The following is a 43,077-nucleotide window of genomic DNA, read 5'->3' on the forward strand; positions in this document are numbered from 1 at the left end:
ATGGGCGTGAAAAGGGTGGTGCGCCGTCCGCGCCCGGCGCATGTCGCGCCCCTTGTGCGCACCGCCGGCCGGCACTCCTTCCCGAGTTCGCACGCGACCTCCGCCGCGGCCGCCGCCGTCGCCTACGGGGCGCTCGGCGCGCGCGTGATCCCGCCGCTCGCCGCCGCGATGTGCCTCTCGCGCCTGATCGTCGGCGTCCACTACCCCTCGGACGTGGCGGCGGGCGCGGCCCTGGGGGTGCTCACGGCGCGCATCGGGGCGCGCTGGATGAGCGGAGGCGTCCATGACTGAGACAGGGCCCTTCGCCGGCGCCGCCCACACCCAGGAGACGGCGCTCCACGAGAAACGCACGCCCCCGCGCCACACCCTGCCACGCCCCAGAGGCCCTCTCCGCCCTCTCCTGGGGGGCCTCCTCAGGACCGCCCGCCCCAAGCAGTGGGTCAAGAACATCCTGGTCGTCGCCGCCCCGGCCGCCGCCGGCCAGCTCTTCACCCGGCACGCGCTCACCCAACTCGCGCTGGTCTTCGTCCTGTTCACCGCCTGCGCCGCAGCCGTCTACCTGATCAACGACGCCCGCGACGCCGACGCCGACCGCGCCCACCCCACCAAGCGCCACCGCCCCGTCGCCTCCGGACAGGTCCCCGTACCCGTCGCGTACGCCGTCGGAGCCGTCCTCGGCCTCCTCGCGCCCGCCGCCGCGGTCTGGCTGGTGTCCCCGGCCGTCTCCGCGCTGCTGGCGGCGTACCTGGGCATGCAACTGGTGTACTGCGTCAGCCTCAAGCACGTCCTGGTCGTCGACCTCGTCATCGTCACGACCGGGTTCCTGATGCGGGCGATGATCGGCGGACTCGCCCTCGGTATCCCCCTCTCGCGCTGGTTCCTGATCACGACCGGGTTCGGCGCGCTGTTCATGGTGTCGGCCAAGCGCTATTCCGAAGCAGTCCAGATGGCCGGGAAAGCGGGCGCCACGCGCGCGTTGCTCACCGAGTACACCCCCGGCTACCTGCGCTTCGTGTGGCAGCTCGCGGCCGGTGTCGCCGTCCTCGGCTATTGCTTGTGGGCCCTGGAGGAGGGCGGCGTGCCGCACACCAGCGTGCTGCCCTGGCGGCAGCTGTCCATGGTCGCCTTCATCCTCGCGATCCTCAGGTACGCCGTCTTCGCCGACCGCGGCACGGCCGGCGAACCCGAGGACGTCGTCCTGCGCGACCGCGCGCTCGCCCTGATCGGCCTGGTGTGGCTCGCGATGTACGGCCTGGCGGTGGCAAATTGGTGAGCAGGCGCGCGTGGACCGGCCGACGCGAACCGCACCGCAGGCGCGCGTGGACCGGCCGACGCGCACCGCACCGCACGCGCGCGTGGCCGGGCACGGGCGCACCGCACCGCACGCGCGCGTGGGCAACCAAGACCCGCCGTGAACTCCTCGGCTTCGCCATCGCGGGCCTCCTCGCCTACGCCACCGACCTCGCCCTCTTCACCTACCTGCGCGGCCCCGCCGCCCTCGACCCCCTCACCGCCAAGTCGCTCTCCTTCGTCGCGGGCTGCTCGGTGGCCTACGCCGGCAACGCGCTCGGCACCTACCGGCACACCCGCCCGAAGGGCCTGCGCCCCTACGCCGTCTTCTTCGCGGTGAACGTCGCGGGTGCCGCCGTACAACTGCTGTGTCTCGCCATCAGCCACTACGGACTCGGCCTCACCTCCCAGCGCGCGGACACCGTCTCCGGCGCCGGAATCGGCATGGCATTGGCGACTGTCCTGCGGTTTTGGGGCACTCGGACATTTGTCTTCCGCAGGGAGGGCAGAGTCGGATCATGGACTGGCTGAAAAAGCTCCCCGTCGTCGGGCCCCTGGTCGCCCGCGTGATGGCCACGCACGCGTGGCGGTCGTACGAGCGCCTGGACCGGGTGAAGTGGACACGGCTGGCCGCGGCGATGACGTTCACCAGCTTCGTGGCGCTCTTCCCGCTGCTCACCGTGGCCGCCGCCATCGCCGCCGCCACGCTGAGCACGAAGCAGCAGAACACCCTGGAGGACAAGATCGCCGGGCAGGTGCCCGGCATCTCCGACCAGCTCAACATCGACGGCCTGGTGCAGAACGCCGGCACCGTCGGCCTCATCGCGGGCGCCGTCCTGCTGTTCACCGGCATCGGCTGGGCCGGCTCGATGCGCGAGTGCCTGCGCGCGGTGTGGGAGCTGCCCGACGAGGAGGAGAACCCGGTCCTGCGCAAGGCCAAGGACACCGGGATCCTGCTCGGGCTCGGCGGCGCGGTGCTCGTCACGCTCGCCGCCTCCGCTGTCGCCTCCGCGATGGTCGGCTGGATCACCCGGCAGCTCGGCCTCGACGAGGGCGGCTGGGGCGGGATCCTGTTGCAGATCGCCGCGTTCCTCGTCGCCGTACTCGCCGACTTCCTGCTCCTGCTGTACGTCCTGACCCTGCTGCCCGGAGTCGAACCCGCCCGCCGTCGCCTGATCGTGGCCGCGCTGACCGGAGCAATCGGCTTCGAGCTGCTGAAACTGCTGCTCAGCGGCTATATGCAGGGGGTGGCCGCGAAGAGCATGTACGGCGCGTTCGGCGTCCCCGTCGCCCTGCTGCTGTGGATCAACTTCACGGCGAAACTAGTGCTGTTCTGCGCCGCGTGGACGGCGACGCAGAGCAAGGAGGTCGAACTCACGGACGAGGACGACGGCGCACCAGATCCGGCAGCGGCCAGCGACGGTTGACCAGGAACGCGGCGCCCGCGAGCAGCACCAGCAGCCCGCCGGTGATCCCCAGCGCGATCCCCATGCCGCCGGAGCCGCCCTCGGCCGTGGCGCTCGCCACCGGCTTCGACGCGCCGCCGGACGAGGCCCCGCTCCCGCCGGATTCCATGCCCCCGGCCTCCCCGGACGGGTTCGCACCCGGCTGGGCGCTCGGCTGCGCGGCGCTCTTCGGCGGCACCAGCTCGCCCACCGGCTCCACCTTGCCGGCCGCCTGGAAGCCCCAGTCGAAGAGCCGGGCGGTCTCCTTGTAGACCTCGTTGCTCTCGTCCTTCTCCGGGTTCATGACCGTGACGAGCAGCACCTTGCCGTTGCGCTCGGCGACACCGGTGAAGGTGGCGCCGGCGTTGGTGGTGTTGCCGTTCTTGACGCCCGCGATGCCCTGGTAGACGGGCACGTCGGAGGCGCCGCTCAGCAGCCGGTTGGTGTTCCGGATCTCGAAGGACTCGCGGGTGGTCTTGCCCTTCTTGTTCTTCGTCGTCTTGCCCGGAAACTTCGCCGTGACCGTCGAGCAGTACTCCCGGAAGTCCTTCTTCTGCAGCCCGGAGCGGGCGATCAGGGTGAGGTCGTACGCGGAGGAGACCTGGCCGGGGGAGTCGTAGCCATCGGGGCTGACCGCGTGCGTGTCGAGGGCCTGAAGCTCCTCGGCGTGCGCGTTCATCTGCTTGACGGTGTTGTCGACGCCGTCGTTCATCTGCGACAGCACGTGCACGGCGTCGTTGCCGGATTGCAGGAACACCCCGAGCCACAGGTCGTGGACGGTGTAGGTCTCGCCCTCCTTTATCCCGACCATGCTGGAACCGGAGCCGATGCCCGCCAGGTCGGTGGGGACCACCTTGTGCTTCTCGGTCTTCGCGAACTTCGGCAGCACCGTGTCCGCGAACAGCATCTTCAGGGTGCTCGCCGGGGGCAGCCGCCAGTGCGCGTTGTGCGCGGCCAGGACGTCACCGGACTCGGCGTCGGCGACGATCCACGAGCGCGCGCTCAGGTCCTTGGGCAGCACCGGGACCCCGCTCGCCAGGTTGACCTGCGTCCCGGCCTGACCGAGGCGCGCGCCGCCCACGGCCGACATGTTCGCCGGGGGAGTGGCCGACGGGCTCTTCGAGGGACTGGGTGAGGGCTTGGGGTCCGCGTAGGAGACGGGCGTGGTCAGCGCGAGGGACGACAGGACGGCGGCGGAGGTGACCAGCAGGGATCGCCTGGCGGTCTTCTTGGGTGGGGACACGGTCAGGAACGTACCTTCCACAGGGCGTGAAGTCCCGCCCGCCTCCCCACCCCGGCCACGGATCCGGACACGCGCCGGTGATACTGAACGTATGAAGCTCAGCCGCCCCGTCTCCTGGTTCCTGCTCGCTTTCGGGGTGTGGAGCTGGGTCATCTGGATCACTTTCGTCAAGAACCTCGTCAAGGACGGCAGCGGGCTCGCGTTCGACGACGCGGGTGACCCGACCGCGTACTTCTGGGTGCACCTGCTGCTCGCCGTCGTTTCCTTCGTATGGGGGACGGCTGTGGGGGCCATCGGGTTGCGCGGTCTGCGCGCACTGCGCCGCACGTCATAGCAACTGCCTCGCACGTCATAGCAACGGCGCTGGACGCATTGACAACAACGGCGCTGGACGCATTGACAACAACGGCGCTGGACGCATGAACAACTCGGGACCACGAAAGAGGGGATACGACCGACATGGTGGTCGTCTTCGCGCTCGTCGCACTGGCCGTGCTGAGCGCACTGGTGGCGGGCAACTGGTATGTGTGGCGCAGACTTTTCCGCGACACCACCCGGGGCCCGGGCCTCGTGCGCCGTGCGGGCGCGGTGCTGGTGGCGGGCGGCTGGGTGCTGGCCATCACGGCGCTCGTCTCGGAACGCACCGGCGCGCCCTTCTGGCTCCAGCAGGTACTGGCCTGGCCGGGCTTCCTGTGGCTGGCCATGTCGATCTACCTGCTGCTGGCATTGGCGGCGGGTGAGGTCGTACGACCGTTGCTGCGGCGGTTTCTGGAACGGCGGGCGCGGGCCGGGACGGCCGTAGAAAAGCCGGAGCCGGTCCCGGCGGGAGCCGTGGCCGCCGCGGCGGCCACGCCCACCGCCCCGCAGGGGACCGACCCTGAGCCGGCCGCGGAGTCGCCGACGGAGCCGGCCCCCGGGTCCGCCACCCCGCCGCCCCCGGCCTTCCCCTCCCGCCGCCTCTTCGTCTCCCGAGTCGTCGGCGGCGCCGCGGCCGCCGTGGCCGTCGGGACCGTCGGCTACGGCACGTACGGCGTCCTGAACGGCCCGACGGTCAAACGCGTCACCGTCCCGCTGGCCAAGCTGCCGCGCGCGGCGCACGGTTACCGGATCGCGGTGGTCAGCGACATTCACCTGGGCCCGGTCCTCGGCCGTGGCTTCGCCCAGAAGGTCGTCGACACGATCAACTCCACCCAGCCCGACCTCATCGCGGTGGTCGGCGACCTGGTCGACGGCAGCGTGAAGGACCTGGGCCCGGCGGCGGCCCCGCTGGCCCAGCTGACGGCCCGCCACGGCACGTACTTCGTCACCGGCAACCACGAGTACTTCTCCGGCGCCGAACAGTGGGTCGAGGAGGTACGGCGGCTCGGCATGCGCCCCCTGGAGAACGCCCGCGTCGAAATGGCGCACTTCGACCTCGCCGGCGTCAACGACGTGTCGGGCGAGGACGAGGGACAGGGCCCCGACTACGCCAAGGCCCTCGGCGACCGGGACCGGGCACGCGCGTGCGTGCTCCTCGCCCACCAGCCGGTGCAGATCCACGACGCCGTCGACCACGGCGTCGACCTCCAGCTCTCCGGCCACTCCCACGGCGGCCAGATGTGGCCCGGTAACTTCCTCGCGGCGGCGGCCAATCCGACGGTGGCCGGGCTGGAGCGCTACGGCGACACCCAGCTGTACGTCAGCCGTGGCGCGGGCGCCTGGGGCCCGCCGACCCGGGTCGGCGCGGAGTCGGACATCACGGTGATCGAACTGGCGTCGAGGCAGGCGTGAGCGGGTGACCCCACCCTGTGAGAGCCCTGTGAAACCTGGTCGAAACCCCCTTGCGCAAGGTCTTTCCCAAATCGAACAAAACTCCCTTCCCCTCGGCGAAACACCTGTGCTTAGGTGATCCGCGCCACTAGGGGCGTGGCATATGCGCTGTGGCTCAAAAAGGGGCCTGGGGAGGGCAAACCGATGCGGTCGGTCCGCACGCGGATTCTCGCGACACTGCTCGTGCTGGCGGCCGTGGGCGTCGGTGCCTGGCAGCTGTTGCCGTCGGGGAACGGCAACGGCAAGACGATCATCGTCGGCACGACGGACGCCGTCACGTCGCTCGACCCGGCCGGTGCCTACGACGCCGGCTCCTGGGCGCTGTTCAGCAACGTCTTCCAGTCACTGCTCACCTTCGAGCCGGGCGGCGTCACCCCCGTGCCCGACGCGGCCGAGAGGTGCGCCTTCGCCGGCGGCGACCTGGAAACCTACCGCTGCGAACTGCGCAAGGGGCTCACCTTCCCGAGCGGTCGGGAGATGACCGCCGAGGACGTGAAGTACTCCTTCGACCGCGTCAAGGAGATCAACTCCGAGGTCGGCCCCGCGTCCCTGCTGGCCACCCTCCGCTCGGTCGACGCGAGCGGCCTGACCGTCACCTTCCACCTCTCCTCGCCCGACGCCACCTTCCCCTTCAAGGTGGCCACCGGCGCCGGCTCGATCGTCGACCGCACCAAGTACCCGGCGAACGGCCTGCGCACCGACACCGGCGTCGACGGCACCGGACCGTACGAACTGACCGCGTACACCAAGGACAAGAAGGCCTCCCTCGCCCGCAACACGCGCTACAAGGGCGCCGTCGACGACACCGGGCGACCCGTGGAGCTGCGCTACTACGCCGACGCGAAGCAGCTCGACAGCGCCTGGAAGGCGAGGCGGGTCGACGTCGCCACCCGCCAGCTGCCGCCCGAGGTCCTCGCCCAGCTGAACGCCAGCGACCCCAACCAGCGCGTGTCCGAGGCCGACAGCTCCGAGACGCGCAACCTGTACCTCAACACCCGCGCCGGCTCGCCGCTGCACGACACCCCGGTCCGGCAGGCCATGGCCTGGCTGATCGACCGTGACCGGCTGGCCGCCACCGTCTACGACGGCACGGTCGACCCCCTGTACTCGCTGATCCCGACCGGCATCACCGGCCACACCACGTCGTTCTTCGACCTCTACCCCAAGCCGGACCCCAAGAAGGCCCGGGAGCTGCTCACCAAGGCCGGCGTGTCCCTGCCGGTCCGCTTCACCTACGGCTACGCCGAGGGCCGCGGCGCCGCCGCTCCGGAGGCCGCGGAACTCAAGCGGCAACTGGAGGTGGACGGCCTGTTCAAGGTCACCGTCAAGGCCTACGAGTGGACCGACTTCCAGAAGCGGTGGGCGTCCGGAAAGCTGGACGCGTACGCGGTCGGCTGGGTGGCCGACTATCCGGACCCGGACACCTTCGGCGCGCCGCTCGTCGGCACCGACAGCACCATGAACACCGGCTACAGCAGCAAGACCGTCGATCAGCTGATCCGGACCAGCCAGCAGTACGCCGACCGCAGCGAGGCCGCCGACGACTTCCGCGAGGTCCAGCAGGCCGTCGCTGTCGACGTGCCGGTCATCCCGCTGTGGCAGGCCAAGGAATACGTCGTCAGCAGCGAGGACGTCGGCGGCGGCCAGTACCTTTCGGACGGCACCGGAGTCTTCCGGCTCTGGCGCCTCACCTGGATCTGATACCTGACGGTCGCCCGACGCAGCACCATGTGACGAAGGTGTGTGCCGGGTGAGGAGTGAACGTGGTGAGACGCAACTCCTTCCGGTTGCCCCGGCACCCGGCCTCCGTCGGTCTCGCCCGGCACCGGGTGCGGGACCATCTGGCCGACTGGGGGCACGGCCCCGACGACCCCGCCGTCACGGACGCCATGCTGCTCGTGTCCGAGCTGGCCACCAACGTCGTACGCCACGGTCCGCTCCTGGAGCGGGAGTTCGAGGTGGCGGTGACCGCCCTCGCCGACGGCTCCTGCCTCATCGAGGTGTCCGACGAGGGCCGACTGGAGCCGCGGCTGCGGGTCGTGGGCGAGTGGGAGGAGAGAGGCCGGGGCCTGCACATCGTGGAGAACATCGCCGCCGCCTGGGGCGTGTGGAGCAGAGGAGGGCACGGCAAGACGGTATGGGCGCTGATACTGGCCGACACCTGAGACCTACCCGCGCGGTTACGACCGTACGGCCGCCCGCCCCGGCAGCGTGACCGTTACCGCCAGCCCCTCGCCCGGCGCCGTCCGCACGCTCACCTCACCGCCGTGCGCCCGCACCACCCCCTGCACGATCGCCAAGCCGAGCCCGCTGCCCGCACCTCCGCCGGCCCGGAAGAACCGGTCGAAGACCCGGGCCGCGTCCTGTGGGCCGAGTCCCGGCCCCTTGTCCGCGACACACAGCCGTACGACCCCGTCCGCGCGCTCCACGCCGAGGCGCACCGGCGCGTCGGCCGGCGTGTGCGTGCGCACGTTGCCCATCAGGTTGCCGAGGACCTGCCGCAGCCCGGACTCGTCGGCGTGCACCAGCAGGGAGCCGTCGGCGTCCACGGTGATGGGCCGGTCGGGCTGCTGCACCCTCAGGTCCTCGGCCGCGTCCCGCACCAGGCGGCTGATGTCGACGTTGCGGAACCGCAGTTCGGGCTGCTGGTCGAGGCGGGCGAGGGTGAGCAGCTCGTCGACGAGCCGACCCATACGGTCCGTCTCCGCCAGCACCCGCTCCCAGGCCCGCTTGCGTTCGTCCGGGTCGGACAGCATGCCCTTGTCATAGAGCTGGAGGTAGCCGCGTATCGCGGACAGCGGCGTGCGCAGTTCGTGCGAGGCGTCGGCGACGAAGCGGCGCAGCTGGGCCGCGCTGCGCTCGCGCGTGCGGTACGCCGACTCCACCTGGTGGAGCATGGAGTTCAGGGCGAGGCGCAGCTGCTCGACCTCCAGGGTGGCCTCCCGGCTGGACGGGACGCGCCGGGTCAGATCGCCCTCGGCGATCGCCGACGAGGTCTCCACCATGTCCTCCAGGGGCCGCATCCGGCGCCGGACGCTGAACATGGTCAGGCAGGCCAGCAGCGCGAGCAGCAGGGTGCCGATGGCGAGGTCGAACTTGACGGCCTTGGCGACGCCCGTGTGAAGACCCTCGGACGAGGTGGCGAGCAGGATCTGTGTGCCGTCGGCGAGCCGGGTGCCGGTCACCCGGTAGTCGGCGCCCTGCACGGTGACGTCGTGCGGCTCGGGATCCTCGATGAGGGTGCGGGGGTCGTCGACGGCGTCCGCCAGGTCGCGCTGGACGTCGGTCGGCTGGAAGCCGAGGATGCCGACGGGCTCGCCCCCGCTGTCGACCGCGGCGAAGATCGAGTCCGGCCGCGGCTGTTCCTCCAGAGTCTGAGGCGCCAGCCGGTCGCGCACGAACCCCAGCACACTCAGTGAGTCGATCTCCCGCAGGGTGAGCTGCGAACCGCCCAGCGAGTCACGGGTCTTGGTGAGTTCCGTGTCGATCTGGTCCAGCAGGTAGTACCGCATGCCCATCACGCTCACGACGGTCGCCGCGACGATGCCGAGCGCGAGCAGCACCACGTTCGCCAGCGTGAGCTTGCCGCGCAGCGAGTGGATGCCGCGCTCGCAGCCCAGTGCCCAGAGCAGCCGGGGGACCCTCATGCCAGCCCGTACCCCACACCCCGACGGGTGGTGATCACCGGCGGTCCCAGCGTGTCCAGCTTGCGCCGCAGATAGCTGATGTAGGTCTCGACGACGGTCGACTCGGGCGGGGTGTGCTCGTACTGCCAGACGTGGCGCAGGAGTTGCTCCTTGGGCACGATCCGGCCGCCGTTGCGCACCAGGAAGCGCAGCAGGGCGTACTCGGTGGGGGTGAGCTCGACGGAGCGGCCCGCGCGGTGCACCGAGTACGTCGTGTCGTCCAGTTCCAGATCGCCGTAGCACAGGGGTGGGCGCTGCGGGAGGACGTCGGCCGGGCGGGTGCGGCGCAGCACCGCCGTGATCCTCGCGACGACCTCGTCAATGTTGAACGGCTTGGTGATGTAGTCGTCGCCGAAGCCGAGGGCGCCGACGATCTCGGCGGGCGAATCGCGCGCGGTGAGGAAGACGAGCGCCAGGTCGGGGCGCCTCGCGCGCAGTTCCCGGCCGAGCGCCCGGCCGTCCCCGTCCGGGAGCATGACGTCGAGCAGCGCCACGTCGGGCCGCGTGCGCTCGACCAGCGCGAGCGCCTCGCGGACGGTGCCCGCCGTCATCACCTCGAACCGGTGGTAGCGCAGGGCGATGGCGAGCACGTCAGCGATGCTCTCCTCGTCCTCCACGACCAGCACGGTGCCTGGAGCCGTCGTCATGGTCCCCAGTATCGGCGCGACCACTGACAGTGGGGCCGGTTCCGCGCTTTGGAGTTCCTTGAGAGTCATGCGCGTCGCATGTCCAGGCGCGTGTGCCGCCCCAATTCTGTTGCCCAGGACCTGGGGGACCAACCGACCCGACGACGAAGGGGTTTGAGCGTGGCGACATTGGCACGGTGGTGCTATCGGCACCGGCTGGTGGTCCTGTTGCTGTGGGTGGGGGCGTTGTTCGGCCTGGGCGCGGCGAGTTCGACCGCGGGCACGAACTACGCGGAGGTCTTCTCCCTGCCCGACACGGACTCCAAGCGCGCGTACGACCAGATGAAGAAGGCCTTCCCGGAGCGCGCCGGCGACACCGACACGGTGGTGTGGAAGGTCGAGGAGGGATCGGTGCGGGACGCCTCCGTACGGTCCCGGATCGAGCCCGCGCTGCGGGACATCGGCGGGATGAAGGGGGTCGGCGAGGTCGCGAGCCCGTACGGCGCCCGCGGCGCGGCCCAGATCAGCGAGGACGGGCGGATCGCGTACGCCCAGGTCACCTTCGCCGAACAGGCGGACGCCGTACCCAAGGACCTGGTCCAGGACGTCGTCGACACCGCGCAGGACGCCGAAGGCGACGGCCTTCAGGTCGAGCTCGGCGGCCAGGCCATCACCCGCGTCGAGGAGCCGCCCACCGGCACCGCCGAACTGGTCGGCATCCTCGCGGCGGCCGTCGTGCTCTTCCTGGCGTTTGGCTCGCTGTTCGCGATGCTGCTGCCGATCCTGGTGGCGCTGTTCGGCGTGGGCACCGGCATGTTCTCCACGCAGCTGCTCAGCCATGTCACGAACGTGCCCGAACTCGCCTCCCTCCTTTCGACTTTGATCGGCCTGGGCGTGGGCATCGACTACGCCCTGTTCATCGTCACCCGCCACCGCAAGGGCATCCTGCGCGGCATGGACCCGGAGGAGTCGGCGGTCACCGCCCTCAACACCTCGGGCCGGGCCGTGCTGTTCGCGGGCGGCACGGTGTGCATCGCGCTCGCCGGGATGCTGGTGACGAACCTTCGCTTCCTGGACGGTGTGGTGATCGGCACCTCCCTCACGGTCGTGCTGAGCGTGCTCGCCGCCGTCACCCTGCTGCCCGCGCTGCTCGGCCTGCTCGGCCACCGGGTGCTCAGCCGCCGCCAGCGTCGCCGGCTGGCCGTTCAGGGCCCCGAGGGAGAGCGCCCGAGCGGCCTCGCCGCCCGCTGGTCGGCGTCGGTCGAACGCCGTCCGCGCTCGGTCGCCGCCCTGGCCCTCGTCCTGATGGCCGTCCTCGCGCTCCCGCTGCTGTCCCTGCGCCTCGGCACCGTCGACCAGGGCAACAACGAGGAGTCGACGACGACCAGGAAGGCGTACGACCTGCTCGCCGAGGGCTTCGGCCCCGGCTTCAACGGCCCGCTCCAGGTGGTGGTGAACGGCGACGGCACGGACGGCCTGGTCACGTCGATCCGCCAGACGGAGGGCGTGGCGCAGGCCGCCGCGGCACCCCCGGCGAACGGCGTCACGGTGATCCAGGTGATCCCGACCACCTCACCGCAGGCCGAGGAGACCGACCGGCTGATCGACACCCTGCGCGACGACGTCATCCCGGACGCGGGCGTGGAGGCGCACGTGGGCGGGGTGACAGCGGTCTCGAAGGACTTCGCGTCCGTGACGGCCGACCGTCTGCCGCTCTTCATCGCGACGATCATCGGGCTCGGCTTCGTCCTCCTGCTGATCGCCTTCCGCTCGGTCGTCGTACCGCTGACAGCCGCCGTGATGAACCTGATCGCCGCCGCTGCCTCCTTCGGCGTCCTCGTCGCGATCTTCCAGTGGGGCTGGGGCCTGAACCTGCTCGGCCTCGGCCAGGAGGGCCCGATCGCCGCCTTCCTGCCGATCATCATGCTGTCCCTGCTCTTCGGTCTCTCCATGGACTACCAGGTGTTCCTGGTCAGCCGGATGCACGAGGAGTGGGTGCACACGAAGGACAACGCGCGGGCGGTGCGCGTGGGCCTGGCGGAGACGAGCAGGGTCATCAACAGCGCCGCCCTGATCATGGTCTGCGTCTTCATGGCCTTCGTCCTGAGCGGCGACTACGGCGCGGCCATGGCCGGCGTGGGGCTGGCCGCCGCGGTCGCCCTGGACGCGTTCATCCTGCGTACGGCACTGGTGCCGGCCGCGATGCACCTGCTCGGCAACTCCAACTGGTGGCTGCCGGCCTGGCTGGAGAAGCGGCTGCCGCATCTCGCGGTGGAGCCGAAGGAGGAGGCGGTGGCGGCCCAGTCGCCTGCTGCGCAGGGCCCCGCCTCCGTCATCCACGGCTTCGTCCGTACGGCCGACGGTGCACCAGTGGAGGGCGCGGCCGTGGCCCTGCTGTCGAAGGGCGGACGCCAACTGGACCGGGTCGAGTCGCTGGCCGACGGTTCGTACATCGTCTCGGTCCCGGCGCCGGGAACGTATCTGCTGGCGACGACGGGGACGCCGTACGCCTCCCGCGCCCGCCAGGTGCTGGTCGGGGACGGGCCGTTGGTGTACGACGTCGAGCTCGCGGATGCTGCGGATGTCGCCGAGGGTGAGGTGGACGCGGTGAACTGAGCCGCCCGTCGTCCGTCGGACAACCCTGCGCCGGTCCGCCCGATCGGGTGGCCGGCGCAGGGATCCCGTTCTCAAGGAGCTGTACGCGCCGCCGGATCCGGCATCGCCTTCGTCATCCCCGGCAGAAAGTCCGTGAACAGCTCGTGCACCTCCCGCACGAGCGGCCGCAGCACCCGGAACCGCGCCAGCGACACGCCCCGCGCGGTCAGCCGGGCGCCCCGCTCGGCGAGCCGGTAGGTGCGCTCACGCCCCTCGGTCCGATCGAAGATCCAGTACAGCACGAGCCCCATCTGGGCGAGCCACATCAACTCGGGCAGGATGTCCCGCAGTTCCTCCGGCACCTTGGTCCTCGTCGCGCCGGCCAGCACCTCCCGGTGGACGCTGATGGCCTCCACGCGCGCGTGCTCCGACTCGGGGGAGAAGGGGCTGAGCGGGCTGTCGGGATCGGCGGCGTTCTTGAAGAACTGCACCGCGAACTCGTGGTACGGCGCCGCGATGTCCAGCCACACCTTGAGGACGCCCGCGAGCCGCGCCTCCAGGTCGGTCTCCCGGGCCAGGACCTCCCGGACCGCGACCTGGTGCTCGGCGGCGATCCGGTCGTAGAAGCCCTGGATCAGGTGCTCCTTGCCCGCGAAGTAGTAGTACGCGTTGCCGACGGAAACCCCGGCCTCCTTGGCGATGGCCCGCATGGTCGTCTTGTCGTAGCCCCGCTCCTGGAACAGCCGCATCGCCGTCTCCAGGATCAGGGCGCGGGTCTGCTCGGACTTGCTGGGGGTTGCGCTGTCGTCGGGGTCGTCGTTGTTCGGGGGCACGGAGTTCGCAGGCACGGAAATGAGCCTAACGAGTGGCGCGGGCGGCGAGCGGCCGGTGCTCGCGCGGACCCGCCGACCGCGGAGGGTGCCGCCTCAGCGCGGGTCCGCCTCGTCGAGCACCGAGCGCCACCGGCCCTGGGCGCGGTCGTAATGCAGGGGGCCGAGGCGGTACCGGGTGAGGTCCAGGGCCAGGAGCTGCCGGTATCCCTCTTCGGGCAGGTCGTGCTCCAGGACGATGCGCAGACCGCTCGCCGGGTCCTCGAGTACGACGGGACGCGGCGGTTCGGGCGGCTCGAGCGCGGCGGCCGTACCGGAGGAGCGGAGATGGAGGCCGCGGACGGCTTCCTGGAGGCGGCGGTAGGCGCTCTCGGCCGTCTTCTGGCCCAGCATGCCCAGGAACGCCTGCAGGGGCAGCGCGATCAGGATCAGCCAGGTCAGTGGCTCGGTCGTGCGGCGCGGGGGGAGTTCCCGGACGCTGGTGGCGAAGCCGAGGGCGGTGAGGGCGTCGGTGAGTGGGCGTTCCTGCTCGCGGGTGACGAGGGGGTCGACGACGAGGTCGGCGCGCAGGGGAGTGGGGTCAGTCATCGTCGGCCTCCCGCAGCTGCCACATGTGGACGGTCTTCGCCGTGGCGGTGGCGAGTCGGGTGCCTTCGGGGGCGAAGGCCACGGCCCGCACAGCGTCGTCGTGGGGGATGGACAGGAGCTCCGCGCCGTTTCCGGCGTCCCACACCCGCGCGGTGCCGACGGATTCGCCGGTGCCGAGGAGCCGACCGTCGGGGCTGAACGCCACGCTGCTCACCTTTCTGCGCAGGGCGACCTCCATCAGCCGGGCACCGGTATCCGCGTTCCACAGCGCGGCGCTGCGGCTGGTCGCGGTGGCGAAGCGGTGGCCGTCGGGGCTGAACGCCAGGCCGTTCGCGACGCCACCGTGCGCGACCTTCACGAGCTCTTCGCCGGTCGCGGCTTCCCACACCCGCGTGAAGCCGTCGCCGCAGATGGTGGCGAGGCGGCGGCCGTCGGGACTGAAGTCCAGGCTCTGCACGACGCGGCCGTGGGGAATCCTCAAGAGTTCCAGGCCGGTCTCCGCATCCCAGATCGGTACGCCGCCAGACCCCGTGAGAGCGCCGGCGAGGCGGCGGCCGTCGGGGCTGAACACCACATCGATCACCGTGTGTCTGGTCGAGAGCAAGAGCAGCCTGGCACCGTCTCCCGTGTTCCATACCCGCACGTACAGGTCTGCGCTGCCCGTGGCGAGACGTCGGCTGTCGGGACTGAAGCCGAGACCCCGGACCCCTGCCATCATGCCGCCGTGCTGGAAAGTGTGGACGTGCTTGCCCCGGGCGTCGATGATCAGCGCGATCTTCCGGCCGGTCGCGACCGCGAGATGGCGCGCGTCGGGTCTGAACGCGACCGCATTGACCTTGTGGGGTGCCTCGAAGGAGAACAGGGGCGACGCGGTGAGAGGTCCCATTCGGGTGCCCCGTATCTCCTGGCGCACCTTGGCGAGAAGCCGGGCGGTGTCGCGGTAGTCCGCGTCGAGGGCGTGGACTTCGGCCAATGAGCGCAGCGCCTGTTCCCAGCGGTCGGCGTCCATGTGGTCCAGACCCTCGTGGTAACGGGCGGCCAGGGTCCGGGCGCGGTCGGCGGCCGTCAGCTCCGCCTGGGCCGCCGTTGCCATGGCCAAGACCTCCGGATCGGGCTGGTCAGGGGCATGCTGGCGCAGGCGTTCGACGGCGGCCACGACAGCCTCCCACCGCCCGGCGCGGTGAAGGGTGTCGATCTCCTCGCGCAACTGGACCCGGGTCCGATGGAAGCGGGCCTGAGCCAGCAGCACCTGGGCATCCCGGTAACCGGGCTCGGCGGCGAGGACCGCCTCGAGGTGATCGACCGCCTGCTCCCAGTCCTGCGCGGCCGCCGCCGCGGTCGCGGCGGCGTACAGCGAGGCGAGGCGCTGACGCTGCCGGGCCAGGGTGAGTTTGGCCTGGCTGTCGCGGTAGTCGCGGTCGCGGGCGATGACCGCGCGGAACGCCTCGACGGCCTCCCCCCACCGGTCGGTGTACAGGGCGGCCAGCCCTTCGGCGTACAGCTCCTCCAGAGGCAGCTCCGCCTCCGCGGGACCTTCCTGAGGACGGAGGTCGGCCGGGCTCTCCCGGAGCAGGGTGGTGCCCGGTCTCGGCTCCCCGGGCGTCACGACAGCCGGGCCGGGGGTGTCGGCGAAGTCGAAGAGGTGACCGCCCCCGTCGAGGGAACGCATGTACAGCACCGGGGTTCCCCACTCGAGGGTGCCGGGCCTGGCCAGCGTCATGGCCTGGCGGGCCTCCATGACGGCCACGTCGATCGGCAGTTGTCGGGCCAGGGAGTCGTAGAAGGCGTGCGCGCATTCCAGCGCCGCGTCCTCGCTCACCTCGTACTGCATGGCGAGCACGGCCGGCATGCCCTTGCGCATCAGGGCACCGGCCACGCTGGAGAACGGGTTGAGCCCGCCCGCGCGGCCCGTCTCGCAGGCGTTGAGCACCGCCAGCCGCAACGAAGGGTGACCGGCGAGCAGCATCGCCAGTTGCCCGGCACCCAGCGGGTAGGTCTCGCCCCGCTCGCCGGCCAGCGCCAGGGTGCCCTCCTGGGCGGTGGCGTCGTACCCGCCGTGCCCGATGAAGTGCAGCACGTGCCATTCCCCCCGGCTCCCGGAGCCGTGCAGCGGCACGCGCGCGTCGCGGCGGACCGCGTCCCGCAGATCGCGCCAGGTCTGTCCGCCCACCCAGCCCAGCTCCACCCGCCCCTCAGCCAGCAGATCGGCCAGGGCCTCGCGCAGGCGCTGCTGTTCGGCCTGCACGGCCAGCGGTTCCTGGTCCTCCGGGCGGGCCACCATGCCCAGGATCCGCAGCGGCGGGGCCACCCGGAGCGGCTCGACCGGCCGCGCCACCTGCGGATGACGTACGAGCGGCACCTCGAGGCAGACATAGGCGTCTTCGGCGGTGTCGTAGAGGAACTCCCACGGCAGTCGCGCCAGCTCAGGAGGTTGCACCCGCAGCACCATGCGGACCTGGCCGCCCCGCTGCGCGGCACGGTTGCGCGCGGCCAGCAGGAGCGCCGCCCCGGCTCCGCCCAGCAGGGCGTCGAACAGCATCCGCCCCAGTTCCCGTACGGGTGCCTCGCTGCCTACGACGGCGCGGCGCACCCGGGCTGACGACGCGACCACCGCGTCCGGCACCCGCGCCGCCAGCGCCTCCAGCTCGTGCGGGTGCGGCAGGCGCATCACGTCCGCGGCCTCTTCGCCGTCCGTCGTCCGGTACACCACCGGGTAGCCGTCCGCCCCGCCCGGCCCGACCTCTATCCGGAAGTCGACGTCCACCGCATCCCCCTCGGCCTGCCGGGCCGTCAACCGCGCTGCTCGGCACGCCCGTCGCGCTCCACGCCAGGGCCCTTCCCCACGTGACGCCCCCACCATGCCGCCCCAACCGGCACATGCGCACCGTTTTCACGCGAGATCGGGTACGGAATGATCGCGGCCCGCCACGAAACCCGCCCTCACGCCCGCCCGAGCTCCGGCCGCTTGCGGTAGTCCGTGAACCCGATGACGTTGCCCCAGGGGTCGGCGACCTCCACGGTCCAGCCGGTGGCCACGGAGAAGGGCTCGTCCAGCGCAACGATGCCGGCGGCGGCCAACTCCTTCGCCGCGCGCCGCGCGTCCGGCACCTCCAGCCATACGCGCGGAGAGGGCCAGGGCGGCGGCCGATGCCCGAACTCCTCCTCCTGCCTCAGCAGAATCCCGGGCGTCTCACCGCCCACCTTGAGCAACGCGATCCCGCCCTCGTCGAACCGGAACCCCACCGTGAACCCGGCGCGCTCATAGAACCCGACGGCCTCGGCGAGGTTCCCGACGGGCAGGAGGACGTTGTCGAAACCGAGCAGTTCGTACGACTCGTCATCTGACATGCGATCAGATTAGGTGCGGGGGCGCCACTCACCGGGCGGACCGACCCGTGAGGTCACTCATTGGGCCGAGGGGCCGACGGCCACACCTCACCCGACTTACCCCTCACACCTTGTCGAACCCGTCCCTCACGACCTCCCGCGCCAGCGCCTTCCGCGGGCCGTCCAGTTCCGCGGCGATACGGTCCGTCCGGTCGGCGTCGGCGGTGACCGCGGCCGCCACCGGCACGCCGTCGCACAGCAGTCGCTGATCCCCATGTCGACCCAGTACCGCTACGACGGCCTGGAGCGCGAGCACCGCGCATCGGTCTACCACGGCGGCGCGTACAAGTACGAGACGTTCCGCTGGTACGACGAGGTCAGCACCAAGGTGAACCCGCCGGGCTCGACGGCCCCGATCACGAGGACGTACTTCGACGCCCTCGGCCGGGTCACGTCCGTCAGGCACTTCGCCCAGGACTCCTCCACCACGACCGCGGTGCGCACGACCGCCTACGAGTATGACGCCCGGGGCAACCGCCACAAGGTCACCGACCCGGCGGGCAACGTCTGGTCCTACACCTACGACGCCCGCGGCCGCGTGACGTCCGCGACCGACCCCGACACCGGCACCACGGACACGTGGTACGACACGGCCGACCGCCCGAACCGCGTCAAGAACGCACGCGGTCAGGAGATCTTCACCGAGTACGACATCCTCGGCCGGGCCAGATACGTCCGGCAGGGCTCGGCAACCGCGACCCCTGTCAAGGAATTCAAGTACGACGAGGCCCCCGGCGGCATCGGCCAGCCCTCGGCGTCCATCCGCCACACGGACACCGGCGACTACATCAACAGCGTCACCGGCTACGACGCCGACTCCCACCCCACCGGCAGCGAAACGGTCATCCCGGCCAACGCGATGACGACGGGCCTCTCCGGCACGTACTCCTACACGTACACCTACACACCCACGGGCAAGCCGCAGTCGGTCACCCTGCCAGCCAAGGGCGGCCTGGCCCAGGAGAAGGTCGTCACCCGCTACAACGGCGACGGCCTCGCGGAGTCGACCTCGGGCCAGAGCTGGTACACGGCCGACGCCACCTACTCGCCGTACGGCGAGGTCCTGCGCACGGTCTCCGGCTCCCAGCCCGCCCGCGTGTGGACGACGAACTTCGTAGACCCTCACACGGGCCGCCTCCAGCGCACGGTCACGGACCGAGAGACGGCGGGCCCCCACCGCATCACGGACAGCCACTACTCCTACGACGCGACGGGCACGATCACCTCCAACGCCCGTGAGCTGGCGGACGCGGCCGGTACGGCGTGGGACACCCAGTGCTTCACGTACGACGTGACGGGCGAACTGGTGAACGCCTGGACGTCGAAGCTGGAACCGGACGGCAACGGCACCGGCTGCAAGGCGGCGAGCGGCAGGACGTGGGGCCCGCGCACTTCGTACGCGTTCTCGTCAGGCCCGGTGGCGGACGCGCCGGACGCGGTGGCGGACGCGTCGGCCCCCGACGACTCCCTGTCTTCGACTCTCACCGCAGCGGCCCCGGACGCGACCACGGTGTCGACGGGCGCGACGGCCTACCGCCAGTCGTACACCTTCGACTGGATCGGCAACCGGGCGACGATGACCGAGCACGACCCGGCGGACGTAACCAAGAACGTCACCTACTCCTACGGCTACGGCAAGACGGTCACCGGCAACGGCACGACCCCGTCATACAAGACCCAGCCGCACACGATGACGTCGATCACCTCCAGCCCGACGGGCCGGGACAGCGCCTACACCTACGACGCGACGGGCAACACTCAGCTCCGCGACCTCCCCAACACCACCCAGAACCTGGTCTGGTCGCCGGAAAACAAACTCGACTCGATCACCGACAACGGCAACAAGACGACGTACGTATACGACGCCGACGGCAATCGCCTGCTGGAGAACTCGGCGACGGGCTCGACGCTGTACTTGGGCGAGACGGAGCTGACGACCAACACAACAGGCACGATCACCCGCGCCTCACGCTCCTACGCCCAGGCCGGCGCCCCCACGGTGGTCCGCACCACGACCAACGGCGCGACGACGGGCCACAAGCTCAACGCGATGATCGCCGACCACCTGGGCACGGCGAACACGACGGTCGAGCTGTCCGGCACCCAGCCGGTGACGCGCCGGGCCTTCAAACCGTATGGCGAGCTGCGCGGCCCGAAGCCGGCCAACTGGCCGAACAAGCGCAGCTACTTGGCGTGGGGATTGACGACGCGGCTACGGGGCTGACCCATATCGGCGCGCGGGAGTACGACCAGTCCTCGGGGCGCTTCCTCTCTGCCGACCCGGTCATCGACATCGCGGACCCGCTGCAGATGAACGGGTACGCCTACAGCAACAACAGCCCGATTTCACACTCTGACCCCACGGGTCTGTGGCTCGATGACGGTACCGGTCACAGCGAGCCGCGCTCCGACGGCGCGAGCGGCAATCAGAGCCCGACCCCCGGTATCCCCGCCGGCGGGACCTCGCAGAAGAACGAGAAGGCCACATCGGACTGGATAGCCAGCCAGACTCCAGTCACGAACGATTCCCAAAGTCTCCAGAACATTTTCTCGGAGAGCAGCCCGAACGGGCACGCACCGGATGGCAACTATTGGTCTAACCCCAGATATGAGAACAGCGGCCAGAGCAACGCGTGCTTCGGTCGGCTGGCCTGCGCCAAGGCCTACAGGTTCCTGCTGCACAGCGACAACGTGGCAGAGGCCAAGCGCATAGCCGCCACTTACTGCATCGAGAATTTCAGCGAGTGTGAGGCCGACGCCCGGGCGTATGACCGAGGCAAACTGATCGAAAGCTTCGCAGCTGAATTGATCGGCGGCGGCTGGGGAGTGAAGAGGATCAAGGGAGCCGTCGGCTGCAAGTGCTTCCTGGCCGGTACGGATGTCCTAATGGCCGACGGCACCACGAAGGACATCGAAGACATCGAGGTTGGGGACGAGGTCCAGGCCACGGACCCCGAGAACGGAGAGACCGGTCCCCGTAAGGTGACCCGGCTCATCCGTACTGAGAGCGACAAGTACTTCAATGAGCTGTCCATTGCCACCGAGGACGGCGTCGAAGAGCTAACGGCCACGCACGAGCACCCCTTCTGGTCTCCATCCGAACGCGACTGGGTGACAGCCGGTGACCTTAAGCCGGGCATGACCCTGCTGACCGACGACGGCGACACCGTCATCGTCACAGGCAACCGTCCTTTCACCAAGCACGCACGGACGTACAACCTCACAGTCGACGACCTGCACACGTACTATGTGCTGGCGGGGGCCACGCCGGTCCTGGTTCACAACAGCAACTGTGGAATTCGTCAGCATGACAAAGCCCGTGGCGCTGCCGGTGTCGATGAAATGACGGAGACGTTTGAGAAGTTCTACAAAAAGTCTGATATCTACAGCGAGAGCTACGGGAATGGACTTGATTTGTGGACCCCTTACGGCAGGCGTCAAGTGGATATCGCGGTCAGGAACCCAGACGGAAACCTTCACCTTTATGAGGTGAAGGTGAATAAATCGAATTACACCAGGGGTCAGCGAAGGAAGGACGAATGGCTAGCGAAGACGTACGGGTTTGAAACCTCGGTCGTCCGGCGCGGTACAGAGTGTCCAATCTGCAACCCCTAACCTGAGAGGATGGCCTGTGAGTAGCGACTTCGCCTTCTGGAAACGCTCTGCCGGGGACCCTGAGGAAGTCTTCGACAACCTTGCTGAGGGCGACACCAGCGACCTTGTCGTGAGCCCTGACGTATTGCGGTTCCGGGAGGAGTTGCTGACTAGGTGGCCAGATGTGGACGACGTTCTGGAGCCGTCTCGATTCGACCTGGAAGAGGAACCGGATGACGCCGGGAAGTATGTCCTCCTGACTCTCTCGATTCGCCAACTGGATTATCTCCCTGAGATTCTTGACATGGCGAAGAGGAACGGCCTCGTCGGATTCAGTGGAGTGGCGGGCGAGCCGATTTAGGCTTCCGATTCACTACACATCCTTGAGTCAGCAACGGGCCGCCATGCCTCGATGGGGGGCTTCGTGGATGATCGCTGTGTACTGCGGTGGCTGCTCCCGGTGAAGGATGACCTGGCGCTTGATGCGGTGGGAGATGCGGTACTCGATTTCGTGCGGGCGCAGGGACGGAACCGCCTCGCGGAACAGCGCGCGGGCGTGTTCCGGTGTCTGGAGCAGGCGAGGGTTGTTGATGACCTGGGTCACGCGTTAGCACGGTGGCGTGGTGCTCCACACCCCAGCCGTGATCAACAATCTCGCCACCTGAGAATGGGTCACGAAGGGTGAGCCCCTCTGCGTGATCGCAGACTCCGGAACCGGCAAACCGCCTCGCCCGCACCAAGGCCAGGGCCGAAAAGGCTGGCACCCCTGATCCCAATTCTCAGACAACATCCGACATCCGTAGTATTCCGGCATGATCGACCAGCCTGTCCTGGCACCGTTCGTTCTGGACGAAGGTGACCCAGCGCACTCCGCGCCCTGTCTGATGCTCTTTGACGCAGACCTGGAAGAGGTTGAAGACGTCTTTGACGAACTCAACGCTGAGGGCAACGGCCATGGCTGGGAAGGACTCGCCCAGTCGCTCGTCCACTCAGCCATGCCCGAGATCGCCGACCGGCTGGAATTCGGATCAGAATCCGGCACCTTCGTGGTTACGAGCAGCGACATCCATGCCCTCAGGCAGCTAGGCACAGCCCTGCACACGCTCTTCCACGACCGAGGCCTCCTTGCACAGCAAATCCTGGCCGCCGACCCCACCTACCTGCCCCGATAAGCCCTGGCCCGGCAAGCCGCGTGGGGCCAGCCCGCACCGGAAGCTGGGGCTGTTTCACAGCGGTTACGCCGGTAGCGGCCGTTGTGGTCGTCGCGCTGGCTCTGACCCTGGGGGACCTGCCCGAGGAGCTTGCTTCGGGCGGTACGACCATCCGCGTCGGGGATCCGGCAGCACCGGTCACCCTGCACCTGTGAGTCGCAAAGGCGAGTGGGCGCAGGCGTTGGTCAGGTCATGGTCATGTCCCGTCGAGTGGTGTAGCGACCTGGACTGGCGAACTCCGGATGGTCAGCACGAGGCCGACGACCAGGATCAAGGGGTGATTGGCAGATCTGTTCCACCCCCGCGAAGGAAAACCCCAGGTGATGTGGCCGTGCCGGTGGAACAGATCTGCCAATCACTGGGTGAGCGTCCGGGCCCCCGCGCAGATCGCGTGGTGCCCCGGGGTGGTGGCCACGTGCAGCCGCCCGGAGTCCGGCAGTCCGGATGGCTCCACTACGTGGAGGGGCGTGGTCGAGGTCATGGCCGGCCGAGTCCATCACCGGGGTGACGCTGCATCCGAAGCGGTCTACTCATGGGCGCTGGGCGCACTGCTTTCGCGCGTGGAGATGAGTCCCAATTGGTCAGAGCTTCACCCGGGGCCCTGCAACAACGGCACACTGATCAGCCCTGAGCGCGGATATCAGGGAACCGAGCTGGCGGCGTCCGGTGGTGAGTATGGTTGCCGACTCGTCGCTTTCCCTCATGAGGATCGTTCCGGTGAGGGTGGTGGCGAGGTAGACGCACGCGGAGGCCTCCTGGCTGTACGTGGACTTCTGCCAGTGCAGTACGGTCATGGAGCGCTCCTTCAGAGGTTTTGGGCAAGTTGGGTGATGAAGTCACGTGACTTCGCCGGAGGAAGTGCCGCTTGCTCGACCCGGTCCAGGATCAGACCGTAGCGATCCAACTGGGCCGGTGAGTCAATGAGTTCCGCGCCATGGTCGGTATCCAGCTGGACGGTGTCCAGTTGGGGCACCGATCCGTGGAAGTAGTCAATGCCCTGGCCCGAGGTGTGAAAGGGGCCGCTGTCGAAGGGGATGACGGTGATCGTGACGTGGTCCAGTTGGCCGATCTCGTTGAGATGGTTGAGCTGGGTTCGGACGGTGGCACGGTCGCCGAAGCGCATGCGGAGGGCGGCTTCGTGGATGATCGCCGTGTACCGCGGGGGCTGTTCGCGGTGCAGGACTTCCTGGCGCTTGATGCGGTGCGAGACGCGATGCTCGATCTCGTGGGGCTTCAGGGGTGGCACGGTGTAGCTGAACAAGGCGCGGGCGTGGTCGGTGGTCTGGAGCAGGCCCGGGATGTTGATGACGTGCGCCACGCGCAATGCGGTGGCGTGATGCTCGACCTCGGTCAGGTCCAGTACGCGGGGGGACAGGATGTCCCGGTACTCCTCCCACCAGCCGCGCCGGCGCTCGCCGGTCAGCGCGGCGAGGGCCTCGATCAAGGGTTCGTCGGTGCAGTCGTAGTGCCGGGCGATCGCGCGGACGCGGTCGGCGCTCACTCCGTAGCGCCCCGCTTCGATGTTGCTCACGCGTGACTGCGTGGCCCCGACCAGCGCTGCGGCCTGCGTGGCTGACAGGTCCGCCCTCTCGCGGAGCCTGCGCAACTCGACCCCGAGGCGGCGGCGTCGGGCGGTAGGGAGGGGGCTTGGTTGCGGCATTGGCGGCGACTTCCGTTCGTACGTACGTAGTGCGGGTCACTCACAAGAAGGCAAGAGGGGCTACATTCCCTGATGTTTAGGGAATGTAGTCCATGTCGTGCTCTACGGTGAGATCCAAGCCGCTCACCCGGCGTCGCCGGTAAGCCGGATGCGCACCGCGACCCTTCACATGCGCGGCAGTGCCACCGCCCGGTCGAGTGTCGAGCGAACCAAGTCCCCCCACCGCAGGAGGCGTTCATGGTCACCGTATCCCCGTCGGAGTGCGAAGGGTCCTCAAGTTGGGCGTATGCCCTCCAACTGCCCCACGATCCGCGCGCCGCGCGCATCGCCCGTGTCACGCTGCGCGCCGTCCTCGCTGGGCATGGCATGTCCCAACTCCAGGAGACCGCCGAGCTGTTGGCCTCGGAGCTGGTCACCAACGCGTACCGGTACTCGACCGGGCCCGCGACCCTCCGCCTGCGCGGCATCGACCGCAGCCGACTACGAGTGAGTGTCTGGGACACCAACCCGCACATCCCTCCTCCCTTCGACAAAGGGCCGGGCCCTCTGTGCCCTGTCCCGGCTGAGGCCGTCGGCGGGCGAGGGCTGTTCCTCGTATGCCATTACGCGGACGCGTGGGGTGGCTGTCCGCTCGGGGACGGTGTCTTCGGGGCGGGCGGGAAGCTGCTGTGGTGCGAGGTCGGGCCGTCGGCCGGACGTGACGAGAGGGTCGCCGCGTGATCGCACTTCCTCGCTCGGGCCTCGGCCACCACGCGCCGGGCTCCGTCAGTGATCTCTTCGAGGTCCTCCATGTCGAAGATTTCCCGCTTGATCTCGTCCCAGGAACGGAAGCTGGTCACTGGTGCGTCTCCTTCCTGTGGCGCCAGGCCAGATGGGTCCCCCCGCGTACCAAGAACTCTGTCTCCGTGCGGCTGTCGCGGGACGCCGGGAACCTGCGCGTTTGGGACAGCAGCCCACATCCTTCCATCGGAGTGAAGTGGGTGAGTCTCGACGCCGAGTCGGGGCTTGGGCTCTGGCTATTACCTGCCCCGCGAGGCCGGTCGTCGGTTCACTCGTTGAGGTGAGGCGGCTGTCATCCCCCCTGGATACGCTGAATCGTCAGGCGAGACTCCGTCCCATGGGAGCACCGATGAGTGCCACAACCGACGACGGGCTGCACGACGAGCCGGCGTACCGCTGGCCGATCCCGCCCCCCGAGGGCTGGACCGCGGACGACCTCGACCGGATTCCGGGCCTCCCGCCGCACACCGAGTTGATCGACGGGAGTCTCGTCTTCAGGAGTCCACAGACCCGATTTCACGGCCGGACGATGGGTCTGCTGGACAACACCCTCCTTGAGCAGGCACCGGAGCACCTGGACGTCGACCGCGAGATGACGGTCAAGCTGGACCCCAAGAACCGGCCCGAGCCGGACATCGTGGTGTTCCCGGCGGATGCGGTGACCGGCCCCAACCAGACCTGGTACGAACCCGAGGACATCCTCCTCGCCGTAGAAGTCGTCTCCGCCGACTCCCGAGAGCGCGACCGCGAGGTCAAGCCACGCAAGTACGCGGCAGCCGGTGTGCCGCACTTCTGGCGGGTCGAGCAGGACGACGACAAGGGCCTTCCCGTCGTGTACGTCTACGAGCTCGACCCGGCCACGAAGTCTTACGGTCTCACCGGGATCTGCCATGATCGGCTGCAGGTCGCGGTGCCGTTCGACATCGAGATCGATCTGACGGCCGTCAACCGGCGCGGGCGCTGACGGACCACCGCCACCGTCCGCCCCGGGCTCGCCCGTCAGGTCCCGCACCCGCCCACCCGCCGCGTACTCACCGCGATGTCGTCCAGCCGGACGTCGTACGACGACGGAGTCGGGTCCGCCTGGTACAGCTGCCAGCCCAGCTTCAGCTTGTCGAAGGTCGGGAAGACGAAGTCGTCCGTGGTGCCGCCGTGGTTCTTCGTGGAGACCGTGAGGTCGGGCTGCTCCACGCCGTTCAGGTACACCGTGACCCGGTTGTCCGTGGCGTCCAGGTGGAATTCGGCGCACTGCCACTTCCCGGCGACCGCAGGTGCGGATGTCTTCCAGGCCGTCCAGTCGCCGGTAAGGCCCAGGTCAGAGCCCACGCCGAAGAAGTTGCCCCGGTCGGTGGGGGCGTACTGGCCGCCGAGCGGGCGGACGAGGGTCGGGGAGTCCGAGCCCGATGCCTCCGCGATCGTCCAGTGCGCCCAGTCGGGGGCCGTGGGGAAGTCGGCGACATGCAGCCGCATGCGGGCCCAGTAGCTGTTGCCCGGCGGGGCGAGGTCGGGGAAGACGAGGAAGGCGCGGCCGTTGCCCTCGGTGCGGATGCGGAGTTCGCGGCCGTGGCCGGTGGTGCTTGGGGCGACGGTCAGGGTGCCGTTGGAGGTGTCGGTGGTCCAGCCGCGGCCGGCCGTGACCGGGCCGAGGGGGAGGCGGTCGAAGGTCTCCCGGGCGAGGGTTCCGTGGGGGGTGGGGGCCGCCGAGGCCGTGGGCGGGAGCGCGATCAGCGCGGATGCCGTGGCGAGCAGTGCGGCGGCGGCTTTCCTCAGGAGTGCCATGAGCGCAGTCTCGCAACAGGAGTTTCTCCTGGAACAGCAGTTGCGCTGCAAAGTGGCCGAATGTCTTCGTCTCTGGCTTGATCGGCTCAGGTGCTCTTCTTCGTCTGCCCCGCTGCGAGGATCTCGGCGACGTCCAGGGTGACCTTCGCCCCGAGTGAGTCGGGGAGGGCGACCACTTCGCCGGGGGCGTGGACGCGGTGGGTGGCGTACTCGTCCTGAGCGGGATCGGTGAGGACGTGGAGGCGCTGGTGCTTACGGTCGACGATCACGTAGACCGGGACCTTGGCGTTGGCGTACGCGGTGACCTTGGTCTGCAGGTCCGTCTTCCAGTTGCTGGAGGTGACCTCCAGGACCAGGCGGAAGACGACGGGGTCGTAGCAGTTGCGCTCGATGTGGTGGTCGCGGATGTCGGCGTCGACGACGCAGAGGTCGGGCGTCGCGAAATCGTCACGGGTGTCAGGGAGCCAGATGCTGACATTCTGGAGGACTGCGGACTCACCACCGTGGAGCCCTGCTGCGAGGAAGGGGAGGAAAAGGTCGGTCAAGACCCAGGCGTGAGGAGCGTCCGGGGACGGGGTCACGAGGATCTGGCCTCCGATGATCTCGACGCGATACCCCGGATGGCGCTCCATGATCTCTTCGGCCAGGGCCGTCAGAGAGATGTCGTCGTGCGGTTGCTGCTCGACGGCTTCTGCGGACATCGGTGCCTCCTGTGGGCTGGTGCCGAGAGCATCATCGTAGGCCGGGCGGGCCGCAGGGGTCCCGTTCCCACCCCTTCACCCGATCGTGGCCACGCACGCCCGAGGGCCCCGCTTCCAGCCGGGAAACGGGGCCCTCACAGTCGTACGAAACAGTACGAAACGAGACGTACGAAAACGACGAACGACCTCAGAAGCGACGCGTGATCAACGCCCGCTTGACCTCCTGGATCGCCTTCGTGACCTCGATCCCTCGCGGGCACGCGTCCGTGCAGTTGAAGGTCGTGCGGCAGCGCCAGACGCCGTCGCGGTCGTTCAGGATCTCCAGGCGCTGCTCGCCCGCCTCGTCACGGCTGTCGAAGATGAAGCGGTGGGCGTTGACGATGGCCGCCGGGCCGAAGTACTGGCCGTCGTTCCAGAAGACCGGGCAGGACGACGTGCACGCCGCGCAGAGGATGCACTTCGTCGTGTCGTCGAAGCGTTCCCGGTCCTCGGCGGACTGCAGGCGCTCGCGCGTCGGCTCGTTCGTGTCCTTCGTGATCAGGAACGGCATCACGTCCCGGTACGCCTGGAAGAACGGCTCCATGTCAACGACCAGGTCCTTGAGGACCGTCAGGCCCTTTATGGCCTCGACCGTGATCGGCTTCTCCGGGTTGATGTCCTTGATCAGCGTCTTGCAGGCCAGACGGTTCTTGCCGTTGATCCGCATGGCGTCGGAGCCGCAGATGCCGTGGGCGCAGGAGCGCCGGAAGGTCAGTGTGCCGTCCTGCTCCCACTTGATCTTGTGCAGGGCGTCGAGGACACGCTCCTTCGGGTCGATCTCCAGCTGGAAGTCTTCCCAGGCCGCTTCCGCCGAGACCTCGGAGTTGAAGCGGCGGATGCGGAAGGTGGCCGTGATGTACGGGGAGTCGGCGAAACCGGGCTCGGGAGTGCCTGCCGCGTCCGCCTTGTCCAGGGTCGGGGTTGCCATCAGTACTTACGCTCCATCGGCTGGTAGCGGGTCTGGACGACCGGCTTGTAGTCGAGACGGATGGACTCGGTGCCGTCGTCGCCCACCTCGCGGTACGCCATGGTGTGGCGCATGAAGTTGACGTCGTCGCGGTTCGGGTAGTCCTCGCGGTAGTGACCGCCGCGGGACTCCTTGCGGGCCAGGGCCGACACCGCCATGACCTCGGCCAGGTCGAGCAGGTTGCCCAGCTCGATGGCCTCCAGCAGGTCGGTGTTGAACCGCTTGCCCTTGTCCTGGATCGAGACGTTCAGGTAGCGCTCGCGGAGTTCCGCGATCTTCTCCACCGCCGTCTTGATCGTCTGCTCGGTGCGGAACACCATGACGTTCGCGTCCATGGTCTCCTGCAGCTCGCGCCTGAGCACCGAGACCCGCTCGGTGCCGGTGGCGTCGCGCAGACGCTCCACCTGGTCGAGCACCAGCCGCGCGGGGTCCTCGGGCAGCTCGACGAAGTCGGCCGTCTGCGAGTACTCGGCGGCCGCGATGCCGGCCCGCTTGCCGAACACGTTGATGTCCAGCAGCGAGTTGGTGCCGAGGCGGTTCGCGCCGTGGACGGACACGCAGGCGACCTCGCCGGCCGCGTACAGGCCCGGGACGACCGTCGTGTTGTCGGCGAGGACCTCGCCCTCGACGTTCGTCGGGATGCCGCCCATCGCGTAGTGCGCGGTGGGCTGGATCGGGATCGGGTCCGTGTACGGCTCGATGCCCAGGTAGGTGCGGGCGAACTCGGTGATGTCGGGCAGCTTGGCGTCCAGCTGCTCCGGGGGAAGGTGCGTCAGGTCCAGGTAGACGTGGTCGCCCTCCGGGCCGCAACCCCGACCTTCGCGGATCTCGGTGTAGATCGACCGCGACACGACGTCACGCGACGCCAGGTCCTTCATCACCGGCGCGTACTTCTCCATGAAGCGCTCGCCGTCCTTGTTGCGGAGGATGCCGCCCTCACCGCGGGCGCCCTCCGTCAGCAGGATGCCCATGCGCCAGATGCCGGTCGGGTGGAACTGGAAGAACTCCATGTCCTCCAGCGGCAGGCCCCGGCGGTAGACCGCCGCCTGGCCGTCGCCCGTCAGCGTGTGCGCGTTCGACGTCACCTTGAAGAACTTGCCGCAGCCGCCGGACGCGTAGATCACGGCCTTCGCCTGGAAGACGTGGATCTCGCCGGTCGCCAGCTCGTACGCGACGACGCCGGACGACTTCTTGACGCCGTCGACCTCGGTGATCAGCTGGTCGAGGACATAGAACTCGTTGAAGAACTCCACGCCCTCCTTCACGCAGTTCTGGTACAGCGTCTGGAGGATCATGTGGCCGGTGCGGTCGGCCGCGTAGCAGGAGCGGCGGACCGGGGCCTCGCCGTGGTTACGGCTGTGACCGCCGAAGCGGCGCTGGTCGATCGTGCCGTTCGGCGTGCGGTTGAACGGCAGGCCCATCTTCTCCAGGTCGAGGACCGAGTCGATGGCCTCCTTCGCCAGGATCTCGGCGGCGTCCTGGTCGACCAGGTAGTCACCGCCCTTGACCGTGTCGAAGGTGTGCCACTCCCAGTTGTCCTCCTCCACGTTCGCCAGCGCGGCGGCCATGCCACCCTGCGCGGCGCCCGTGTGGGAGCGGGTGGGGTAGAGCTTGGTGAGCACCGCGGTGCGGCTGCGCTTCGTGGACTCGATGGCCGCGCGCATGCCCGCGCCGCCGGCGCCGACGATGACGGTGTCGTACTTGTGGATCTTCATGATTCTCGCAGCCCCGTGCCTAGCGGATGTTCGGGTCGAAGGTGAAGATCACCAGCGTGCCCAGCAGGATGGTGAACACCGTGGCGGTGTAGAGCAGGCCCTTGAGCCACAGCCGGGTGTTCGGGCGCTCCGCGTAGTCGTTGATGATCGTGCGCAGGCCGTTGGCGCCGTGCAGCATCGCGAGCCAGAGCATCAGCAGGTCCCAGACCTGCCAGAAGGGGGACGCCCAGCGGCCGGCCACGAACGCGAAGCCGATCTTGGAGACGCCGCCGTCGAGCACCAGCTGGATCAGCAGGTGGCCGATGACCAGGACGACCAGCACGATGCCGGACAACCGCATGAACAGCCAGGCGGCCATCTCGAAGTTGCCCCGCGTGGTCTTCGGGGTCTTCTTGGTGCGCTTGCGCGGGGCCTCGATGAGGGGGGCCGGGTTGTCGACGCTGTAGACGGAGTCGCCTTCGACGGGGCCGATCCCGGACGCGGTGGTTTCGGTGGTGGACATGGGCGTCAGCTCCCGAACAGTTCACGAGCGGCGTGGCCGAGGACGGGGTAGATCGCCCCGAGCATCAGCACGACCCACAGGCCCATGACGGACCAGAACATCTGCTTCTGGTAGCGCGGGCCCTTCGACCAGAAGTCGACGGCGATGACGCGCAGACCGTTGAGCGCGTGGAAGAGGATGGCGGCGACAAGGCCGTACTCCAGTAGCGCGACGATCGGCGTCTTGTACGTGGCTACGACCTTGTCGTAGTCCTCGGGGGAGACACGGACAAGTGCGGTGTCCAGTACATGGACGAACAGGAAGAAGAAGATGAGGACGCCGGTGACTCGGTGAGCCACCCAGGACCACATTCCTTCCCGGCCGCGGTACAGCGTTCCAGCCGGCACGGAAGCCCTCCGGGAGCGGGGATTGGGGCCGCGCCGGCTTTCTGTGTCGGTCGGGCCCGGCCGGGTACGGTCCACCGGCCCCCAGCATCGTAGCGAGACGCTGCCGCTGGGCTTAGCCGGGGGTTGGGGGTGTGATCAAACTGGCACGCGGATGGGTGTGCCGGGCGGCTACTGGGGTGGGATGTGCGGTGATTTGCCGGGTTCGGCACCGTTTGGGCTGATCGCGCAGTTCCTCGCGCCCCTAAGGACCTCCGCCAAGCGTCCCCTTGCAAGGCGCCGGAGTTCGTCTGCCGTAACGATCCGCTCCTCCTCCGGATCGTTTGTCAATCGTGACCGGATGGCCTCCAGGACCCGGTCGAGGGCCTCGCTCGGGGGGAGGTCGTCCAGGCAGATGACGAACGTGTGTCCGAATCGAATCTCGTACGCCGCGTGCGCAGCGCTCAGTGCCATGCGGGCGGCGGAGTACGCGCTCTCCGGCAGGACCGGCAGTGACTCTCCCGCCAGTGCCTCCACCAGATCCTCCGGCGTCAGGTCGTACGCCGCCTCGTCCGATGCCGCCAGGAGGGCGTCCAGGGTGGGGTACGGGCGGTGGTCGCTGATGCGGTGGGCCCACTGGACGCTGTGTAGGCAGGTGAGCAGGGTGCCTACGGCGTCAGCGGCGGAAGCGGTGTTGAAGTGCTCCAGTGGGGAACGCGTGCCGGGCGTCGTGCCCCGGGTCTGCTCGGATATGGCGACTTGGCCAGGAAGGTGTGTGGGCGTCACGTGCGTTTCGGCAGGGGGAGCTGTGAGAGATGTGGCGTCACGTTATCGAGAGTGGATGTGACGTGTCCGACGGTTGCCCGAATTTCATCCGAACGGGAGTGTTTCGGAACGCGTGGTGGACGCACGCAGGTGTCCGGAGGGCCTAGGTTGGCGCCGTGAGTCAGCACAGGCGGAGTCAGTACGGCCGGGCGTCGGCGAAGAGGGCGTTGCAGCAGACGTGGGTGCTGATCGTCGCGGTGGTGGTCGTGGTGGTGGGGGCCGGGGTGGGTCTCGGCCTGTGGGCCGGCGGCGGCAGTGATGCGAGCGGGCCCACCGGGTCGGCGCAGGAACAGCCTTCCGCAGGCCTGCCGCCCGCCGCCTCGAAGGCCCCGAGTCCGTCGCCCACGCGCTCGTACCCGCTGTCCAAGAGCCCGCGCACGATCCCCGCCGTGCGCGCGCACACGCCGGCGCGCGGTCCCGGCTGGAGCCCGGCGAAGGGGCTGCGGGTCGTGGTGAGCGACCGGGACCTGGCCGACGAGGGGCGGCTGCTCGCCGGGGAACTGGGGCTGTCGTACGCGGGCGAGAGGGACGACGTGCGCGCCGGGGACGTACGGCTGGCGCTGAGCGGTGACGAGGGGGCCGACCCGGAGTCGTACACGATGACCGTGCGCGGTGGGCGGGTGACCATCAGCGGGCCCGCGGACGCGGGTGTGTTCTACGGCACTCGCACGCTCAAGCAGGAGGTGCACGGCGGCGGTACGGCGCCGGAGGGCGTCGTGCGTGACGAGCCGGCCAAGCCGGTGCGCGGGTTCATGCTGGACATCGCGCGCAAGCACTTCACGGCGGACTGGATCGAGGCCCGGGTCCGGGAGCTGGGCGACCTGAAGTTCAACCAGATCGGGCTGCACTTCTCCGACGACCAGGGGTTCCGGATCGAGTCCGACTCCCACCCGGAGGTCGTGTCGAAGGAGCATCTGACCAAGGCGCAGGTGAAGCAGATCGTCGGCATCGCGGCCGACCGGCACATCACCGTCGTGCCCGAGATCGACTCGCCCGGGCATCTGGGGGCGGTCATCGACGCGCATCCCGATCTGCAGTTGCGCAACACGCGGGGTGTCGCGGCGCGCGGCGCGGTCGACATCTCCGAGCCGGAGGCCGGCGAGATCGTCGACGACCTGCTGAACGAGTACGCCGACCTCTTCCCGGGCGGCCAGTGGCACCTCGGCGGTGACGAGTACCGGGCGCTGATGGTGTCCGACCCCGAGGCGTCCTACCCGCAGCTGGCCGCCGCCGCGCGGGAGGCCTACGGCCCCGGCGGGACCGTCGCCGACCTCACCACCGGCTGGCTCAACGACCGCGCCGACACCGTCCGCGCCCACGACAAGACCCCGCGGGCCTGGAACGACGGTTTCTTCCGGGGTACGTCCGTGCAGCCCGACAAGGACATCCAGGTCGCGTACTGGACGGGCAAGGAGATCGGCGCGCGGCTGCCGACCGAGTATCTGGGCGCCGGCCGGAAGCTGATCAACTACAACGACGAGTTCCTGTACTACGTCCTCGGCCAGCCGCTGACCTTCGTCTATCCGACCGGGCAGCGGATCTACGAGCAGTGGACCCCGCTCGTCGTGCGCGGCACGCGGGCGGTGTCCGCGAAGTACGACGGCCAGATCCTCGGCGGGTCCTTCGCGGTGTGGTGCGACCTCGCGAACTCACAGACGCAGGACCAGGTCGCGGCCGGGATCCGGATGCCCCTGCGGGCGACGGTGCAGAAGCTGTGGGATCCCGGGAAGCCGGAACTGTCCTGGGCGGAGTTCAGGGCGCTCGCCGATCGTTTGGACTGAACCGGACTGAACCCGGGGGCGCTCCAGGGGCGGATTGTCCCGTACGGCTGCGAACGGGCGTACGCCTGTGGTGTATTCGGGCCGAGTCGTAGCGAACAGCCGGGGGGAACCGGAGATGGGTTACTGGGGGTACTTCGTCGTGGGCCGCGGTGAGCGGCCGCTCGCGGAGTCGAAGGCGTTGGGCGGCGTCGAGGGGATGACCCTGCGGGCGTCGGCGCCCGGGGGATGGCAGGTGTGGGAGTACCCGAGCGGTGACGGTGACGTCGGGAACATGAACGCCCTCGCCGGGGAGACCGGGGCGCCCGCGCTCTTCGGGTACGTCATGGACAGCGCCTCGGTGGTCGTGGAGGCGGCGGCGCCGGAGAGCGGGGCGTGGACGACCTGCCTGGGCCGGGCCGCGATGGCCGGGTACCTCGGGGCCGACAAGGAGGGGCTGACCCTGGAGGACTACTTCCTCCAGCCCTCGGACGCCGCCGAGCGGGCCGTCCACTGGGCCGCCGAGGCCGGGCACACGGTCGAGGAACAGCCACTGCTCGAGGTACTCACCGCCGACACCGACCCCGCGACGGACCAGTTGGCCGAAAACCTCTTCTTCCGGCTGCTCGACCGGCTCGGCGTGGTGCCCCTGTGACACTCCGGAGCCGTCGCACGCAGTAAGGGGAAGTGCGGGTTCCGTAAGGGAGTACCGCCTGGCGAGTGAGCCGAAGGGGCGCGCCTGTTTCGAGAGGTCGAGCGCGCGGAGGCCCGAAGGGTCGAGCACGGTCGGGCTCTCGAAACAGGCTTTGGCGCCCCGGAGGTGAACCGAGCCCTTAAAGAAGGGGAGTCGTTGGGATGAGCCTGGTGGAGCTGATCGCTCAGGCCGACGAGCGCGGACTGGCCGCCAGCGGGTTGGCTTGTCTGGATCGGTGTCTGCCCTTGCTGGGCGGTGACGACGAGGTTCTGCGGCCCTTGTGGGCGGAGCTCGCCGGCGGTGGCGGTGACTGGGGCGAGTGTCTGGAGCAGGTGCGCGGCAAGCTGGGCGACGCGGGGGACTCCGACCTCGGGCCGGAGGCCTCTGTGACGGACGAGGCCGCGCTGCTGGCCCGCCGGATGCTCGACGCCGCCCCCGCGGAGCGGTCCCCGGCCGAGGTGCGGGTGTGGGCCGACGCCTGCTCCGTCGCCGCGCTGCGGATCCACCGGCTCCTCGAGGGCGCCGCCACCGACGAGGCCGGGGAGTCCTTGGCCGACGCCCGCCGCGAGGGCCGTACGGAGGGCGTGTCGCCCCTCGTCGCCGCCGAACTGCGCCGCCAGATCACCGTTCTGGAACTCCTCGCCGGTCACGGCGCGGCCGGCATCCGCCCGGCACTGGAGGTGTCGACGGAGGGGCGGCGGATCCTGCGCGCGGTGGTGTCGCGGCGCACGCGGCGACGGGGCTGAGCGCCGCAGAGCCGACCCGGCAGCTCACCGCACCAGCCACTTCACCACCGTGTCCCCGTACCGCGGTCTGCGTGTGGTACGCGGTCAGGTCGAGGCGCAGAGAGGAGCGCGCGGGAGGGGCGAATCATCACTCGCGCGTAAACCTCGCTCCTGAGAGAGTCCTGTGACCGCCGTGCGGTGGAGGTGGGGCGGTCCTGCACCGGTTGCGCGAAGCCCTCGGATCCCTGTGATGAAACGCCGCGCGACCACGCTCTTCCGGGTGTGACGACACATCAGGAAACCAGGCCCTCAGCTGCGACGAAGCCGGTGCGGTGGGCGGCGGACGCGGTGGCGACCCTGCGCGAGGGAGCGCGGCTGCGCCTCGACTACTCGGCGCAGAGCCTGTGGAGCGTCGACCGGATGATCGACGGGATACGCCGGGAGGGGACGCCGTATCCCGCCGTGGAGACGGTGCTGCGCGGTCTCGGGGCGTACGCCGGTGAGGTGATCGTCCGTCAGACCGGCGCCGAGTGGTGGGCGGGCGGCGGCGACCACTGGGTCCGTACCCCGGACGGCCGGCTCTGGGACCCGATCGACGAGGCCCGCCGGTGCTTCACCGGGGACGGGTCGCTGCGGTTGCTGTGCCGGGACGCGACCGACGCGGCCGCGTCCCGGACGTAGTGCCTGTTACGGCGTCAGCGTCTGGCCCAGACGGCCGTCCGTCGGGGTGCCCAGCGTGGTCTTGCTGTAGATGACGGAGTCGGCGTAGCCGAGGCCCGTGCTGTTGCTCGGCAGGTGCAGCAGGATGCCGTCCGTGCCGTCCTCGCCGTCGGCGCCGAAGGTGAGGTCGGCGCGGCCGTAGCCGGAGAGGTCCGACAGCGACACCGACGAGCCGAACACATCGCCGGACTCGGTGGAGCCGGGGATGCCGGCCGTGTCCTGCGAGACGGCGACCGATCCGGTGCCGGTCAGGCCGGACGACGTGCCCTTGACGAGGAACGCGATGCCCGCGTTGGAGCGGTTCACGCCGTCGCGGGTCAGGTCCTCGCCGGGGGCGCCGGCGAGGGCGTCCGCGTAGCCGTCGGCGTTGTAGTCGCCGACCGAGACCGAGGTGCCGAGGGCGTCGCCGGACTGGTTGGCGTCCGGGACGTACGCCGTGTCCTGGTGGATCGTCGTCATGCCGGTGGTGGTGAAGCCGGTCGACGTGCCGGGGACCATGGTGATCTGGCCGCCCGACTTGCCGCCCGACTCGGACGTGACCGGCTGGCCGATGACGATGTCGTCGTAGCCGTTGCCGTTGACGTCACCCGCGGCGATCGAGCGGCCGCCCCGGACGGAGATGACCCCGACCTTGGTCAGCCCGGTCGCCGAGCCCGCGAAGCGGAGCACGCGGCCGATGCCGCCGGTGTCGCGGTAGTTGAGGGCGACGTCCGCGTACCCGTCCCGGTTGAAGTCGCCGGTCGCTGCGTCCAGGTAGGCGACGGAGCCGGTGGCGGAGGTGAGGGTGCCGTACGTGTACTTGCTGCTGCTCAGCCGGACCTTGTAGTTGCCGCCCTTGCCGGTGCCGGCCGCGAAGACGTCCGCCTTGCCGTCGCCGTTGAAGTCGCCGACGGCCACGGTGGAGCCCAGCTTGGCGCCGGCCGCCGTAACCCCTGAAGTGGTGTACGAGAAACCGGCGTTGAGCGCCGGGCCGTACATCACCGTGACCTGGCCGCGGTCGGTGCCGCTGGTGTCGTCCTCGCCGGGGGAGCCGATCGCGAGGTCGGCGTAGCCGTCGCCGTTGACGTCGCCCCAGGCGGTCGAGGCGCCGAAGCTGTCGCCGGTCTCCGAGGAGCCGGGCACGCCGGGGCTGTTCTGGCTGAGCGAGACCTTCGCCGCGGTGACCGGGCCGTTGACGCTGCCCGGGATCACCTTGACCGTGTTCGCCTTCGGCACGCCCGCGACCAGGTCCGTCACACCGTCACGGTTGTAGTCGGAGGTGGCCAGGGCGTGCGAGATGCCCGGGGTCTTGGCGAGGGAGGCGATCCGCGACAGCTTCGGGTAGAGGTTCCTGCCCGGGCAGGCGGTGGCGTTGGTGTCCTTGTGGCCGAAGACCCGCGGCAGCGTGACCTGCTGGCCCAGCGGGATCTTGTTGCCGCTGTAGCCCTGTTCCGCGCCGGACGTCAGCGTCACCTTGCCGGTCGGGTCGATGCCGTACATCCCGAACTTCCAGGCGATGATCCGGGCGATCGCGTCGAGCGCGACCTTGCTCGGCTGGGCCGACTCGTAGTTGCCGATGTACGAGATGCCGAGCGTGTTGGTGTTGAAGCCGGCGTCGTGCGCGCCGATCACCGGCAGGTCCATGCCACCGCTGCGGCCCTCGAAGATCTGGCCGCATTTGTCGACGACGAAGTTGTAGCCGATGTCGTAGTAGCCGCGGGAGAAGTGCTCCTGCTGGATGGAGCGCAGCCGGGCCCGGGACTCGGCGCAGGAGATCGTGTTGTCGCTGTCCATGCCGGTGTGATGGATGACGGCGGCCTTGATCTCGCTGCCGTAGCCCGGCGTGCCGTCGTAGTCCGTGGAGGCGCCCCACTCGGCCTGGGTGATGACCGGCGGCTTGACGACCGTGGAGGGCCGGGGGGCGGGGACGGTGGAGGTGGGGGACGGGGAGGCCGACACGGAGGGGGAGGCGGAGGTGGATGCCGTGTCGCTGGGGGTCGCGGTGGGTGTCTCGCTCGGCGCCTCGGTGGGTGTGTCGGTCGTGGTCGTCGTCGGGGTGTCGGTTGCCGTCGGCGCGTCGGTCGTCGTGGGCGCATCCGTAGGCGTCTGCGTGGGCGCGGTCGTCTCCGCGGTGTACGCCGCCGGTTCCACGTCGCCCACGGACGGCGAGCCCTTCGGGTCCGTGCCCGGGTCCAGCAGCTTGACGTCCATGCCGGCCGGCTGGCCGCCCGCCACGGTGCCGTCCGCGTTCACGAGGCGTACCTCGACGCCGTCGGCGGCACCGGTCCACATCGATTCCGTACCGCCGCGCAGGGCGGCCCGCTCGCCCTCGGCGCCGTCGGCCTGGGGCGCCTCGACCTCCAGCCTCTGCCAGCCGGACCACTTGCCGGTCTTCAGGTCCCGGGTGCGCACCTCGGGCGTGCCCTTGGCCTTCGCCTCGGGGTCGTCCCAGGTCACCAGCAGCGCGCTGAACCGGTCCGTGTCCTGCTGGGGCAGACTCTTGCGGCCCCCGCCCTGGTTCTTGAGCTTCAGCGTGTGCACGGACGGCTTGCGCCCCTGGGCCCTGCCGTCCGACGGCGCGGACGGATCGGCCATCGCGTACGTGACGACACCCGCCCCGCTCAGGACGACGGCTCCGATCGTCAGCCAGGCTCGTCTCTTGAGACTGAGCGGTCTGTACGCACGGGTGCTGCGAGGACTCACTAACCCACCCCTAGAAAAAATGGTCACGAAGACACCACCGGTCACACAGGTGGCATTCACACAGCGCACAGACGTGGCCGCATGTCACCGGTGCCGGCAGCGCGGTGATCGTGAAAGGTGTGACCTGTGATGTTTCTGAGGTGAAATCCGCTGGAAATTGCATGGGTCTCATCAGCAAGGAGAGCGACCGCGTGCCGTGCGCGCGCGAGATGCGCCCGTACGCCACGGCCTTCGTCGCCCGCCTCACCGCCCGGAACCGGCTGCCGCTGGACTACTCCGTGGCCAGCCTGCGCGTCGTCGACTTCCTCATCGACGGGCTGCGCAAGGGCGGGGCCGAGCGGGAACGGGCGGGGAAGACGCTGTTCGGACTCGGTGCGTACGTCGGTGAGGTGCTGGTCCGCCGGGCGGGAGCGGTGTGGCTGGACTTCGATGCCGAGCAGCGGGCGTTCTTCGGCCAGCCGGTCGGGGTGCGGATGCCGGACGGGCGGGTGTGGAGCCCCCTCGGCCGGGTCCACAACCGTTTCGACACGGGCGGGCCCGAGGAGTCGCTCCAGACCTTCTACCTGACCTTGCACGGCCGGGCACGGGGGGCGGCCTGAGCGACTGTGACACTTCTGGGGCTTTCGACGCTGATCACCGTGGAGGCGGGGGCAGATGCGGCTGTGCCGCACGCTGTGGCTCCGCCACGGACTCCGTACGGACGAGGACAGTTCTTGGGCCAGGGAGGCGAACCCCGCCGCGCGCAGGCGTACGACGGGGATCTGGGCGCGGCCGTCGCGCGGGCCCAGGAAGGTGACGAGGCCGCCTTCGCGGTCGCCTACCGGCTGGTACAGCCCGGATTGCTGGGGTACCTGCGCGGGCTCGTCGGCGACGACGCGGAGGATGTGGCGTCCGACGCCTGGCTGGAGATCGCCCGTGACCTCGGGCGGTTCAAGGGTGACGGGGCCGGGTTCCGCGGCTGGAGCGCGACGATCGCCCGGCACCGGGCGCTGGACCATCTGCGCCGGCAGAAGGTACGGCCGCGGCCGACGGCGCTCGAACAGGACGTACTGGACCTGCCCGGGCCGCACAGCACGCACGACCAGGCGCTGGAGTCGCTCTCCACGGAGCGCGCGCTGGAACTGGTCCGCGCGCTGCCGCGCGACCAGGCGGAGGCCGTGCTGCTGCGGGTGGTCGTGGGCCTCGACGGCCCCGCCGCCGCCCGCGTCCTCGGCAAGCGCCCCGGTGCGGTACGCACGGCCGCGTACCGGGGCCTGAAACGGCTGGCACGCCAGCTGGGCACCGAGGGTGTGACGGATGAGGACCCCCGGACGCTGGGGGAGTCGACATGACGGACGACGCCGACAGGGCGCCGAAGGGGCGGGACGGACCGGCCGCGTCGAGCGGACGGAGCCGGTCGAGCAGGCCGGATCGGCCGGCCGCGTCGAGTGGGCGCGGCGGGATGAACGGACAGGATGGGCCGGCGGCGTCGAGTGGGCGGGGCCGGTCGAGCGGGCCGGATCGGCCGGCCGCGTCGAGTGGGCGCGGTGGGTCGGACGGGCGGCAGGATGGGCCGGCGCGTCGAGTGGGCGCGGTGGGATGAACGGACAGGATGGGCCGGCGGCGTCGAGTGGGCGGGGCCGGTCGAGCGGGCCGGATCGGCCGGCCGCGTCGAGTGGGCGCGGTGGGTCGAGCAGCGGGTACAGGTCGGACAGGGACGGACACGGTATGGGTGAGCGACAGAGCGGCAACGGGGTCCCCGGCCGTCGACGCGTGCGCCCCGGTGACGCCGTGGCCGGACATGGGTCCGCCCACCGCGACACCGCCGCGTTGGAGGCGCTGCTCGCGGCGGCGATGCGCGGGGGCGAGGTCGGCGGTGAGGGCGAGCGACGCGCCGTGGCCGCCTTTCGGGCCGCTCGGGACGCGGGGCGGCACGGGGCACGTACCCGGCGCCGTGACGACTGGCGGCCTCGCGAGCAGCGTATGCCCCGCTCGCTGAAGGCCACGCTCTCCGTGTTCCTCGCCAGCCTTACGCTGGGCGGTGTCGCGTTCGCCGCGATCGGCTCGGGGAGTTCGCCCACGCACGACGCCGAGGACGACCGCGGCCGTCCCGACTCCTCGACGGGCGCGTCGGCCGGGCCGAGCGCCGCGCCCTCCGCCCCGAGCTCCAACTCCTCCTCCGCCCCCGCCGACCGCCCGACCACCGCCCAGGACACCGAGGCCCAGTGCCGTGCCTACGAGCAGGTCAAGGGCCGCGGCAAGGCGCTCGACGCGACGGCCTGGCAGCGGCTCGTCGCGGCCGCGGGCGGCGAGGCGAACGTCAGCGCCTACTGCGCCGAGCAGCTGGCGCGGGCGGCGGGCGACAGTAAGCCGGGCCAGGGCAGGACGGGTACGCCGGGCACCACGGAAGGCGGCGCCGGCAGCGCGGAGAACGACGGCGCGAACAAGGGCGACGCGGGTACCGGCAGCACCGGCAGCACCGGCGTTACCGGTGGCACTGGCGTTACCGGTGGCACTGGCAGCACCGGTGGTGACAGCGCGGGCAGCGGCAGCGGGGGCAGCGGTGCCGACAACGGCCAGGGGCAGACCGGCAAGGCCCAGGGGGCGAAGCCGTAGCGAGAGGTGCGGCAACCCAGGAAGCCGTAGCGAAGGAACTGGCCGCGGTTCGGGCCAGTCAGCGGCAGCCCGGCCCACGACAGCCGTCACGACCCGACGTGCCCCGAACCGTTGAACAGCCCCAAGGATCGCGGGAGTTGCCTCCATGCTGCGGTTGGCGGAAGAGACAGTAAGGTCACCGGCAGCAAGTATTCGGTCCCAGGTAGTGGAGTTGGCTGCCTTGGCATGTCAACCATAGGAGTCGGCTTGGCACCTCGTAAGGGAACCGGCTGGTACGCCGCTGTCCTGTTGACGGCCGTGTCGGCGACCGGAGCTCTCACCGGCTGCCAGACTCTTGCAGATGCTGCTTCCGCGTCGGGCTGCGAGGGTACCGAGAGCCGGGTTGACGAGCTGAAGTCGCACGGCGTTCTCGATTCTCGGCCTCAGGGGACAATCGTGCCCCAAGGCTTCGAGGATCTCGAGGCCGGCTGCTGGGAGGACAGCGGCGAGGCATGGTTGTATGCCGAGCGAACCTACGTCTTCCCCGGCGACAAGGCCGACGTGACCCACCACTACCGGGCCGCAGCGGAGCGTGAAGGCTGGAAGCCGTCCCGGGCTACCCGGCAGTCCTCGAAGGAAGACCAGCCCGCGAGCCTGTGCTTCACCCTCGGCAAGGCGGACGACGCGGCGATGCTGGACGTCTACTTCCTGACCGAGGAGATCCTCGATGCGGAAGAGAGTAAGCCCGGGCCCGAATTCAGCTCTGGAGCCGGCTACCGCGTAGCCATCGCCTCCACGGCCGACGGGTCCGCGACCAGCTGCTCGGCCTGAAATCCGGTCCGCTGCGCAGGAAGCCCCGGGTCCGCTTCGGTTACGAGGTCGCCCGCACCGCGTCCCTGTTGGCTGCATTGGCCACCGATTCCGCGCATCGCCCCAGGTCGGAGCAGTTGAACCGAGGCAACGGCCGGGGCCGCCACCCCCCACAGGAGAGGCCCCGGCCGTCGCGCGGCACGGGCCGCGCGGCGGCCCGTACTTCCTACAGCGCCATGAGTGCGTTTTCTGTCACACCCACCGGGTCGCCCGCCGGATCACAAGCCAGTTGCATCTTGGACGGACATGGACGAGCAGCGGTTTCAGGTCGTAACGTGCCTTTCGCGCCGGGGCGTGGAAGTTGAATGATCACTGCAATCATCGACGGCTCGAAGCCGCGACCATCGACTCGACCAGGTATTGAGGATCTACACGGGTGCTGGGGGACGACGCGGAGCTGACGGCCGCGGTGCTTGCGGCACAGGACGGGGACGAGACCGCGTTCCGGACTGTGTACCGCACCGTGCACCCACGGCTGCTCGGATACGTACGGACGCTCGTCGGCGACCCCGACGCCGAGGACGTCACGTCCGAGGCCTGGCTGCAGATCGCCCGTGACCTGGAGCGGTTCAGCGGCGACGCGGACCGCTTCCGCGGCTGGGCCGCCCGTATAGCCCGCAACCGCGCCCTGGACCACATACGCATGCGCGGGCGCCGCCCCGCGATCGGCGGCGACGAGACCGAGCTCACCGGCAGGCCCGCCGAGTCCGACACCGCGGGTGAGGCCATCGAGGCCCTGGCCACCGACAGCACGCTCTCCCTGATCGCCCGGCTGCCGCAGGACCAGGCCGAGGCCGTCGTCCTGCGCGTGGTCGTCGGCCTGGACGCCAAGACCGCCGCCGAGACGCTCGGCAAGCGCCCGGGTGCCGTACGGACGGCCGCGCACCGCGGTCTGAAGCGGCTCGCCGAACTGCTCGACGACGATCCGGAATCGGCCGGCGCCCTCGGCGCGATGCCTCCCCAGCGAGAACCGCACGACCGCGCGGTGACGTCCGCCAGTGTGACGCGTACGCGTGCGCGGACGCAGAAGGACATGTGATGGCCGACGAGCAGTACAGGTGGCTGGACCGCGATACGGCGGAGAGTTTGCTGAGCGGAGAGTCCCTCGAAGCCGTCGACGCGCCCGCCCGAGATCAGGCCGAACGGCTCGCCAAGACGCTGGACGCGTTGACCGTGGAACCCCCGCCGACCAGCGCCGAACTCCCCGGTGAGGCAGCCGCGTTAGCCGCCTTCCGCTCGGCGCGCGCGGAGCGCGGCGGGGAGCGGGCCGTCCTCGGTGACCGCACCCGCGGCAGTTCCTCCGACGCCGGTCTCCTCCGCGTCGGCCGCCCGGGCCAGGACACCCCGCGCCCCCGCCGGGGCCGTGTCGTGCGCCTCGGGCTGGCCGCCGCGCTGGCCGTCGGCATGGTCGGCGGGGTCGC

The 43,077-nt window shown here is 69.9% G+C and carries 41 protein-coding genes and 2 pseudogenes; 24 read left to right on the top strand and 19 right to left on the bottom strand.

Translation table 11 applies throughout. From position 1 onward, the window contains the following. The 4 genes from CLM62_RS09565 to CLM62_RS09580 all read left to right on the top strand — a co-directional run. Positions 1-291 (top strand): phosphatase PAP2 family protein (locus CLM62_RS09565; protein ID WP_095749413.1); only part of this gene is annotated, 291 nt, incomplete at its 5' end. After that, entirely contained in the window at positions 284-1,273 is a 990-nt protein-coding gene (locus CLM62_RS09570; protein WP_095749414.1) for a decaprenyl-phosphate phosphoribosyltransferase, read from the top strand. The genes CLM62_RS09565 and CLM62_RS09570, both read left to right, overlap by 8 nt. Before the next feature lie 158 nt (positions 1,274-1,431). Further along, entirely contained in the window at positions 1,432-1,821 is a 390-nt protein-coding gene (locus CLM62_RS09575; protein ID WP_095749448.1) for a GtrA family protein, read from the top strand. Beyond that, entirely contained in the window at positions 1,809-2,717 is a 909-nt protein-coding gene (locus CLM62_RS09580; protein WP_095749415.1) for a YihY/virulence factor BrkB family protein, read from the top strand. The genes CLM62_RS09575 and CLM62_RS09580 overlap by 13 nt, the downstream gene beginning before the upstream one ends. Here the strand turns inward: CLM62_RS09580 and CLM62_RS09585 are convergent. Then, complete coding sequence (locus CLM62_RS09585; protein ID WP_095749416.1) at positions 2,665-4,131, bottom strand: D-alanyl-D-alanine carboxypeptidase; 1,467 nt, start codon at positions 4,129-4,131, stop codon at positions 2,665-2,667. The two genes, CLM62_RS09580 and CLM62_RS09585, sit on opposite strands and share 53 nt — an antisense overlap. Here CLM62_RS09585 and CLM62_RS09590 point away from each other — a divergent pair. The 4 genes from CLM62_RS09590 (at position 4,070) to CLM62_RS09605 (ending at position 7,952) form a co-directional block, all read left to right on the top strand. Then, complete coding sequence (locus CLM62_RS09590) at positions 4,070-4,312, top strand: SCO4848 family membrane protein (RefSeq protein ID WP_095749417.1); 243 nt, start codon at positions 4,070-4,072, stop codon at positions 4,310-4,312. The genes CLM62_RS09585 and CLM62_RS09590 overlap by 62 nt on opposite strands. A gap of 125 nt (positions 4,313-4,437) precedes the next feature. Then, positions 4,438-5,748 (top strand): metallophosphoesterase, encoded by a 1,311-nt coding sequence (locus CLM62_RS09595; RefSeq protein ID WP_095749418.1) that lies wholly within the window; start codon positions 4,438-4,440, stop codon positions 5,746-5,748. 183 nt (positions 5,749-5,931) lie between these two features. After that, entirely contained in the window at positions 5,932-7,488 is a 1,557-nt protein-coding gene (locus tag CLM62_RS09600) for an ABC transporter substrate-binding protein (RefSeq protein WP_095749419.1), read from the top strand. 62 nt (positions 7,489-7,550) lie between these two features. After that, positions 7,551-7,952 carry an ATP-binding protein gene (locus CLM62_RS09605; RefSeq protein ID WP_095749420.1) on the top strand — a complete coding sequence of 134 codons (402 nt, stop codon included), beginning with the start codon at positions 7,551-7,553 and terminating at the stop codon, positions 7,950-7,952. Between the two features lie 15 nt (positions 7,953-7,967). On the opposite strand, the gene CLM62_RS09610 is transcribed toward CLM62_RS09605, so the two are convergent. Continuing rightward, a complete protein-coding gene (locus CLM62_RS09610; RefSeq protein WP_095749421.1) occupies positions 7,968-9,434 on the bottom strand; it encodes a HAMP domain-containing sensor histidine kinase in 1,467 nt (488 codons plus the stop codon). Next, positions 9,431-10,120 carry a response regulator transcription factor gene (locus tag CLM62_RS09615; RefSeq protein ID WP_095749449.1) on the bottom strand — a complete coding sequence of 230 codons (690 nt, stop codon included), beginning with the start codon at positions 10,118-10,120 and terminating at the stop codon, positions 9,431-9,433. Before CLM62_RS09615 ends, CLM62_RS09610 begins: the two co-directional genes overlap by 4 nt. A 168-nt stretch (positions 10,121-10,288) precedes the next feature. On the opposite strand from CLM62_RS09615, the gene CLM62_RS09620 reads away from it, so the two are divergent. Further along, the gene (locus CLM62_RS09620) at positions 10,289-12,715 is read left to right on the top strand and encodes an MMPL family transporter (RefSeq protein WP_095749422.1); all 2,427 of its coding nucleotides are present in this window, start codon (positions 10,289-10,291) and stop codon (positions 12,713-12,715) included. Between the two features lie 71 nt (positions 12,716-12,786). Here CLM62_RS09620 and CLM62_RS09625 read toward each other — a convergent pair whose 3' ends face one another. The 4 genes from CLM62_RS09625 to CLM62_RS09640 all read right to left on the bottom strand — a co-directional run bounded on the left by CLM62_RS09625 (position 12,787) and on the right by CLM62_RS09640 (position 17,460). After that, on the bottom strand, positions 12,787-13,527 hold the full coding sequence (locus tag CLM62_RS09625) for a TetR family transcriptional regulator (RefSeq protein ID WP_095749423.1): 741 nt from the start codon (positions 13,525-13,527) through the stop codon (positions 12,787-12,789). Between the two features lie 93 nt (positions 13,528-13,620). Then, complete coding sequence (locus CLM62_RS09630; protein WP_095749424.1) at positions 13,621-14,112, bottom strand: hypothetical protein; 492 nt, start codon at positions 14,110-14,112, stop codon at positions 13,621-13,623. Then, entirely contained in the window at positions 14,105-16,906 is a 2,802-nt protein-coding gene (locus CLM62_RS09635) for a CHAT domain-containing protein (RefSeq protein ID WP_218835578.1), read from the bottom strand. Before CLM62_RS09635 ends, CLM62_RS09630 begins: the two co-directional genes overlap by 8 nt. Before the next feature lie 146 nt (positions 16,907-17,052). Continuing rightward, the gene (locus CLM62_RS09640) at positions 17,053-17,460 is read right to left on the bottom strand and encodes a VOC family protein (RefSeq protein WP_095749426.1); all 408 of its coding nucleotides are present in this window, start codon (positions 17,458-17,460) and stop codon (positions 17,053-17,055) included. Positions 17,461-17,821: 361 nt separating this feature from the next. Here CLM62_RS09640 and CLM62_RS51315 point away from each other — a divergent pair. Then, positions 17,822-20,796: pseudogene (locus tag CLM62_RS51315) on the top strand (polymorphic toxin-type HINT domain-containing protein); the annotation flags it as partial. 334 nt (positions 20,797-21,130) lie between these two features. Further along, positions 21,131-21,454: a hypothetical protein gene (locus CLM62_RS09650; protein WP_095749427.1), complete on the top strand. Its 324-nt coding sequence runs from the start codon at positions 21,131-21,133 to the stop codon at positions 21,452-21,454. Positions 21,455-21,481: 27 nt separating this feature from the next. On the opposite strand, the gene CLM62_RS09655 is transcribed toward CLM62_RS09650, so the two are convergent. After that, positions 21,482-21,697 (bottom strand): Scr1 family TA system antitoxin-like transcriptional regulator, encoded by a 216-nt coding sequence (locus CLM62_RS09655; protein WP_306457897.1) that lies wholly within the window; start codon positions 21,695-21,697, stop codon positions 21,482-21,484. Positions 21,698-21,905: 208 nt separating this feature from the next. Between CLM62_RS09655 and CLM62_RS09660 the strand changes: the two genes are divergently transcribed. Beyond that, complete coding sequence (locus CLM62_RS09660; RefSeq protein WP_095749428.1) at positions 21,906-22,265, top strand: Imm51 family immunity protein; 360 nt, start codon at positions 21,906-21,908, stop codon at positions 22,263-22,265. A 394-nt stretch (positions 22,266-22,659) separates the two neighbouring features. Here the strand turns inward: CLM62_RS09660 and CLM62_RS51320 are convergent, their stop codons facing one another. From CLM62_RS51320 to CLM62_RS09670, 3 genes are all read right to left on the bottom strand, one after another. Further along, positions 22,660-22,785: a hypothetical protein gene (locus CLM62_RS51320; RefSeq protein WP_257003773.1), complete on the bottom strand. Its 126-nt coding sequence runs from the start codon at positions 22,783-22,785 to the stop codon at positions 22,660-22,662. A gap of 100 nt (positions 22,786-22,885) precedes the next feature. Further along, complete coding sequence (locus CLM62_RS09665) at positions 22,886-23,098, bottom strand: DUF397 domain-containing protein (protein WP_095749429.1); 213 nt, start codon at positions 23,096-23,098, stop codon at positions 22,886-22,888. 11 nt (positions 23,099-23,109) lie between these two features. Then, positions 23,110-23,964, bottom strand: coding sequence for a helix-turn-helix transcriptional regulator (locus CLM62_RS09670; RefSeq protein ID WP_095749430.1), 855 nt, complete (start codon positions 23,962-23,964; stop codon positions 23,110-23,112). A 237-nt stretch (positions 23,965-24,201) separates the two neighbouring features. Between CLM62_RS09670 and CLM62_RS09675 the strand changes: the two genes are divergently transcribed. Both CLM62_RS09675 and CLM62_RS09685 read left to right on the top strand, forming a co-directional pair. After that, positions 24,202-24,684, top strand: coding sequence for an ATP-binding protein (locus tag CLM62_RS09675; protein WP_095749431.1), 483 nt, complete (start codon positions 24,202-24,204; stop codon positions 24,682-24,684). 409 nt (positions 24,685-25,093) lie between these two features. Then, positions 25,094-25,708, top strand: a complete 615-nt coding sequence (locus CLM62_RS09685; RefSeq protein WP_095749432.1) for a Uma2 family endonuclease — start codon at positions 25,094-25,096, stop codon at positions 25,706-25,708. A gap of 35 nt (positions 25,709-25,743) precedes the next feature. Here the strand turns inward: CLM62_RS09685 and CLM62_RS09690 are convergent, their stop codons facing one another. The 7 genes from CLM62_RS09690 to CLM62_RS09720 all read right to left on the bottom strand — a co-directional run bounded on the left by CLM62_RS09690 (position 25,744) and on the right by CLM62_RS09720 (position 31,595). Continuing rightward, complete coding sequence (locus tag CLM62_RS09690) at positions 25,744-26,523, bottom strand: hypothetical protein (protein ID WP_095749433.1); 780 nt, start codon at positions 26,521-26,523, stop codon at positions 25,744-25,746. An 86-nt stretch (positions 26,524-26,609) separates the two neighbouring features. After that, complete coding sequence (locus CLM62_RS09695; protein ID WP_095749434.1) at positions 26,610-27,224, bottom strand: Uma2 family endonuclease; 615 nt, start codon at positions 27,222-27,224, stop codon at positions 26,610-26,612. A gap of 187 nt (positions 27,225-27,411) precedes the next feature. Then, positions 27,412-28,191: a succinate dehydrogenase iron-sulfur subunit gene (locus CLM62_RS09700; RefSeq protein ID WP_095749435.1), complete on the bottom strand. Its 780-nt coding sequence runs from the start codon at positions 28,189-28,191 to the stop codon at positions 27,412-27,414. Beyond that, on the bottom strand, positions 28,191-29,945 hold the full coding sequence (gene sdhA, locus CLM62_RS09705) for a succinate dehydrogenase flavoprotein subunit (RefSeq protein ID WP_095749436.1): 1,755 nt from the start codon (positions 29,943-29,945) through the stop codon (positions 28,191-28,193). The genes CLM62_RS09700 and sdhA overlap by 1 nt, the downstream gene beginning before the upstream one ends. Positions 29,946-29,964: 19 nt before the next feature. Next, entirely contained in the window at positions 29,965-30,447 is a 483-nt protein-coding gene (locus CLM62_RS09710; RefSeq protein WP_095749437.1) for a succinate dehydrogenase hydrophobic membrane anchor subunit, read from the bottom strand. 5 nt (positions 30,448-30,452) lie between these two features. Continuing rightward, positions 30,453-30,833 (bottom strand): succinate dehydrogenase, cytochrome b556 subunit, encoded by a 381-nt coding sequence (gene sdhC / locus CLM62_RS09715; protein WP_216377600.1) that lies wholly within the window; start codon positions 30,831-30,833, stop codon positions 30,453-30,455. A gap of 168 nt (positions 30,834-31,001) precedes the next feature. Next, positions 31,002-31,595, bottom strand: a complete 594-nt coding sequence (locus CLM62_RS09720) for a 2-oxo-4-hydroxy-4-carboxy-5-ureidoimidazoline decarboxylase (protein ID WP_095749439.1) — start codon at positions 31,593-31,595, stop codon at positions 31,002-31,004. Between the two features lie 155 nt (positions 31,596-31,750). Here CLM62_RS09720 and CLM62_RS09725 point away from each other — a divergent pair, with 155 nt between their 5' ends. The 4 genes from CLM62_RS09725 (at position 31,751) to CLM62_RS09740 (ending at position 35,491) form a co-directional block, all read left to right on the top strand. Then, entirely contained in the window at positions 31,751-33,415 is a 1,665-nt protein-coding gene (locus tag CLM62_RS09725) for a glycoside hydrolase family 20 protein (RefSeq protein WP_373559127.1), read from the top strand. A gap of 115 nt (positions 33,416-33,530) precedes the next feature. Next, the gene (locus CLM62_RS09730) at positions 33,531-34,046 is read left to right on the top strand and encodes a hypothetical protein (protein WP_095749440.1); all 516 of its coding nucleotides are present in this window, start codon (positions 33,531-33,533) and stop codon (positions 34,044-34,046) included. 200 nt (positions 34,047-34,246) lie between these two features. Next, positions 34,247-34,831 carry a hypothetical protein gene (locus tag CLM62_RS09735; protein WP_095749441.1) on the top strand — a complete coding sequence of 195 codons (585 nt, stop codon included), beginning with the start codon at positions 34,247-34,249 and terminating at the stop codon, positions 34,829-34,831. Positions 34,832-35,092: 261 nt separating this feature from the next. Continuing rightward, positions 35,093-35,491: a hypothetical protein gene (locus CLM62_RS09740; protein ID WP_095749442.1), complete on the top strand. Its 399-nt coding sequence runs from the start codon at positions 35,093-35,095 to the stop codon at positions 35,489-35,491. A gap of 6 nt (positions 35,492-35,497) precedes the next feature. Here the strand turns inward: CLM62_RS09740 and CLM62_RS09745 are convergent, their stop codons facing one another. Next, positions 35,498-38,212 carry an FG-GAP-like repeat-containing protein gene (locus CLM62_RS09745; protein WP_095749443.1) on the bottom strand — a complete coding sequence of 905 codons (2,715 nt, stop codon included), beginning with the start codon at positions 38,210-38,212 and terminating at the stop codon, positions 35,498-35,500. Between the two features lie 161 nt (positions 38,213-38,373). Between CLM62_RS09745 and CLM62_RS09750 the strand changes: the two genes are divergently transcribed. The 6 genes and pseudogenes from CLM62_RS09750 to CLM62_RS09775 all read left to right on the top strand — a co-directional run. Next, positions 38,374-38,811, top strand: a complete 438-nt coding sequence (locus tag CLM62_RS09750) for a hypothetical protein (RefSeq protein ID WP_257003775.1) — start codon at positions 38,374-38,376, stop codon at positions 38,809-38,811. A gap of 114 nt (positions 38,812-38,925) precedes the next feature. Then, on the top strand, positions 38,926-39,543 hold the full coding sequence (locus tag CLM62_RS09755) for an RNA polymerase sigma factor (protein ID WP_095749444.1): 618 nt from the start codon (positions 38,926-38,928) through the stop codon (positions 39,541-39,543). Between the two features lie 376 nt (positions 39,544-39,919). Then, positions 39,920-40,807, top strand: coding sequence for a hypothetical protein (locus tag CLM62_RS09760; protein ID WP_095749445.1), 888 nt, complete (start codon positions 39,920-39,922; stop codon positions 40,805-40,807). Positions 40,808-41,053: 246 nt separating this feature from the next. Beyond that, a complete protein-coding gene (locus CLM62_RS09765; protein ID WP_218835579.1) occupies positions 41,054-41,617 on the top strand; it encodes a hypothetical protein in 564 nt (187 codons plus the stop codon). 415 nt (positions 41,618-42,032) lie between these two features. Continuing rightward, positions 42,033-42,695, top strand: coding sequence for an RNA polymerase sigma factor (locus CLM62_RS09770; RefSeq protein ID WP_095749447.1), 663 nt, complete (start codon positions 42,033-42,035; stop codon positions 42,693-42,695). Next, positions 42,695-43,077 (top strand): annotated as a pseudogene (locus CLM62_RS09775) (hypothetical protein); the annotation flags it as partial. The gene CLM62_RS09770 and the pseudogene CLM62_RS09775, both read left to right, overlap by 1 nt.

Origin of the sequence: Streptomyces sp. SA15, from assembly GCF_002291145.1 — a bacterium.
In the GTDB taxonomy this organism is placed as follows: Bacteria; Actinomycetota; Actinomycetes; order Streptomycetales; family Streptomycetaceae; genus Streptomyces.

Bases quoted from the DNA above. Each gene is read 5' to 3' on its own strand.
- CLM62_RS09570 (WP_095749414.1), top strand. From the start codon at position 284: ATGACTGAGACAGGGCCCTTCGCCGGCGCCGCCCACACCCAGGAGACG.
- CLM62_RS09580 (WP_095749415.1), top strand. From the start codon at position 1,809: ATGGACTGGCTGAAAAAGCTCCCCGTCGTCGGGCCCCTGGTCGCCCGC.
- CLM62_RS09590 (WP_095749417.1), top strand. From the start codon at position 4,070: ATGAAGCTCAGCCGCCCCGTCTCCTGGTTCCTGCTCGCTTTCGGGGTG.
- CLM62_RS09585 (WP_095749416.1), bottom strand. From the start codon at position 4,131: ATGACCCAGCTCCACACCCCGAAAGCGAGCAGGAACCAGGAGACGGGG.
- CLM62_RS09595 (WP_095749418.1), top strand. From the start codon at position 4,438: ATGGTGGTCGTCTTCGCGCTCGTCGCACTGGCCGTGCTGAGCGCACTG.
- CLM62_RS09600 (WP_095749419.1), top strand. From the start codon at position 5,932: ATGCGGTCGGTCCGCACGCGGATTCTCGCGACACTGCTCGTGCTGGCG.
- CLM62_RS09610 (WP_095749421.1), bottom strand. From the start codon at position 9,434: ATGAGGGTCCCCCGGCTGCTCTGGGCACTGGGCTGCGAGCGCGGCATC.
- CLM62_RS09615 (WP_095749449.1), bottom strand. From the start codon at position 10,120: ATGACGACGGCTCCAGGCACCGTGCTGGTCGTGGAGGACGAGGAGAGC.
- CLM62_RS09630 (WP_095749424.1), bottom strand. From the start codon at position 14,112: ATGACTGACCCCACTCCCCTGCGCGCCGACCTCGTCGTCGACCCCCTC.
- CLM62_RS09640 (WP_095749426.1), bottom strand. From the start codon at position 17,460: ATGTCAGATGACGAGTCGTACGAACTGCTCGGTTTCGACAACGTCCTC.
- CLM62_RS09660 (WP_095749428.1), top strand. From the start codon at position 21,906: ATGATCGACCAGCCTGTCCTGGCACCGTTCGTTCTGGACGAAGGTGAC.
- CLM62_RS51320 (WP_257003773.1), bottom strand. From the start codon at position 22,785: ATGACCTCGACCACGCCCCTCCACGTAGTGGAGCCATCCGGACTGCCG.
- CLM62_RS09665 (WP_095749429.1), bottom strand. From the start codon at position 23,098: ATGACCGTACTGCACTGGCAGAAGTCCACGTACAGCCAGGAGGCCTCC.
- CLM62_RS09670 (WP_095749430.1), bottom strand. From the start codon at position 23,964: ATGCCGCAACCAAGCCCCCTCCCTACCGCCCGACGCCGCCGCCTCGGG.
- CLM62_RS09675 (WP_095749431.1), top strand. From the start codon at position 24,202: ATGGTCACCGTATCCCCGTCGGAGTGCGAAGGGTCCTCAAGTTGGGCG.
- CLM62_RS09685 (WP_095749432.1), top strand. From the start codon at position 25,094: ATGAGTGCCACAACCGACGACGGGCTGCACGACGAGCCGGCGTACCGC.
- CLM62_RS09690 (WP_095749433.1), bottom strand. From the start codon at position 26,523: ATGGCACTCCTGAGGAAAGCCGCCGCCGCACTGCTCGCCACGGCATCC.
- CLM62_RS09695 (WP_095749434.1), bottom strand. From the start codon at position 27,224: ATGTCCGCAGAAGCCGTCGAGCAGCAACCGCACGACGACATCTCTCTG.
- CLM62_RS09700 (WP_095749435.1), bottom strand. From the start codon at position 28,191: ATGGCAACCCCGACCCTGGACAAGGCGGACGCGGCAGGCACTCCCGAG.
- sdhA (WP_095749436.1), bottom strand. From the start codon at position 29,945: ATGAAGATCCACAAGTACGACACCGTCATCGTCGGCGCCGGCGGCGCG.
- CLM62_RS09710 (WP_095749437.1), bottom strand. From the start codon at position 30,447: ATGTCCACCACCGAAACCACCGCGTCCGGGATCGGCCCCGTCGAAGGC.
- CLM62_RS09730 (WP_095749440.1), top strand. From the start codon at position 33,531: ATGGGTTACTGGGGGTACTTCGTCGTGGGCCGCGGTGAGCGGCCGCTC.
- CLM62_RS09735 (WP_095749441.1), top strand. From the start codon at position 34,247: ATGAGCCTGGTGGAGCTGATCGCTCAGGCCGACGAGCGCGGACTGGCC.
- CLM62_RS09750 (WP_257003775.1), top strand. From the start codon at position 38,374: ATGGGTCTCATCAGCAAGGAGAGCGACCGCGTGCCGTGCGCGCGCGAG.
- CLM62_RS09760 (WP_095749445.1), top strand. From the start codon at position 39,920: ATGGGTGAGCGACAGAGCGGCAACGGGGTCCCCGGCCGTCGACGCGTG.